This is a genomic window from Sphingobacterium populi (assembly GCF_001586775.1).
GTDB lineage: Bacteria > Bacteroidota > Bacteroidia > Sphingobacteriales > Sphingobacteriaceae > Sphingobacterium > Sphingobacterium populi.
Genome location: NZ_LQXS01000005.1, coordinates 115,343 through 173,013 on the forward strand (window position 1 = coordinate 115,343; position 57,671 = coordinate 173,013).

General features: G+C 42.1%; 46 protein-coding genes, 5 tRNA genes and 1 pseudogene (2 of these 52 running past the window's edge). 29 read left to right on the forward strand and 23 right to left on the reverse strand.

Going from position 1 to position 57,671, the window contains the following annotated elements:
• The 5 genes from A0125_RS12720 to A0125_RS12740 form a co-directional block, all read right to left on the reverse strand.
• Positions 1-61, reverse strand: partial view of a SusC/RagA family TonB-linked outer membrane protein gene (locus A0125_RS12720; protein ID WP_066756833.1) — the beginning only. It extends 3,062 nt beyond the left edge of the window; the window shows 61 of its 3,123 coding nt (coding positions 1-61); its start codon is at positions 59-61; its stop codon lies beyond the left edge, outside the window.
• 202 nt (positions 62-263) lie between these two features.
• A complete protein-coding gene (locus A0125_RS12725; protein ID WP_066756836.1) occupies positions 264-1,979 on the reverse strand; it encodes a GMC oxidoreductase in 1,716 nt (571 codons plus the stop codon).
• Positions 1,980-1,986: 7 nt separating this feature from the next.
• Positions 1,987-2,466, reverse strand: a complete 480-nt coding sequence (locus tag A0125_RS12730) for a gluconate 2-dehydrogenase subunit 3 family protein (RefSeq protein ID WP_066756839.1) — start codon at positions 2,464-2,466, stop codon at positions 1,987-1,989.
• Between the two features lie 177 nt (positions 2,467-2,643).
• Positions 2,644-4,104 (reverse strand): SusD/RagB family nutrient-binding outer membrane lipoprotein, encoded by a 1,461-nt coding sequence (locus A0125_RS12735; RefSeq protein WP_066756842.1) that lies wholly within the window; start codon positions 4,102-4,104, stop codon positions 2,644-2,646.
• 39 nt (positions 4,105-4,143) lie between these two features.
• Positions 4,144-7,296: a SusC/RagA family TonB-linked outer membrane protein gene (locus A0125_RS12740; RefSeq protein ID WP_066756846.1), complete on the reverse strand. Its 3,153-nt coding sequence runs from the start codon at positions 7,294-7,296 to the stop codon at positions 4,144-4,146.
• Positions 7,297-7,578: 282 nt separating this feature from the next.
• Between A0125_RS12740 and A0125_RS12745 the strand changes: the two genes are divergently transcribed.
• The 5 genes from A0125_RS12745 (at position 7,579) to A0125_RS12760 (ending at position 11,921) form a co-directional block, all read left to right on the forward strand.
• Positions 7,579-8,190, forward strand: coding sequence for a fumarylacetoacetate hydrolase family protein (locus A0125_RS12745; protein WP_066756850.1), 612 nt, complete (start codon positions 7,579-7,581; stop codon positions 8,188-8,190).
• Between the two features lie 3 nt (positions 8,191-8,193).
• Positions 8,194-9,204 (forward strand): M23 family metallopeptidase, encoded by a 1,011-nt coding sequence (locus A0125_RS16210; RefSeq protein WP_231863230.1) that lies wholly within the window; start codon positions 8,194-8,196, stop codon positions 9,202-9,204.
• Positions 9,201-9,914 carry a hypothetical protein gene (locus tag A0125_RS16215; protein WP_231863231.1) on the forward strand — a complete coding sequence of 238 codons (714 nt, stop codon included), beginning with the start codon at positions 9,201-9,203 and terminating at the stop codon, positions 9,912-9,914. Before A0125_RS16210 ends, A0125_RS16215 begins: the two co-directional genes overlap by 4 nt.
• A 12-nt stretch (positions 9,915-9,926) precedes the next feature.
• Positions 9,927-10,388, forward strand: a complete 462-nt coding sequence (bcp, locus tag A0125_RS12755) for a thioredoxin-dependent thiol peroxidase (RefSeq protein ID WP_066756853.1) — start codon at positions 9,927-9,929, stop codon at positions 10,386-10,388.
• Between the two features lie 63 nt (positions 10,389-10,451).
• The gene (locus A0125_RS12760; protein WP_066756855.1) at positions 10,452-11,921 is read left to right on the forward strand and encodes a glycine--tRNA ligase; all 1,470 of its coding nucleotides are present in this window, start codon (positions 10,452-10,454) and stop codon (positions 11,919-11,921) included.
• Positions 11,922-12,115: 194 nt separating this feature from the next.
• On the opposite strand, the gene nusG is transcribed toward A0125_RS12760, so the two are convergent.
• From nusG to A0125_RS12800, 8 genes are all read right to left on the reverse strand, one after another.
• A complete protein-coding gene (gene nusG, locus A0125_RS12765) occupies positions 12,116-12,661 on the reverse strand; it encodes a transcription termination/antitermination protein NusG (RefSeq protein WP_066756857.1) in 546 nt (181 codons plus the stop codon).
• A gap of 20 nt (positions 12,662-12,681) precedes the next feature.
• Positions 12,682-12,876, reverse strand: coding sequence for a preprotein translocase subunit SecE (gene secE / locus A0125_RS12770; protein ID WP_066756859.1), 195 nt, complete (start codon positions 12,874-12,876; stop codon positions 12,682-12,684).
• Between the two features lie 32 nt (positions 12,877-12,908).
• Positions 12,909-12,979, reverse strand: a tRNA-Trp gene (locus A0125_RS12775).
• A 208-nt stretch (positions 12,980-13,187) separates the two neighbouring features.
• Positions 13,188-14,375: an elongation factor Tu gene (tuf, locus tag A0125_RS12780; RefSeq protein WP_066756861.1), complete on the reverse strand. Its 1,188-nt coding sequence runs from the start codon at positions 14,373-14,375 to the stop codon at positions 13,188-13,190.
• 75 nt (positions 14,376-14,450) lie between these two features.
• Positions 14,451-14,522 (reverse strand) — tRNA-Thr (locus tag A0125_RS12785).
• A gap of 94 nt (positions 14,523-14,616) precedes the next feature.
• Positions 14,617-14,692, reverse strand: a tRNA-Gly gene (locus A0125_RS12790).
• A 49-nt stretch (positions 14,693-14,741) separates the two neighbouring features.
• Positions 14,742-14,825: transfer RNA gene (locus tag A0125_RS12795), tRNA-Tyr, on the reverse strand.
• A gap of 26 nt (positions 14,826-14,851) precedes the next feature.
• A tRNA-Thr gene (locus A0125_RS12800) sits at positions 14,852-14,924 on the reverse strand.
• Positions 14,925-15,210: 286 nt separating this feature from the next.
• On the opposite strand from A0125_RS12800, the gene A0125_RS12805 reads away from it, so the two are divergent.
• On the forward strand, positions 15,211-16,368 hold the full coding sequence (locus A0125_RS12805; protein ID WP_066756863.1) for a BamA/TamA family outer membrane protein: 1,158 nt from the start codon (positions 15,211-15,213) through the stop codon (positions 16,366-16,368).
• 81 nt (positions 16,369-16,449) lie between these two features.
• Here A0125_RS12805 and A0125_RS12810 read toward each other — a convergent pair whose 3' ends face one another.
• The 4 genes from A0125_RS12810 to A0125_RS12825 form a co-directional block, all read right to left on the reverse strand.
• Positions 16,450-16,929 carry a hypothetical protein gene (locus A0125_RS12810; RefSeq protein WP_066756865.1) on the reverse strand — a complete coding sequence of 160 codons (480 nt, stop codon included), beginning with the start codon at positions 16,927-16,929 and terminating at the stop codon, positions 16,450-16,452.
• A 98-nt stretch (positions 16,930-17,027) separates the two neighbouring features.
• A complete protein-coding gene (locus A0125_RS12815) occupies positions 17,028-18,347 on the reverse strand; it encodes a sensor histidine kinase (protein ID WP_066756868.1) in 1,320 nt (439 codons plus the stop codon).
• A gap of 20 nt (positions 18,348-18,367) precedes the next feature.
• Positions 18,368-19,726: a sigma-54-dependent transcriptional regulator gene (locus A0125_RS12820; protein ID WP_066757269.1), complete on the reverse strand. Its 1,359-nt coding sequence runs from the start codon at positions 19,724-19,726 to the stop codon at positions 18,368-18,370.
• Positions 19,727-19,829: 103 nt separating this feature from the next.
• On the reverse strand, positions 19,830-21,143 hold the full coding sequence (locus A0125_RS12825) for a TolC family protein (protein WP_066756872.1): 1,314 nt from the start codon (positions 21,141-21,143) through the stop codon (positions 19,830-19,832).
• Positions 21,144-21,450: 307 nt separating this feature from the next.
• Here A0125_RS12825 and A0125_RS12830 point away from each other — a divergent pair, with 307 nt between their 5' ends.
• From A0125_RS12830 to A0125_RS12860, 7 genes and pseudogenes are all read left to right on the forward strand, one after another.
• A complete protein-coding gene (locus tag A0125_RS12830) occupies positions 21,451-22,704 on the forward strand; it encodes an efflux RND transporter periplasmic adaptor subunit (RefSeq protein ID WP_066756876.1) in 1,254 nt (417 codons plus the stop codon).
• 19 nt (positions 22,705-22,723) lie between these two features.
• The gene (locus A0125_RS12835) at positions 22,724-25,093 is read left to right on the forward strand and encodes an ABC transporter permease (protein ID WP_066756879.1); all 2,370 of its coding nucleotides are present in this window, start codon (positions 22,724-22,726) and stop codon (positions 25,091-25,093) included.
• 30 nt (positions 25,094-25,123) lie between these two features.
• Positions 25,124-25,802, forward strand: a pseudogene (locus A0125_RS12840) (ABC transporter ATP-binding protein).
• An 87-nt stretch (positions 25,803-25,889) separates the two neighbouring features.
• Complete coding sequence (locus A0125_RS12845) at positions 25,890-28,265, forward strand: ABC transporter permease (protein WP_066756882.1); 2,376 nt, start codon at positions 25,890-25,892, stop codon at positions 28,263-28,265.
• Between the two features lie 33 nt (positions 28,266-28,298).
• Positions 28,299-30,725, forward strand: coding sequence for an ABC transporter permease (locus A0125_RS12850; protein ID WP_066756885.1), 2,427 nt, complete (start codon positions 28,299-28,301; stop codon positions 30,723-30,725).
• A gap of 44 nt (positions 30,726-30,769) precedes the next feature.
• The gene (locus tag A0125_RS12855; RefSeq protein ID WP_066756888.1) at positions 30,770-33,148 is read left to right on the forward strand and encodes an ABC transporter permease; all 2,379 of its coding nucleotides are present in this window, start codon (positions 30,770-30,772) and stop codon (positions 33,146-33,148) included.
• A gap of 23 nt (positions 33,149-33,171) precedes the next feature.
• Positions 33,172-35,574, forward strand: a complete 2,403-nt coding sequence (locus tag A0125_RS12860) for an ABC transporter permease (protein ID WP_066756891.1) — start codon at positions 33,172-33,174, stop codon at positions 35,572-35,574.
• Between the two features lie 73 nt (positions 35,575-35,647).
• On the opposite strand, the gene bamE is transcribed toward A0125_RS12860, so the two are convergent.
• Positions 35,648-36,037 carry an outer membrane protein assembly factor BamE domain-containing protein gene (gene bamE / locus A0125_RS12865; protein WP_066756894.1) on the reverse strand — a complete coding sequence of 130 codons (390 nt, stop codon included), beginning with the start codon at positions 36,035-36,037 and terminating at the stop codon, positions 35,648-35,650.
• 217 nt (positions 36,038-36,254) lie between these two features.
• Between bamE and A0125_RS12870 the strand changes: the two genes are divergently transcribed.
• The 6 genes from A0125_RS12870 (at position 36,255) to A0125_RS12895 (ending at position 40,370) form a co-directional block, all read left to right on the forward strand.
• Positions 36,255-36,602 (forward strand): hypothetical protein, encoded by a 348-nt coding sequence (locus A0125_RS12870; protein WP_066756897.1) that lies wholly within the window; start codon positions 36,255-36,257, stop codon positions 36,600-36,602.
• Between the two features lie 33 nt (positions 36,603-36,635).
• Positions 36,636-37,565 (forward strand): helix-turn-helix domain-containing protein, encoded by a 930-nt coding sequence (locus A0125_RS12875; protein WP_066756900.1) that lies wholly within the window; start codon positions 36,636-36,638, stop codon positions 37,563-37,565.
• Positions 37,566-37,578: 13 nt separating this feature from the next.
• Positions 37,579-38,220, forward strand: a complete 642-nt coding sequence (locus A0125_RS12880) for a DUF2911 domain-containing protein (protein WP_066756902.1) — start codon at positions 37,579-37,581, stop codon at positions 38,218-38,220.
• A 153-nt stretch (positions 38,221-38,373) separates the two neighbouring features.
• The gene (locus A0125_RS12885) at positions 38,374-38,577 is read left to right on the forward strand and encodes a hypothetical protein (protein WP_066756904.1); all 204 of its coding nucleotides are present in this window, start codon (positions 38,374-38,376) and stop codon (positions 38,575-38,577) included.
• A 90-nt stretch (positions 38,578-38,667) separates the two neighbouring features.
• On the forward strand, positions 38,668-39,228 hold the full coding sequence (locus A0125_RS12890) for a type 1 glutamine amidotransferase domain-containing protein (RefSeq protein ID WP_066756906.1): 561 nt from the start codon (positions 38,668-38,670) through the stop codon (positions 39,226-39,228).
• Positions 39,229-39,455: 227 nt separating this feature from the next.
• Complete coding sequence (locus A0125_RS12895) at positions 39,456-40,370, forward strand: NAD(P)/FAD-dependent oxidoreductase (protein ID WP_066756908.1); 915 nt, start codon at positions 39,456-39,458, stop codon at positions 40,368-40,370.
• Positions 40,371-40,388: 18 nt separating this feature from the next.
• Here the strand turns inward: A0125_RS12895 and A0125_RS12900 are convergent, their stop codons facing one another.
• Positions 40,389-40,754: a hypothetical protein gene (locus tag A0125_RS12900; RefSeq protein ID WP_066756910.1), complete on the reverse strand. Its 366-nt coding sequence runs from the start codon at positions 40,752-40,754 to the stop codon at positions 40,389-40,391.
• A gap of 232 nt (positions 40,755-40,986) precedes the next feature.
• Between A0125_RS12900 and A0125_RS12905 the strand changes: the two genes are divergently transcribed.
• The 6 genes from A0125_RS12905 (at position 40,987) to A0125_RS12930 (ending at position 48,877) form a co-directional block, all read left to right on the forward strand.
• Positions 40,987-43,383 carry an ABC transporter permease gene (locus A0125_RS12905; RefSeq protein ID WP_066756912.1) on the forward strand — a complete coding sequence of 799 codons (2,397 nt, stop codon included), beginning with the start codon at positions 40,987-40,989 and terminating at the stop codon, positions 43,381-43,383.
• A 62-nt stretch (positions 43,384-43,445) separates the two neighbouring features.
• Positions 43,446-43,700, forward strand: a complete 255-nt coding sequence (locus A0125_RS15620) for a hypothetical protein (RefSeq protein ID WP_066756914.1) — start codon at positions 43,446-43,448, stop codon at positions 43,698-43,700.
• Positions 43,618-44,415 (forward strand): DUF4097 family beta strand repeat-containing protein, encoded by a 798-nt coding sequence (locus A0125_RS12915; RefSeq protein WP_082785037.1) that lies wholly within the window; start codon positions 43,618-43,620, stop codon positions 44,413-44,415. Before A0125_RS15620 ends, A0125_RS12915 begins: the two co-directional genes overlap by 83 nt.
• 186 nt (positions 44,416-44,601) lie before the next feature.
• Positions 44,602-46,956 (forward strand): ABC transporter permease, encoded by a 2,355-nt coding sequence (locus A0125_RS12920; protein WP_197464878.1) that lies wholly within the window; start codon positions 44,602-44,604, stop codon positions 46,954-46,956.
• A 137-nt stretch (positions 46,957-47,093) separates the two neighbouring features.
• Complete coding sequence (locus tag A0125_RS12925) at positions 47,094-48,053, forward strand: glycoside hydrolase family 43 protein (protein WP_066756923.1); 960 nt, start codon at positions 47,094-47,096, stop codon at positions 48,051-48,053.
• Between the two features lie 158 nt (positions 48,054-48,211).
• A complete protein-coding gene (locus A0125_RS12930) occupies positions 48,212-48,877 on the forward strand; it encodes an ABC transporter ATP-binding protein (protein WP_066756926.1) in 666 nt (221 codons plus the stop codon).
• Between the two features lie 94 nt (positions 48,878-48,971).
• Here the strand turns inward: A0125_RS12930 and A0125_RS12935 are convergent, their stop codons facing one another.
• Genes A0125_RS12935 through A0125_RS12945 form a run of 3 tightly spaced genes read right to left on the reverse strand, consistent with a single transcriptional unit; the run spans position 48,972 to position 54,296 of the window.
• On the reverse strand, positions 48,972-51,311 hold the full coding sequence (locus A0125_RS12935; protein ID WP_066756929.1) for a GH92 family glycosyl hydrolase: 2,340 nt from the start codon (positions 51,309-51,311) through the stop codon (positions 48,972-48,974).
• The gene (locus tag A0125_RS12940) at positions 51,311-53,623 is read right to left on the reverse strand and encodes a GH92 family glycosyl hydrolase (RefSeq protein ID WP_066756932.1); all 2,313 of its coding nucleotides are present in this window, start codon (positions 53,621-53,623) and stop codon (positions 51,311-51,313) included. The genes A0125_RS12935 and A0125_RS12940 overlap by 1 nt, the downstream gene beginning before the upstream one ends.
• 25 nt (positions 53,624-53,648) lie before the next feature.
• A complete protein-coding gene (locus A0125_RS12945) occupies positions 53,649-54,296 on the reverse strand; it encodes a basic secretory protein-like protein (protein WP_197464879.1) in 648 nt (215 codons plus the stop codon).
• 253 nt (positions 54,297-54,549) lie between these two features.
• Here A0125_RS12945 and A0125_RS15625 point away from each other — a divergent pair, with 253 nt between their 5' ends.
• From A0125_RS15625 to A0125_RS12960, 4 genes are read left to right on the forward strand one after another with little or no spacing between them, the layout of a single operon-like run.
• Entirely contained in the window at positions 54,550-54,954 is a 405-nt protein-coding gene (locus A0125_RS15625; RefSeq protein WP_156472544.1) for a hypothetical protein, read from the forward strand.
• Positions 54,882-55,979, forward strand: coding sequence for a sensor histidine kinase (locus A0125_RS12950; protein ID WP_066756935.1), 1,098 nt, complete (start codon positions 54,882-54,884; stop codon positions 55,977-55,979). Before A0125_RS15625 ends, A0125_RS12950 begins: the two co-directional genes overlap by 73 nt.
• A gap of 9 nt (positions 55,980-55,988) precedes the next feature.
• Entirely contained in the window at positions 55,989-56,690 is a 702-nt protein-coding gene (locus A0125_RS12955) for a response regulator transcription factor (protein WP_066756938.1), read from the forward strand.
• An 18-nt stretch (positions 56,691-56,708) separates the two neighbouring features.
• Positions 56,709-57,551, forward strand: coding sequence for a transglutaminase-like domain-containing protein (locus A0125_RS12960; RefSeq protein WP_066756941.1), 843 nt, complete (start codon positions 56,709-56,711; stop codon positions 57,549-57,551).
• Positions 57,552-57,578: 27 nt separating this feature from the next.
• Here the strand turns inward: A0125_RS12960 and A0125_RS12965 are convergent, their stop codons facing one another.
• Positions 57,579-57,671, reverse strand: the final stretch of a protein-coding gene (locus A0125_RS12965; RefSeq protein ID WP_066756945.1) for a hypothetical protein. It continues 1,134 nt past the right edge of the window; the window shows 93 of its 1,227 coding nt (coding positions 1,135-1,227); its start codon lies off the right edge, out of view — the gene reads right to left on this strand; the stop codon is at positions 57,579-57,581.

Genomic DNA, 57,671 nt, shown 5'->3' on the forward strand with positions numbered 1-57,671 from the left:
GTGCAGCAACAGCTAATAGCGCAGTCCACAGACGCCCATCAGGATTGTACATGTTTTTCATAACATCATTAAATTTAAAATTGTGCTAAATCGTTTTATCGAGGGTCGATAAAAAAATGCTTATTAAATGAAGAATAAGCGTTGACCTCCGATGTTTATAATTGTGTGTTCTTCAGCAGCAATTAACAAAACTTTAACGGAATGCGGAAATATTTTTTCCAAATATTTTCCGCATTCCGTGCATGATGTTTAGGATGGATATGCTATAGATTACCTTTTTTCAGTTCATTTACAGCATAATCTACCGATCGAGCCGAAAAAGCCATATAGGTCAAGGAAGGATTTTGTGTGGAGGTTGATGTCATGGCGGCACCGTCTGTAACAAAGACATTCGGTACATCATGCATTTGGTTCCATTTGTTCAAGACAGATGTCTTGGGATCATGTCCCATTCGGGCACCGCCCATCTCATGGATATCCAAACCAGGAGCTTGGGAATTCTCATCGCGGCGGATATTGGTAAAACCGGCTTCAGTAAACATTTCTTCCATGGTATCGAGGTAATCTTTCTTCATCTTGGCGTCGTTATCATCATAATCTACCGAGATATGAAGCAGTGGAATTCCCCAATCATCCTTTTGCGATCCGTCTAGCGCGACATAACTGGCTTCTTTTGGAATAGTTTCTCCCATCATGTGCGAGCCTACACCCCAATTGCCCCATTCGGGATTTAGCAAAGAATTCTTCAAATCGTCGCCCCAACCGCTACGATCCGAATTTTTAGAACGCCAAGCGCCAAATCCAGCCGCATAACCGCGAAGATAATCTGTTTCTTGTTTATGCAAATTCCGGAATCGTGGTATATAGCCGCCGCCAGCAGGATTGCGACCTTCGGTCGTATAATCCAGCAATCCTTCATATTCAGCATAAATTCGCGCACTATAATTATGAAAGGCCACATATTTGCCTAACGTACCACTATCATTTCCTAACCCGTTCGGAAAACGTTCAGATTTAGAGTTCAGCAAAATGAGGTTGGTATTGATCGCGGCAGCATTCACGAAGATCACTTTTGCATAGAAATCGATCTCTTCCTTCGTATTGCGATCGATCACACGTACGCCGATTGCTTTGCCCTTGTCTTGATCGTATAGGATAGAGTGTACGACAGCATCAGGACGCAAGGTCATATTACCAGTTTTTGCTGCCCATGGCAGTGTCGAAGCGTTTGAGCTAAAATAACCGCCGAATGGACAACCGCGCTGACACAATGTTCTATTCTGGCATTGGGTCCGACCTTGTTCGATATGTATAGGTTGAGGTTTGGAAATATGAGCACAACGTGCAGCAATGACTTTTCGCTCTGGATATTTACCTTCCATTTGTTGCTTAAAGTATTTCTCGACCACATTTAGCGGATATGCTGGCAAGAATTCGCCGTCAGGCAATTCTGGTAAGCCATCTTTGTCACCAGAGATTCCGGCGAAACGTTCTACATAATCATACCAAGGTTTTAGATCTTGGTAGCGAATCGGCCAATCGACCGCAAACCCATCGCGCTGCGGACCGTCAAAATCGAAATCGGACCAACGCTGTGTCTGTCTTGCCCATAGTAAAGATTTTCCGCCTACTTGATATCCACGAATCCAGTCAAATGGTTTATCTTGTACGTAAGGATGCTCTTTATCCTTGACGAAGAAATGCGCTGCATCTTCGTGGTATGCATAGCAGCGGCTTACAATGGGGTTTTCTTGCTTATCTGCAAAAGGCATCTCATTACGGTGCTCGAATTCCCACGGGTTCATATTGGTAGTCGGATAGTCTTTGATGTGTTTCACATCGCGACCGCGCTCCAGCACAAGTGTTTTCAATCCCTTTTCGCACAACTCTTTTGCTGACCATCCGCCACTGATTCCCGACCCGATCACTATCGCATCGTAGGTTCTGTCTTTGACCGAGTCAATATTTAAATTTGCCATACTTCTTTTACGCGTTTATCTTTACAGCACCATCATATCTGCCCGGCACCAATTCGTAAATTAGTTTGTTGGTCATCACGTACTCGGAATTGAGGTAACCTTGCAGCGTACGAGCTTTCAGGATTTTTGCAAATTGATCATCTTCCGGCAAATCTTTGAGATAAGACAAGGTCTTGGCATCGTCAGTACCCGTTTCTTTACGGCATTTCTTAAGCCCCACTAAAAAACTGTCTTGCTGCTCTGGCGATGCGCAATCGTCCAGCATTTTCATCACGAATAAATGCAAATTGAGGCTCTTACCACCCGGCGAATCATTCTCTGGAATGATTACGTTCACTAAGCGACCCAGAAGTGCCTCATCTTCGGCTGAAAAATCGATATTTTGAAGGGCGATTGATGCTTTTTTACCACTAAAATCGCAGGAACTAGCAATCAATAAACCACCCGCCATCACAAACATCTGTTTGATGATCTCTCTTCTCTTCATGTTGTGTGTTTGTAGATAATTGATGTGCCAATTTACAAATAAAAATGAAAGTTGGGTGAGGCTGATCTATAATATGACACATCATAGCCTGTACGGCGTCTATACAAAAGCAAAAAAGGATCGCTTAAGCAATCCTTTCTCATTTATACTACACTACTACTACTACTAATAATTACCTTAATCTTCGATGTCCCACCAAATTCGGGTAGTTAGCGCATCCGCTCCTTGGCGTGCAATGGCATCTCGATAATTTTGTGTATTTCGACCTGCTTCTTCCGTTGTATAAGCTTGTCTTCTTGGCAAACTCCCGTTGGTATTTTGCGGTGATGGCCCTGGGTCTAAAGTAGGAAATCCTGTACGTCGCCAATCTGTCCACGATTCGTATCCATTAGCCATATAATTCGCGATCCATTTTTGCTTGATGATTTGCTCCAATCCATTTACAGCATTATATGCAACCAGTGGCTGCGCTACATAGGTGGTAAATGCTTCTTGCAAATCGTACTGAGCTAAAGAAGCACGTATGCCATTTAAATAGTGCGATTGCGCATCAGGAATCCAGCCGAGAAAAGCGGCTTCTGCCAACATAAATTCGACTTGTGCGAAGGTGCTCAGTGCAAGTTCTGCATTTTGCGCTGTGAAACGGTGACCGATCAAAGAAACATTTTCACGATTGTAGGCGCTAGTTTCCTCAGTCGGCAAACCATACGGCATACCGACAAAATCTCCCGTGTTTATCGCGGGCAATGCGTAAATCGGTAGCCTAGGATCCTGATATAATATCAATTGATTAATTAAATATTCACTCACCGCATAATCGACACGATTAGTGGCTACATAGTTTGTAAATAACGGGCTCTGATTATTGGCATCGCTCAGATACCGGAATACCGCATTTTCACTATTGGACGATATCCCGCCCGCTTCGTGCGCAGCGATAAATTCAGCCCGAGCCTTTTCAGGGTTTACATTTCGAATATGCAGTGCAGCAGCCATACGTAGCGTATTAGCCCACTTTGCCCAAAGATTTACATCACCATTAAAAAGAATATCGCCATTGACATTACCACCTTCACGCAATTGCTCTTGCGCTTCACGCAACTCGATGAATAATGCATCGTAAATTTCTTCTTGCGTATCATATTTAGGCGTTACATTAGCCCGACCTTGCAATGCTTCGCTATAAGGAATCATCCCCCAACGATCGGTCAAATGCATAAAATAAAATGCTTTTAGAACGCGCGCTACATTGATTTGACTTTCTCGATCGCCACCATCTGTCACATATATTTGTGAGGCCGTTTCAGGATTGAGATTCAGGTTTATAATCGTTTGCAAGTCTTGCAATGGCACCGAATAGATAGGATAAAAGTCATAAATGATGTTCATAAACCTAGACTCATTGGTATACTGAATTTCAGCCATATATTGCGGATACAAATCCTTTACAAATCCGGCAACTCCTTCCGCCTGACTGCCTAACGAGCGCAACGCACTGGTAAGTAACAATCTTGTATTTGGGTTTTGAGCATCGTTTGGACTTCTATTGATGGATTCAAAATTCTTTGTACAACTACTTATATTTATTAGGCATAGCGTAAGCGCTAATGCAAATCCTATTTTCACGTATTTTTTCATAATTATTAATATTAATAAAATCACCTATACCATAATTATTTATAAACCGACCTTTAAACTAAAACCCCACGAACGCGTACTCGGCAATTGCCCTCCTTCAAACCATGAAGTTTCGAGGATAGTAGGATCTACATTTCGATTTTGCGCGTATATCAACCAAGGGTTAGTGGCGATGAGCGAAAAACTAACTGTTCTAAATGGTGTGTTGTGAAATAATCTACTTGGCAAATCATAACCCAGATTGATCTCACGCATCTTGATAAAACTGCGATCATAAACCCATTCTTCCCACAGTGAAAACATATTTTCTCGATACAATCGTTGCGTATCAACATAAATATCATTGGGGGTACCATCTTGTTTTACACCTGGCAGTAATGTTCCGCCCCCTTGAGAAACTGGATCACGACGAGGTGCACCACGTTCGTTTAATCCGGCAGTTTGTTCCAGCATTCCCGAGTAATGTCCAAACATGGAGGAGATGGACATATATTTGCCTCCTTTTTGGAAGTCAAGAGAAAATCCTGCATGAAAATTTTTATAGGCAAAAGTGGAGGTTAAACCGCCTGTAAAATCTGGAATGATGCTACCCAAATTCATGTTATCTTGCCTTTGATAAAATCCTTCCTCGTTTACCAAACGATTCCCGTTTTGATCTTTCAGAATACCCATTCCTATAAGTTGGCCATAAGCTTGACCCTCATAGGCGTTCAGTGTAATACGTGGCGAACCTGTAAAACCAAAGGAAGATGGTGCACCATCCAATTCAATTTGCAGGTTATTAACCTGATCGTCCAATCGTACAATTTGGTTTCTGTTAATACCCAAATTGGCATTAAGATCCCACTTAAAGTTACTATTACGGATAGGCGTACCTCCTAACGTAAATTCAAAACCATAATTGTCAATTTGCCCAGCATTGATTAAGCTATTAGTAAAACCAGAGGTACTAGATATTGGCAGATTAAGGATTTGATTTCTGGCACTACGCGTATAGTAGTTAAAATCAAACAACAAGCGACTGTTAAAAAATCGTAATTCTGTACCGATCTCGTATGATGTGGATAAAGTAGGTAATAAATTGGGGTTTGGAATCACATCGGGCACTGTCATTTGTGGGTCATTCCCATACGCAGGGCGGAGATTATAGGTCTGATAAATTTCGTAAGGATTCGTATCTGTACCTACTCTCGCAAAGGACGCTCTCACTTTACCGAACGAGAAGAAGTCATTCGGCTCGATGAACTGACTAAAAATAAATGAAGTCGATAAGCCTCCATATAGGAAGGAGTTGTTCTCTACAGGCAATGTGGATGACCAATCATTTCGAATATTACCCTCCAAGTACAAATAATCTCTAAAGCCTACTGCCGCATATCCATATAAGGAATGAACACGTTGATCAAAATATCGAGTATCTACTGTTGGTCTATCCACCGAAGCCTCAAGTGTATAAAGACCAGGAACAGCCAACCCACCAGCTGTGGCAGCATTCGTAAAGCGTGTCTGATTGCGGCGATACTCACCAAAGGCAGCCGCATCTATTTTAAAATCGCCATACTGTTCTTTAAACACTACTGTACCCACGTAATTAACCTCATTTTGGTTATTCATGTTTTGAACATAGCGATCAAGCTGAAGCGTGTTGCTAGCTATTCGCCCTGTTTCTTCGGCATTCCTAAAAGTCCCCCTACCAATTAATGCTGCACTGAAAGCATTGGTAAGCTGATAATTTGCCATTATGTTACCATACACCCTTTGATAAGTATCAAAACTGGTGTTTTCATAAGCTTCTGTAAATGGATTATCCCAATAAAGCGGATTTGGATTTATTGGGCTGATGATATTCCAGCTCCTAAATGTACCATCTGGCCGTCTGTAATCTCGCAAGGTATTCATATCCAATTGGCGTTGGAACCATTGATTAAAAGATCCCGTAGTTTGTGACGCATATCCGTCATTAGGACGATTATTATACACTTCATGCTGAAAATTCATAATCGCCGAGATGGTAAGCCTGTCTGTCAAATTAACAGAAGCGTTGGAAGAGAGCCAATTTCTTCCCAACTTGCTATTTGGAACTATACCGGTACGAGATACATTTGTAAAAGAGAATCGCGTTTGATAATCATCGCCTGCCTTGTCAAATGCCACATTGGTGTTTGCAGTAATTCCTGTATTAAAAAAACTGCGAACATTATCTGGCTGAGGTATCAACGCAGTGAGTTGTCCAAATTGTGGGTGTGAAGGATCCCAACCATAAAATGGCATGTACATCGTGCCGTCCATGCGGGGACCCCAGCTCTCATCAGCGGCATAATTTAAAATTTTCACACCATCAAACTCAGCTAGATAACTCGGTGCCACATTGGGGTTGTATGAAAATGTAGACCATTCTTGTGTGTAGCCGCCAGCATATTCATTTTGGTATCTGGGTAATAAATAAACGCTTTCAAAAGTCGTGGCCTGATTAAACGTCACACCAATGCCATCACGATTACGCCCTACTAATGTTTTTATCACGACAGCTCCTTCCGATCCACGTTGCCCATACAATGCCGTAGCTGCTGGACCTTTTAGTACAGTTAGATCTGCTACATCGTCCATATTCACCGCTACTGGCTCGACAACCACACCATCTACTACATAAATGGGATTACCTCCCGAAAGCGAGTTGATACCGCGAATACGAATGGTCGACGTTCCAAATGCTGCGCCAGACGTAGACTGCACTTGTACACCAGCGATTTTCCCGGCTAATGCGGTGTTCAAATCTGGTTGGCGAACCATCGTTAATTCTTCACCTTTGATTGCTTGAACACTGTAGCCTAGCGAGTTTCTAGTTCGTTGTACGCCGAGTGCTGTAACGACAACATCTCCAACGCTTTGGTCATCGTCTTCCAATTTAATCAGAATGGTATCATCTGCTCCTATCGTAAAAATTTGCTGTCGCAACCCGACATAATCGATGGTCAGTCTGTTAGATGCATCATCTGGCAATTGGAGAACAAAGTTACCTAACGCATCTGTCTGTACGGCCATATCTGTATCGGTTACGCGTACAGTAGCGCCAGCCAATGGTTGCCCTGAGCTAGAAGAAACAATACGTCCGGAAATAGTTCGTGTCTGCGCATGACTTACGCCAAGTGATAGCAGCCAGATGATTAAAATACTGAGTAATGCACTTTTCATGAAGTTAATTTCTATATGGTTAGTATGCAGTTAGCTTTTTAATGTTCTAGAAGGATGGTTTAGAATCATTAAATGCGATATAAAACTACAAAATATTTCTTATTGAATTAAATATTTTCTTTGAAAATAATTTAAAACACTGCTAGGTATTTCTAAGCAATATTTGATCGAGTATTTCATTGCCTTTGCCTAGGCCTGTGATTTGCTTATATTTGTTAAACGTAGATACATACGTGCTTTATAATAGCACAACACAACGCATACTTTTAACTCGCATATTCCATGAAGATCATCGCCATTGGCCGTAATTATATAAACCACGCGAAAGAGCTGAACAATCCTGTGCCCCAAGAGCCAGTCATATTCTTGAAGCCTGATACTGCTTTGTTGAGAGACAATAAGGATTTTTATTATCCCGATTTTTCGAAAGACATCCACTACGAAGTAGAAGTGGTATTGCGCATTAGCAATGAAGCCAAACATGTTGCTGAAAAATATGCTCATAAGTATTATGACGCTATCGGATTAGGAATTGATTTTACAGCGCGAGATATTCAGCAAAAGCATAAGGAGAAAGGATTGCCTTGGGAGTTGGCCAAAGCATTTGATCAGTCCGCTGTTATCAGTCAGCTGATTCCAAAAGAAGAATTAGGCAATTTGGCCGATTTATCCTTTTCGTTGAAAAAAAATGGAGAGACCGTACAATCAGGTAATACGAAAGATGTGATTTTTCCTTTCGATCAATTGATTGCCTACATCTCCCAGCGGATCACGCTTCGCAAAGGCGATCTCATCTACACCGGCACGCCAGAAGGCGTCGGGCCTGTGCAGATTGGCGATAAGTTAGAAGGTTATTTGGGAGATCAAAAAATGTTTTATTGTCTAATTAAGTAAACGATGCGGAAATTACTTTCGGGTTTGCTGGCCTCTTTCTTTGCAGGGTTGATGGTACAGGCTCAGCAAAACAATATTATAACTACGCGCGATTATCCGATCGAATACTTTCGATCACCGCTAAATATCACTCCCGACGCTTCGGGTACATTCGGAGAGTTGCGCTCCACCCATTTCCATGCTGGAGATGATTATCGTACGCAACAGCGGACTGGTCTTCCGGTTTATGCCGTAGCCGAAGGATATGTATCACGCGTTCGTGTGCAGATTGGCGGCGGTGGGAATTCGGTTTATATCGATCATCCAAATGGATACACATCGGTATATCTACATTTGGAGAACTTTAACGATGCGCTCACTAATATTATTCGGGCAGAGCAATACAAGCAAAAGCGCTTTGACGTTGATGTAATGGTCGATAAAGGTACGCTTCATTTTCAAAAAGGCGATGTCATTGCGCGTTCAGGGAATACGGGCGCTTCTGGTGGCCCACATTTGCATTTCGAACTTCGAGATACCAAAAGCCAACATCCGCTAAACACACAACTTTTTGGCTTACAGTTTACCGATCGTTTTGCACCAACGATTCAAGGATTGATGGTGTACGACCTGGGAGAAAATCGCTTTAACGAACATACCCCCCGCCGGCCATTATCTGTACGTGCGGTGAGTGGTACAGATTATAAATTGAGTAATAATGCAGTAATACCAGTAAATGGAAAATTTGGTTTAGGAATCAATGCCATTGATCGGCACCGTGCCGGCGGATTTCAAAACGGAGTATATTCGATCGAGCTATTTATTGATGGCAAGCCCATGTCGACGGTGCTTTTCGAAGAATTGGATTTCAATACCTCGCGCGGCATCCATTCTTACATTGATTATGCACAATGGAAACGTTCGAAAGCAAAGTATCAAAAGAGTTTTAAAGACCCAGGAAATCCGATTGAGATTTTCCATCATCTGCCAAATGATGGAATACTGGAGCTGACCGACAATCAGGTACAGACGTGAAATACGTGGTTAAAGATGTGAAAGGTAATTGCTCGGAACTGAACTTCCAGATTCAAAACTCGGCCAACTATCGGCCGAAGGCTAATAATGCAAAGGGACAATTGATGCCTTACGACCAAGACAATCAATTTACCAACGCCCTGATCGAAATTGACATTCCAAAAGGCGTGTTGTACACCGACTTGGATTTCATCTACAGCAGCAGCGCAAAACCAGCAGGTGGATTTTCTGAGATTCACCATGTACACAATCCGCTGACGCCTTTATTCACCACGTACAAACTGCGTATCAAACCGACAAGCCTGCCAGAAAGATTACGTGATAAAGCCTTGATCGCTTCAACACAATCTGGCTCTGAAGGTGGTAAATATGAAGACGGCTGGGTAGTGGTAAACACACGCAATTTAGGTTCGTTTTACGTAGCAATCGATACCGTAGCTCCGAGCATCACGCCGCGCAATCTGAGCAATGGGAAAAATGTAGCGCAACAATCGAAGATCGACTTTACGATCTCCGATAATTTTTCGGGCATACAATCTTTCGACGGGTACATCGATGGCGAATGGGTATTGATGGAATACGATCCGAAAAACAGACACCTCTGGCACATATTCCAATCTTCCTTAAGCAAAGGAAAACACCAGTTTCGATTGGTGGTCAAAGATTGGAAAGATAATGAACGTATCTATCAAGCAGAATTTACACGATAAACAAGATTTCATATGAGCACATTAGCAATTGGCGATCAAGCTCCAGCTATCACCGCCAAAAATCAAGCAGGAAATACCATTCATCTATCAGATTTCAAGGGCAAACGCGTCATCTTGTACTTTTATCCGAAGGATAATACGCCGGGCTGTACAACCGAAGCATGTAATTTTAGAGATAATTATCAAAGCTTATTGAACGATGGCTTCGAAGTATTAGGTGTGAGTATCGACAGCGAACAATCGCACCAGAAATTCATTGCGAAATATGAGCTTCCTTTTAATTTGCTGGCAGATGAAGATCAGAAGATCGTGAATGACTATGGCGTGTGGGTGGAGAAGAATATGTATGGCAAAAAATACATGGGCACGGCACGCACCACATTTGTGATCGATGAGCAAGGAAAGATCGCACACATCATCAAAAAAGTAGACAACAAAAATGCTTCCGATCAAATCAGAACATTGTATAAATAAACCCGATTAACTAACCAAAATGCGTGCGCTTTTGCATGCCATAAATCAGTATATTTGCCACTTATGAGCAAACAGATAGACGATTTTTTCAAAAATATCATTTCGCATGCCAAGGAGTATGGTTTCGTATTCCCATCAAGCGAAATCTACGATGGCCTAAGCGCTGTCTACGACTATGGCCAACTAGGTTCTGAATTGAAGAACAACCTGAAGACCTACTGGTGGAAATCAATGGTGCAATTGAATGATAACATCGTCGGTATCGACGCGGCGATCTTCATGCACCCTACAACATGGAAAGCTTCTGGCCACGTCGATGGCTTTAGCGATCCAATGATTGACAACAAGGATTCTAAAAAAAGATATAGAGCCGATCAACTGATCGAAGATAAAATCGATCGGTACGAGAAAGACGGCAAAAGTGATAAAGCTGCGGAGTTGCAGACTGCACTAGATGCCGCGTTGAATGCAGATGATCTCGCAAAGCTAAAAGCACTCATCGAAGAGCATAATATCGTTTGCCCAATGTCGGGGACTAAAAACTGGACGGATGTGCGTCAGTTCAACCTGATGTTTGCTACGCAAATGGGCGCTATGGCAGATGGTGCCGAGCAAGTTTACCTACGCCCAGAAACGGCTCAAGGTATTTTTGTGAATTTCTTGAACGTGCAGAAAACTGGACGTATGAAAATTCCTTTCGGTATCGCGCAAATCGGAAAAGCTTTCCGTAATGAAGTCATTGCACGCCAGTTCATTATTCGTATGCGTGAATTTGAACAAATGGAAATGCAATTCTTCGTACGCCCAGGGACCGAAATGGAATGGTATGACAAGTGGAAAGCATTACGTTTAAAATGGCACTTGGCACTAGGACCAGATGCTGCAAAATACCGTTACCACGATCACGCTAAATTGGCTCATTATGCCAATGCCGCAGTAGATATCGAGTACGATTTCCCTTTTGGCTTTAAAGAAGTAGAAGGCATTCACTCGCGTACCGATTTTGACTTGAGTCAGCATCAGAAGTTTTCTGGCAAGAAGATGCAGTACTTCGATCCAGAAGTCAATCAAAATTATGTACCATATGTTATCGAGACATCGATCGGTTTAGATCGTTTGTTCTTGACTGTTTTCGCGAACTCGTTGGTACATGAAGATTTATCGACAGAAGAGAAGCAAGATTCGCGCGTGGTATTGAAGTTCCATCCAGCAATCGCACCAGTAAAAGCTGCCGTTCTTCCATTAACTAAAAAAGACGGATTGCCAGACAGAGCAAAAGAAATACTTGCTGCACTAAAATTGGACTTCAATACGCAGTATGATGAAAAAGATGCTATCGGCAAGCGCTACCGTCGTCAAGATGCGATTGGTACGCCTTACTGTATCACGGTGGATTATCAGACATTGGAAGATAACACGGTTACTATTCGTCATCGTGATAGCATGGAGCAAGAGCGTGTCAGCGTAGATCAACTGCAACAACTTATCCAGGAAAAGGTCAGCTGGACTAACTTGCTAAAGCAATTGATGTAATTCACGGTTGAACTATAATTATAAAACAACAAAGGGAGGTGCGTGCACCTCCCTTTGTTGTTTTACAGATCTACACAGCATAATAATTAGATTTTTCGCGCGGTATAAATCTACATGTAGAATATCGTTATTGATAACAAAAAAGCCCTTCTGCGATTAGCAAAAGGGCTTTTTTATATCTTTTGTGGCTCAAGTTATTCTTTTTCCACTTGCATGTAGTTCAGTTCTAACGGTGTTTTACGACCGAAAACCTTCACCATAACAATAAGCTTCTTCTTATCTTCATGAACTTCTTCGATCTCTCCTGTAAATCCGTTGAAAGGACCGTCATTCACTTTTACTGTTTCACCTACGTAATAAGGTACATTAATGGTTTCACCTTGCTCGGCCATCTCATCAACCTTACCTAAGATACGATTCACTTCTGATGGGCGAAGTGGAATAGCATTACCTGCTTTGTCACCTAGGAAACCAATTACGCTATTTACGTTTTTGATCGCGTGTTCAATCTCACCATCTAAGGCAGCTTCGATCAATACATATCCAGGGTAGTAGTTGCGTTCTTTCGCTACTTTCTTGCCATCACGCATTTGGTAATACTTTTCCATAGGAATAAGTACTTGGGTTACTAAATGCTGAATGCCGAGTCTATTGATCTCCGCCTCTACATATTGTTTCACCTTTTTCTCTTTACCACTTACAGCACGAACTACGTACCACTTCAGACTTTGATCTGCCATACTTTATAATTCCTGTAAAATTAAGAGTTAATTCCGTATAAAAGCTCTAGTACGTTGCTGGATACTTTATCCATGGCGAAAATCACCAAAGCAATAATGATAGAAGCAACAAGCACAATGACCGCATGATTTTGCAATTGTGCCCATGTAGGCCAAGTTACCTTTTCGGTAACTTCGACGTACGAGTCTTTAAAAAAATCAAGTACTTTTGCCATTTGTTAGTTTACTTGTATTAAGAGTTTCTTAGCACGGGCACTAGGATTCGAACCCAGATCAAAGGTTTTGGAGACCTCTATTCTACCATTGAACTATGCCCGTAGAATTTGTTTTTGAATGCTGCAAATATAGGCTTTAACAACCATTACAGCAAATGTTATTTGTTTTTTTTGTCTTCACTATCATAGTGCATGAGATTGTTATCCTATAACAATAAGTAAAGACCTGACTCGTAATAAGCTATTGAAAAAATAAGCTAACCAGCAGAACTGGTTAGCTTATTTAATATACTATACGATAATCGAATAGATTACTTAACGATTTCAGTTACCTGACCAGCACCTACTGTTCTACCACCTTCACGGATAGCGAAACGTAGACCTTTTTCCATCGCGATAGCGTTGATCAATTGTACATTGATTGTTACGTTATCACCAGGCATAACCATTTCAGTTCCTTCTTCTAGAGAGATCTCACCAGTTACGTCTGTTGTACGGAAATAGAATTGAGGACGGTATTTGTTGAAGAAAGGCGTGTGACGGCCACCTTCAGCTTTAGACAATACGTAAACCTCAGCTTTGAAATCTGTGTGAGGAGTTACTGAACCTGGTTTACAGATAACCATACCACGACGGATATCAGTTTTCTCAATACCACGCAACAATAGACCTACGTTATCACCTGCTTCACCGTAATCTAAGATTTTACGGAACATCTCAACACCAGTAACTGTAGATTTCAAGTTCTCAGCACCCATACCTAAGATATCAACTGGATCACCAGAGTTGATTACACCTCTTTCAATACGACCAGTAGCAACAGTACCACGACCAGTGATCGAGAATACGTCTTCAATCGGCATCAAGAAAGGAAGATCTGTCAAACGTGGAGGAATTGGAATGTGGTTATCAACAGCTTCCATCAACTCCATGATTGAGTCAACCCATTTTTCTTCACCGTTCAATGCTCCTAAAGCTGAACCTTTGATTACTGGTAGATCATCTCCAGGGAATTCGTAGAATGATAATAATTCACGAACTTCCATTTCAACTAGATCTAATAACTCAGCATCGTCTACCAAGTCAACTTTATTCAAGAAAACTACTAAAGCAGGAACACCTACCTGACGAGCCAAAAGGATGTGCTCGCGAGTTTGTGGCATAGGACCATCAGTCGCAGCAACTACGATGATCGCTCCGTCCATTTGTGCAGCTCCAGTAACCATGTTTTTCACATAGTCAGCGTGACCTGGACAGTCAACGTGCGCATAGTGACGGTTTTGTGTTTGGTATTCTACGTGTGCTGTATTGATTGTGATACCACGCTCTTTCTCTTCAGGAGCAGAGTCAATTGAATCAAATGAACGAGCTTCCGAAAAACCTTTGTCAGACAATACTTTCGTAATCGCTGCAGTAGTTGTTGTTTTACCGTGGTCAACGTGACCGATTGTACCAATGTTTAAGTGTGGTTTACTCCGGTCAAATTTCTCTTTTGCCATGTTTATGCGAATTAGTAATTATAAATTATTCCTTAATTAAATTGTATTTACAAAAGTAACAAACTTATTTAAATGAGCCAAAGATGGGATTTGAACCCACGACCTCTTCCTTACCAAGGAAGTGCTCTACCCCTGAGCTACTTCGGCTTTCAATCCTAAAAGCTTATTTACAGATATATGCCTCTACCCCTTTTAGATCATTAAACTAAACAAAGACAGAGACATTACATTGTTCTATAAATGGAGCGGAAGACGAGGTTCGAACTCGCGACCTATAGCTTGGAAGGCTATCGCTCTACCAACTGAGCTACTTCCGCTTGAAAGCCTGTATAAGGTAATTTACATCACTCTATACAGACCCAATTATGGTGGAGGGAGAAGGATTCGAACCTTCGAAGCCGAAGCAACGGATTTACAGTCCGTCCCATTTGACCGCTCTGGAACCCCTCCAGACCTGCAACGTATTGTCGCATTTGAGCCTCCTATCGGAATCGAACCAATGACCTACTGATTACAAGTCAGTTGCTCTACCAGCTGAGCTAAGGAGGCTTATTTAGACAACTATCTTTTGGATAGCGTGTGCAAAAATCTTACTTTAAATTGACTTCTGCAAATTTTATTTCACTTTTCTTTTAAAGAACTTTTGAAGTGACACTTACTTGTGTTTTTCAATGGTGCAAAGATAGCGACTCCGTCCATATTTCAAAAAATATTTTATCATTTCTCCCCTACTTATCTGCATTTGCCTGATTCGCAACTATATAATTTTTACCCGAATTTCGGTCCTAAACGAATCACTGAATCTTTCCCTATATTTGGACACATTTAAAGAAGTATGAAATGTAATCTCTGGCAAGCTGTTTTGCTTGTACTATTTTTTGCGTCCCCGTTTTTGAGCATGGCTCAAGTAGAAGATGTTGGCCTTGTAAAGCGTACCTTCAACAAATTCTTCTCCCCACAACTTACCGATACCACCCGCGGTTCGAGCTTTTTTATATTGCCTGCTTTAGGGTATGCGCAGGAAACGGGACTTGAATTTGGAATAGCCAGTTCGTATAACTTTTATATGGATCGGTCAGATCCTAATAGTCGTACCTCGATGATAACTTTAATGGGAACTGCGACGACAGAAAAACAGAAGAATATTAAACTTAATACTGACATCTGGACTCGCGATAATCAATATCATATTTTGTCTGAAGTACGCTACCGCGATTGGCCATTCAATTTCTATGGGATTGGCAACAAGACCCAGCATGCTGATGAAGAATGGATTGGACATCGGCTATTTAGAGCAAGGATAGACGTCGAACGTAAAATTTTTCCAGCACTATACGCAGGATTGAATGCCAATTTTGAAAACTTTCATTTCAGCAGTGATGACCCTAACGGGATCTATCAAGGTGGCGCATTCACTGGGAAATCTGGCGGTAAACATTTGATTTTGGGCACATCAGTACTTTTTGATAATCGGAATTATACTACTTATACGACAAAAGGTTGGTATGGTCGCATCAAATATGGCTATGCACCAAACTTCTTTGGTAATGAAAATTTCAACGGCCATCAGCTAGAAACCGATTTTAGACATTATCGACCAATCAATGACCAACTTGCTATTGCAGCTCAGCTCGATTATCGAGGTACGTACGGGTCGGATCTACCTTTCTATGTATATAATGAACTTGGAGGAGACAATATGATGCGCGGCTATTATTTGGGTAGATATCGCGACAAAAACTTTGTAGGTGCACAGGTAGAAGCACGCTATCGTTTTCATCCGCGGTTGGGTATTACAGCTTTTGCGGGCTCTGGAAGTACGTTTTCCAATCAAAACAGTGTTCGCCTGATACCGAGTTATGGCGCTGGGCTTCGCTATTTTTTCAATCTTGAGCATCGCACCACCATTCGTTTTGATTACGCTATCGGAGAAAAACGCCCTGGTGAACAACGCCAAAAAGGTTTTTATTTGAGCTTGTCAGAGGCTTTTTAGTGACACACTGATCAAATTACAAGTTCAAAATTCTGTAACAGTTTTTTAAACGGTGATGCTGACAAGATGCATAAAGCATAATCACCGAATCCAAAAGGGATAACGCAGCTCAAAATTTTCCTTGACTTGCCCGGTACGCGAAATCAATATCCCGAAATGAAAAAGATCAATACTCACCGTTACTTGGTCTTCTTGCTGTGCGCATTGCCACGCATATCGGGATCGTTTGCTTTTATAAATGCCATCAACGATCAACAAAGCTTGATCACTTAAATGCTGGCATATAATTTTTTTTGAAAGCTCCTCAGCTTTTACTAATAATACATCACCACGCTCTTTTTGCAAATCATATACTTTCTCTTTGTTGCAATAATAAAGCACGCGCAATAATACCTGGCGATAATGTTGTGGTATGGTCTCCAAACCTTTCAACTCGGTCGACATCGATACCGAAGATCGGTAAACGGCTTGATCTGCTAAAGCATAGACGAATGGAGAATGTGTGCCGTGTCGGCTATTGGATCTGATGAAGTGCCTTATGTGCTGCAACAAAGTAAACATGTAACCAAAGATACGAGATAACGATTAATCGCCGATGGAAACACCCCCGAGATTGTAGTAAAATAGCCACGCGAAAAACAACATATAGGCTAGTAAGCTCAAAATTGCAGCGTGAAAACACTACCTTTTTGAGCCTCACTTTGCACGAAAATATTTCCGTTATGCACTAGCATGATTTGCTTGCTAAGCGTCAGACCGATACCGCTACCGGTCTTCTTCGTGGTAAAAAACGGTGTAAATATTTGCTCTTGAATATCCGATTCCATGCCTTCGCCGTTGTCTGATATCTTAAGTAGTACACGACCATTTTCTTCCAATGCCGACATACTGATGTAAGGCTTTTCGACATCTTTTACCGCTTCCATGGCGTTCAGCATCAAGTTGATGATCACTTGTTCGATCAGGTGCAAGTCGGCCTGAATCGTGGTACGCGTATTTTTCAGAATAATATCGACGTCCACGCCTTTTTGGATAAAGGAAGGTTCTAATAAATTGTAGATATTTTCAAATAACTGTACGACGGGTATTTCTGTAAACTGTGGCTTGTCGACTTTATTAATCAGACGATAGCTTTTCGCAAATTTAAGCAGGCCTTCGCTACGTTTTTTGATCGTGTGCACGCCCACTTTTACATCCTCCAATTCATCGCTATATGCCGTTTGTTCTAGGCGTTCGTGCAAAGTTTCGGCAATGGAAGATATTGGCGCTATGGAGTTCATGATTTCATGAGTTAGCACGCGCAGTAGCTTATGCCATGCCCGGTTTTCTGTCTCATCCATCGCATCGTTCACATTTTGGTACATCACGATACGATACGAGCCATTCTCTGTTTCAAATTCCGATACCTGTATGAGTAATTTGATGCGACCTTTGCTCGAGTGAGCCGTCTCGATATGCTGCTGTCCCATCTTGAGCTGCATCGTTTTCTCATATAGTTCTTCGCGGCGCTTTTTCAAACCTTTGATATTGCCTAAGTGCGGTGTTTCGAACATTTCTTTGAATGCATCATTCACCCACTCCACTTTGCCGCTATTCGCATGATAAAAGATGAGCGCAGAATCTAGCATATTAATCACCTTTGTAAGGTATTGATGCTGAATCTCTCGTTTTGCACTTACCTCCTTAAATGCCTCATTGATCCGGTTAAAAGAAGCGTACAATTGATTTTCGATCGTATGCGTTTTCTTGACTGCGTAGCGGCGTGTAAAATCTCTATACTTCACCGCTTCGGAAAATTCATCAATTTGTCGGTGAAGCCAAAGATGCCGGTTGAACCATCGGAAAACCAATATCAAAGCCAAAATTGCAGCTAGGATTGCATAAGCCAAAGCTTGCGCAAAAAAGAGGTAACCGGCTGCAGCACACAATACCATGAGTATCAATGCTCGAAAAAACTCTTTGAGATGCAGATTTCCCATTTTTTACAATGTCTTGAGCGCTAGATACCGTACTTTTCCATTCTGCGATATAACGCAGCGCGCGTTAAACCTAATTCGCGCGCGGCCTTGCTAATGTTGCCGCTGTAGCGATCCATCGCTTGCTGGATGGCTTTGCGTTCTAACTCTTCTAGATTGCGAGGCTGCTCGATGATCTGATTTTCGATGGATGGTGGCGATTCTATAGGTGAAAATAACAGATCTGAAGCGCGCAATCCACTATGCTCCGACATAATCACCGCACGCTCTATGCTGTATTGCAATTCACGCACATTGCCTGGAAAATGATATTGTCGTAATTTTTGGACGGCATCTGGCTCGAATCCTTCGATCGTTTTATGGTATTTGGTGATGTAATGCGCCAGAAAATATTCACCTAGCAAAATCACATCATCGCCCCTTTCGCGCAGCGGAGGTACTTGAATCTCTACCGTGTTAATGCGATAAATTAAATCTTTGCGAAAGCGCGACTCATCCGCTAGCGAGCGAATGGGCACATTCGTAGCAGATAACAATCGGATATCTACAGGCACAGGTTGGGATGAGCCCAAAGGCAAAACTTGTCGATTTTGCAACACACTGAGCAATTTGGCTTGCTGATGCAAACTAATATTGCCAATCTCGTCTAAGAACAGTGTACCACCATTAGCATGCTCAAAACGACCTTTGCGATCTTCACGCGCATCCGTAAATGCTCCTTTTTTGTAGCCGAAAAGTTCACTTTCAAATAAGGTTTCCGTAAGCGAGCCTACATCCACCTTGATATATGGCATCGCCTGTCGCAACGACTGCTTGTGCAACACTTGCGCAATCACGTCTTTTCCTGTACCGTTCTCTCCCATGATCAGGATGTTCGCATCCGTGGGCGCCACTTTACTAATCTTGTATTGCAGATCTTCCATTACAGGCGAATTGCCAATCAATGGGTTATCATCTCTCGATTTCTTATCTATTGACTTGTTGCTGCGCGAAGCCGGCTTTACTTCAGATAGCGCGCTTTCAAGCGTTTCCAACAATTGCTCATTGTGCCACGGTTTTACGATAAAATCCGACGCGCCAAGCTTCAACGCCTTCACAGCAAGATCTACTGCTCCATATGCCGTTATCATCACAACGCGTACTTGAGGGAACTTTTCCTTGATCGCAGAAAGCCAATACAGCCCTTCGTTGCCGGTATGAATAGTGCTTTTAAAATTCATATCCAGCAACACCAAATCCACCTTTTCTTTAGCAAGCACATGCAGCAATTGCTCGGGATTGGGCTCAATAAATACGTGGTGTACTTTGGGGCGTAATAGGATGCGTACTGCTGTCAGCAGATCCTGATCGTCATCCACTACCAGTATCGAAGCCTTTTTCATATTTTTCATTTGGTAGCTCTATACAGATTGTAAAGAGCTATACTGTGTATTTATTGGTAATTAGCGCTGTTGCATTATCATGTGCAACACAGGCTAAAGATAACTATAAATCTAACGAGCCAGAATAGAAATCATTGATATATTTTTGCAAAAGCCATTCGTAGCGCTTAATTACCAATTGATTTTGGGTATTTTCCAACTTATTCTTAGCCGTTAGATAAATGACCGAATTGGTCGCCCCCAAATCGAATTGTAATTGTGCTACTCGAAAAGCTTCGGCATAGCTCTGCTCCTGCTGTTGAAGATTATCTACATTTCTCCGCGCGATTTCTAGATCGAACACCGCTTTTGCTGTATTCTCCCGCAAGGTATTTAAGGCGATCTGCTCCTGCCATCTTACACGTTCCAGATCTACCCTTGCTAACTCCACGCGATTGCGCACCGTAAATTGATTAAATATAGGAATGCTCAATCCGACCGACACAAAACGACCTAGGAAATTTCTAGCCTGTGTAGGATATGAACTAGGATTCAAGCTGGAATAGTTTGTATTAAGACCGGCGTCAAATCGCAGCGAAGGAAAAAAAGCGGATCGCTCGCTTTTGATCATCTGTTCGGCTTCTTTTCTACGCCATTCCCAAGCTTGGAACTGCGGTAAGTTTTGCCGAGCAAGATCGTACAATCGTACATTGTCGCGCACCTGCATTTCGGCAGGAATATCAATTCGCCGCAGCGAACCAATCTGCTCCGCCGGCACACTCAACAATGTTGCTAATTCGGTACGGCTACTATTCAATCCTTGACGATTTTGCTCAATAGTATTGAGATTAGCACTATACTCACCTTTGATGTCATAAAAATCGCCCGGTGCCATTGCGCCTTCGCGATGCATCACTTCCGCATTGCGAAGCCGCTCTTTAGTAACTTCGAATTGCTGGACGGATTGCGTGACCAGATCTTCTACCGTAAGTACCTGAATATATGCGGTAATGACATCAAGCTTCAGCACATTAATCTGACCATCAAACTCTAACTTACCTGCCTCACGCGCCGACGAACGCCGACGAATCTCGTGCAAAATACGAAAGCCATTTTGTAGCGACAGCCCTGAATTTAGATTCATATTTCCCGAATTCACCGTTTCTTCCACAAACTGATTCGTTGTGGGATCTACATTCCGTCCGGTACTAATTCCGTGGCTGATCCCGCCATTCAATGTTGGAATTAGGATTTGTTTTGCCTGTTTGTATTGTATATCATTGGCCCTTAGATCCAATGCAGACTGCCGCAAGGTCGGATTATTCGCCACGGCCAACTCCAAACAATCCGACAAGCTACGAATGCTGTCTACCTGAGCAAAAGCCTGCGTAATGTACGTGATGAGTGCGACGATAAGAAGGATTAGTTTGTACCACATTATTGTATTCGTTTGCTTCGATCAATTCACAGCAAGTGCCAAAGTTGCAAAACACTGATTATCAACAAAAGAACATCGAACAGCGACCGCTTGGTGTTCATTTTCGAACAATCTTTGTTCGCTACTGAACAACAGCCAAATTGTCCATCTTCGCACATTAAGTGTACGATATCGAACATGAACCGCACCACACATCGATATAATACTCATAAAATCAGGTTATTACGTTTTTGGCACATCATTGTATATAGATGGATGGCGAGCAATATGCCAATAGTAAATTAAACATTAAATATCTGCTGTACCGATGGACAGAGCAATTGAGAAAAAAAAGTGGGGAACTAAACGAATATTGACGATTATAGGCGTGTTGGCTTTGGTCGGATTAATCGGCGCGAGCTATTACTATACCAGCGGCAATAGTAGGCTCAATGTAGATAGCGAGCGTATAAGCATTTTCGAAGTCAAAGAAGGAACATTTCAGGAGTTTATCCCAATCAATGGAACCGTGCTACCGATCAGCAGTATTTACCTAGATGCTTCTGTGGGCGGACGCGTGGAGGAAAAATATGTAGAAGATGGCGCACACTTGAAAAAAGGTGATCCTATTATGCGCCTTTCTAACACAGACTTAGAATTAAGCTTGGTCAATCAAGAAACACAGGTACTCAATTTGTTGACTCAGGCACAAATCGCACAGACTAATGCACAACAAGTCACGATATCGAACCGCAATCAAATGGCCGATGTAGAATTGGCCGTTAAAGAAGCGGAACGCCTGTACACGCTCAACAAGAAACTGTACGAAGAAAAGGCTATCGGCTCACAAGAATACCAGAAATCAGTCAATGATTATAACTACCAAAAGCAACGCATTGAGCTGACTAGCCAAATCTTAAAGCAAGATGAGGTGTCGAATAATCAAAAAGCGGGTCAAGATCGTAAAACGTACGAACGTACGCAAAGCGCGCTGGAGCTGATGCGCCAAAAAGTGGGTGACTTGATCGTACGATCACCCGTAGATGGACAATTGACATCCTTTGATGCGGAAATTGGACAAAGCAAAAATGCGGGCGAGCGATTAGGACAATTGGATGTACTTTCGGGCTTTAAAGTACGCGCTGATATTGATGAGCACTATATCAACCGGATCTTTCCGGGTTTAGCAGGCCAATTCACGATCAGCGGCAAACCGTATAAATTGGAAATCAAGAAAGTCTATACGCAAGTAAAAGACGGCCGTTTTCAAGTTGATATGGAATTTGTGGGTGAAGCGCCATCCGGCATTCGCCGTGGCCAAACGCTGCAGACTCGTTTAGCACTAAGCGATGAAACCAAAGGTATTTTATTAGCCAAAGGCGGTTTCTACCAACAAACGGGCGGCAACTGGATCTTCAAACTAGATAAAGACGGGACAACGGCTTATCGCATGGATATCCAATTGGGGCGTCAAAATCCAGAATATTATGAAGTAATTGGGGGGTTGAAGCCGGGCGACAAAGTCGTGGTATCTAGCTACGAAACGTATGATAAAGTGCAGGAACTGAATATCAAGAAATAATCATTAACCGCAACAAACCATGATCAAAATCTTTATCAAATCGGCCTTTCGCAACCTTTGGAAAACCAAAGGATACAGCTTTCTGAATATTTTTGGGCTAGCGGTAGGTATAACCGCAGCAGCACTCATATTCCTATGGGTAGAAGATCACGTGACCAAAAATGATCACTTCCCTAACAAGAAAGACATATACGTAGTAAAATCCACGCAGAAGTACGACGGCACTACCTACGTATTCGAATCCACGCCCGGCCCATTTGCTAAAGCTATTAGCGATGATATTGCCGGCATTAAATATGCAACCAGATTGAACTGGGGAGATAATCTCCTTTTATCCTTAGGAGACAAAGCCATTAACCAGCGTGGTTATTATGCGGATCCAGCTTTCTTGGATATTCTCTCTGTTGAATTTTTACAAGGTGATCGCCGCTCGGCTTTTTCAGAACTGAACAATATCCTGCTGAACGAATCTACCGCAAAACGTCTTTTCGGGAACGAATCGGCTCTAAACAAAATTATTAGGGTGAACAATGATGAAAGCTACACGGTAAGCGGTGTAGTGAAGGAGTTTCCAATCAATAGCAATTTTAAATTTGATTGGATTATTAACTTTAAGAAATACGAGTTAGCTAATCCTTGGCTAGAAAACTGGGATTCTAATGGATTGATTACTGTAGTACAGTTGGATCCATCAGCCAGCTTGTCAGCTGTTAATGCTACTATGTTAGATTTTGCCAAAGCAAAAACGAATGGTGAGGTGACGTTTTATCAAAACTTCCTCTATCCGATGAACCGTTGGACGCTCTACAACTCCTTTGATAACGATGGTGTGGAGCGCGAAGGTGCACTTAAGCATATCCGTTTATTTAGCATTATTGCTTGGGTAGTTCTGTTGATCGCTTGCATCAATTTTATGAACTTGGCTACGGCACGTTCCGAGAAACGCGCCAAAGAGGTTGGAATGCGTAAGGTGGTGGGCGCTAAGCGCTATACGCTGATTTTGCAATTTTTAAGTGAGGCATTAATTAGTGCTGCTTTTGCCGTAATCTTGGCTGTTGGACTTATTCACCTCTCTATCGGTTCTTTCAATAGCTTGCTCAACACGAACTTGACCGTCGATCTACTCGAACCAGCACATCTTTACTTTCTCGGTGGAATTCTATTAACCTGCGGCTTGCTGGCAGGTAGTTATCCCGCTTTTTATCTTTCCTCTTTCAACCCTTTAAAAACTTTAAAAGGCGCCAAACAGAAAGTTGGAACTGCCGGATTCATCCGTCGTGGTTTGGTGGTGTTACAATATACCGCTTCGGTTTTATTAGTAATTTGTACCGTCATCATCTACCAACAAATCCAACACACTAAAAATCGAGATTTAGGCTTTGAACGCAGTCAGGTAATCAACACTTCTCTTCAGGGAAATATGGCCAAACACCTAGACGTCATTAAAGACCATCTCAAGGCAACAGGCCATATCGAAGATGTTGGGGTGAGTGATAATAACATCATGGATATTGGCTCTAACGCCAGTGGATTTGATTGGGAAGGTAAAGATCCGAAAAGTCATATTCTCATTAGTATTTTGAAAGCCGACGATGATTTTATCCCTAGCTTGAGCATGACGTTGCACGATGGCAGAAACTTCAAACCACATTTCACAGGCGATAGCACTTCCGTAATTGTGAATGCAACATTAGCCAAAATGATGCAAGCGGATGGCATGGTGACCGGACAGACTTTGCATTGGAACAATGAATTGCACACAATCATCGGTGTAGTCAATGATTTCATGTTCAACAGCGTTTTTTCGGTCAACCCCGAACCGCTCGTTATTTTTCCGACCAATTATGAATATGGAACGCTCTATATCAAAACGAAGGCAGGAGTAGATTTACCTGAAACGCTATCGCAAATCGAACGCATTATCAAAGCGAATAATCCAGAGTATCCGTTTGAATACCGTTTTCTGGATGAGACCTTCAACAGTAAGTTCACGTCTGTGGTACGCGTACAAAACTTGGCTTCGATATTTGCGGTACTTTCCATTTTCATTTCTTGCTTAGGCTTATTTGGATTGGCATCCTATTCCGCAGAGCAACGCGCCAAGGAAATCAGCATCCGCAAAATATTAGGTGCTTCTATTGGTCGCCTCGTAGGCATGTTAAATAAAGAATTTATCGTGCTGGTCAGTCTTTCTTGCTTGATCGCTTTTCCTCTTGGATGGTGGTTTATGCACGATTGGTTGGGCAGCTATAAATATCGCATCGCCATCAGTTGGACGGTGTTTCTGTTGGCCGCCTGTCTGGCGATTCTGATCGCTGTACTCACGGTGAGTTCGCATGCTTGGCGTGCGGCAACAGCCAATCCAACAAAAACATTAAAAGAACAATAAACAAGACACCCACAATAAAAGAAACAGCATATGATTAAGATAACTAACCTCCAAAAATTTTACCGTACCGAAGAGGTAGAAACGGTAGCCTTGAATGACCTGAATATTCACGTACAAGAGGGCGAATTTGTCGCCGTCATGGGACCTTCAGGTTGTGGAAAATCAACCTTATTGAATATCATCGGACTATTGGATGATTTGGACGAAGGCAGTTATGTATTTAACAATGTGGAGGTAGCCAAATTCAATGAGCGCAAACGCTCGGACTTGCGCAAGCACAATATCGGTTTTGTCTTTCAGAGCTTTAACCTGATTGATGAATTGACGGTTTTTGAAAATGTGGAATTACCCTTGATCTATACCAATGTACCAGCGGCCGAGCGCAAAAAAACGTGTGGAAGAAGTATTGGAAAAAGTGCAAATCATGCACCGCCGCAATCACTTCCCACAGCAACTTTCTGGTGGTCAGCAACAGCGTGTGGCGGTAGCACGTGCCGTAGTCAACAATCCGAAACTGATCTTAGCCGATGAGCCAACAGGTAACTTGGATTCGTCGAATGGTAATGAAGTGATGAACTTATTAACCGAATTGAATGAAGCTGGCACCACGATCGTGATGGTAACGCACAGTGAGCACGATGCGAAATTCTCCGACCGCGTGATCCGCATGCTGGACGGACAAGTCATTATGGAAACCACCACCGTTTAATCTCCTGCAAGCAAGCTAATTGTATTCGTCCAGAATAAAAGCCGAATAACAACATCATTATCAACTACCTAAAACAACTGATTAATTATGAATACGGAAAATATCAAAACTGCTTGGCGTAGACTGAAAAACAACAAGTTTTATACAGTAGTAAATGTGTTGGGACTTGCCGTTAGTTTAGCGACAGCTATCTTGATCATCCTGTGGGTACAAGATGAACGTAGTTTTGATCGATTCCACACCGATTCGGAACGCATCTATAAAGTCAATTCGCATATGCAGTTTGGCGATACGCCCACTGTGTGGGAAGGTGCTCCTGGTCCAGTAACTTTAATCGCTCGAAATATACCTTTCGTGGAAACTGCAACGAGAGTAACACAAAATTCGGGCGGTTTGCTTGAAAACACGCATACCAAAGCAAAATCTTTTGGTGACAAAATTGCCTACGTAGATGAATCTTTCTTTTCCATATTTCATTTTCCACTAAAGCAAGGGCATATAACAACATTCTTTGAAGATCAACGACACATTATACTGACACCAAGAACTGCAATTGAGCTATTCGGCAGTGAAGATGTGGTTGGTAAATCGTTGGAATGGCAAGGTGAGCCAATGACAATCACAGGCATTCTGAAAGAAGTTCCGCAAAACACCAGTCTTACTTTCGACGCTTTGATACCATTGAGTTATTATGCTGCCCAATTCACCAAAAACGGTGGCAACATGAATTGGAAAACAATTGATGAAGATTTGGGTAATTATGCTTTTAGCACCTATATCAAATTACAACCTAACGCAGAAGCAAGCGTTGCTAGCCAAAAAATATCGGAAGAATTCAAAAAATTAAGAAATGGCGAATCATCTAATGTTTTTTCTGTAGACAAACTGGCTGATCTACACCTGATCTCGGCCGACGGTAATAAATCAGCACTGCGTTTGGTACAAGCATTTACCATTATTGTGGTTTTGTTATTGGTTATCGGTGCCATAAACTATGTCAACCTTTCGACCGCACGCTCACTAGAGCGCGCCAAAGATGTGGGCATCCGCAAAGTGATCGGAGCGAGTAGAATGCAACTATTTTCTAGTTTTGCTATCGAAACTGCTCTTATCTTTTCTATCGCACTTCTAATCGCTGTACTCTCCGTCTGGGCGTTGATTCCAGGATACAATAGTATATCTGGTAAATCTTTGGTTTTTTCCCTCAGCAATATCAATGTCTGGATTTATATCGGTATTGCGATCGGAAGCACCTTGCTCTTAGCAAGCATTTATCCTGCACTGCAAATGGCATCTTTTCATACGTTGCCTGCCCTCAAAGGAAAATCTACTAGAAATAGTTCGGCCTCTTTTTTAAGAAAAGGATTAGTCATCTTTCAGTTCAGTATTTCGATCACCCTAATTATCGCCACGCTAATTATCAAAAATCAATTGGATTACATACGAGAGAAGAATTTAGGTTACGACAAAGAGCAGGTTTTTACCGTAAATCTGGACTGGGATGCCGTGCAAGCTTATGATGCGATACGAAACGAACTAGCTTCTTCACCTGCCATTCAAAGCACGGCGCTAACAGGTGTGTACAATTTAGCGGACCACGGCGAAGCCACAGGAGATCTGGAATGGTCGGGCAAGGCACCGGGAGAATCAATTATTGTTACTCAAGCAAGCGTGGATAAAAACTTTCTGCCACTACTCAATTTAGAACTATTAGAAGGGAAAAATTTTACTGGACTGCCTGTTGATTCGTCCTCCTTTATCATCAATGAGGCGCTGGCAAAGCAGATAGGTTTGAAATCGCCCTATGTCGGTCAATCGCTCAAGTTTCACGGAATGGACGGCCAAATTGTTGGCGTGGTTAAGGATTTTCATTACAAATCCTTGAAAGAAAAAATCGGGCCGATGCTAATGTGGACGCATTGGTACCGTAGCTGTTTGTACGTAAAAGCGCAACCCGGTATGGTGCAAGAAGCAATTGCTGCTGTAGAAGCACAGTACCAGCAGTATTCTACGGATTTCCCGTTCAAATACGCATTCTTAGATTCGAAGTTCGAGGAATTGTATAAGTCGGATAACCGCACGGGCCTGCTGTTCAATATTTTTTCGGGTATCGCCATATTTATTTCTGGGCTCGGTCTTCTGGCGCTGACGACGTATGCGGCGCAGATTCGCATCAAAGAAATTGGCATTCGAAAAGTGTTGGGAGCCAGTGTTTTGGGCATTATTCATTTATTGAGCAAAGAATTTATTGTTTTGGTTTGCATATCCATTGTCATAGCAAGTCCAATCGCGTACTACGTGATGGACGAATGGTTAAGCAATTTCTCGTATCGTACTCACGTCGATATTCACGTGTTTTTCGCTGGCGGATTACTCGCTATCGCCGTGGCTTATCTCACCATTGGTTTTCGAGCGATGCAAGCCGCGATCGCTAATCCGATAAAAAGCTTGCGTGATGAGTAAAATCAAACATCTCTATAAAAACAACCATCTATCATGACTAAGAACGACATAAAAACCACCTTTCGATACCTTTGGCGCAATCGCCTATTTACCGCCTTAAACATCGTTGGCCTATCAATCGGTATCAGCGCTTGCTGGCTCGTATTTAGCATGGTGCATTACGAATTTTCATTCGACAAGAAAATTCCGGACCTGGAAAATATCTATCAAATCGTCACAGAAATTCAATATGAAGAGGAGCATCATCATTCTGCCGGTGTAAATCTTGGCCTAGCTCTGCTTATGGAAGAACAAGCGCTAGATGACGCACTAGTGGTACCTGTTTATAAACAATATTTCGAACGGTTTATTGCACCGCAAAAAAAAGAAAGCGAAAAGCAGGTGGTGTTGGAAGACCAAGAAAATGTAATCAGCACACACACAAGTTACTTCGAGCTCTTGCCTTACGAATGGATCGCCGGCAATGCTAAAACAGCCTTTAACCATCCTAAAAACATCGTACTCATCGAAAGCAAGGCCAAAACGCTATTCCCAAAAGATGATATCAGTTCTATTTTAGGCCGTGTAGTACTCGCAGATACAACACAATTTGTCGTGTCGGGCATAGTCAAAGATCTTTCTTTTCCAAGTAGTTTTCAAGCGCAAATCTTTCTACCTGTGCAGGATTCGGAATGGAAGCCCGAATGGAATTCTCGAAATTCCGCACATCTTTTATATGTAAAAACGGCTAATAAAGCTTCCCTTCAACACTTATTGCGTGCAGGACAAAAACGGTATCAAGAAATAGCTGGAGAAGCTAATGCAAAACACGGTTACACTTCCAATTTTGTTTCGATGCCATTAGCAGAGAAGCATTTCAACACGGATTATGACATAGACGGCTTGGTAGCCAACAAAAAAGTAATTTACGGGTTGATTGCCATTGGTGCTTTCTTGCTCATATTGGCTTGCATCAATTATGTAAACTTGAGTACAGCTCAAGTGCCACAGCGCGCAAAAGAAATCGGCATTCGAAAAACCCTGGGTGCCAGACCGCTTTCTTTAACATTTGACTTCTTGTTAGAGACATTTTGTATATGCTTACTTTCTTTGTTGCTATCGTGGCCAATCGTATCACTATTTCGCAATCTGTACCCAGAGTTTTTACCTGCAGGAATGGATTCTTACAGCAACACCTGGATAATCGCTGCTTTTCTACTAGTACTTACGGTTATTATTACCGTACTTGCAGGGTTGTATCCTTCTTACTTAATCAACCAATTGCGTGTAATAGAAACTTTAAAAGGGAAGCTAGAAACGCGCATTCAAGGAACCAAACTCACCTTACGGAAGGGATTAATAGTGTTTCAATTCATAATAGCACAATTCTTCATTGTTGGTGCGCTCATTATGGCTTATCAGCTCAACTTTACATTGACCAAAGATTTGGGTTTTTCGCACGACGCGGTGGTGACCGTACGCATGCCTTTTAAATCTTATCACAATGCCGACGTTGCTCCTGCGCTCTATAAGCAAGCTTTAGAAAAACATCCAGAAATAGCAAAAATCGCCCGAGGGCACGAACCTCAAAATCAAAACCATTGGGGAAATACATACAGTTTTGCAGCAGATACTGGCCGAGTACGATTTAACACTCCGCTAAAGTATATCGACGAAGATTTTATCGATTTATACGAGATAGAGTTGCTTGCTGGTCGCAATCTTAAACAAACCGACACGATATACGATGTACTAATCAATGAATCGGGGTTAAACGCTCTTGGACTGCGCTCTCCTAATGAAGCAATCGGTAAGCAACTACTACAGGGCGAGCACAAAGCTTTACCAATTGTGGGTGTCTTTAAAAATTTTCACCAAAAATCCCTGCGAACACAGATCGAGCCGCTCATATTGGTATCCTCCAACAATTCGAATCAGTTGCAAACGTTTCATATCAAGCTACCAACGGACAGCAAGCTATGGCCAAAAGCATTTGCTATCATGGAACGGGAGTGGAAAGCGTTGTATCCAGACGCTCCCTTCGGATACCAATTTGCTGATGAGAAAATTAAGAATCTGTATGAGAAGGAACACCGCACGGCCAAACTCATCGATCTCGCTACTGCCGTCACGATATTTATCAGTTGCTTAGGTTTGTTTGGCTTAGCTACGCTGACTGCTGTACAGCGTACCAAAGAAATCGGTATTCGTAAAGTGTTGGGCGCTTCTGTCGCTAGTATTTTGGGGTTGTTATCGAAGGATTTTGTCAAAATCATATTGATCGCAATTCTCATTGCTTCACCCGTGGCATGGTGGGCGATGAACAAATGGTTGGAAGATTTTGCGTATCGAATTGAGATCCAATGGTGGATGTTTGCGATTGCGGGCTTAGCCGCCTTGATTATTGCTTTGCTCACTGTGAGTGGGCAGACGCTCAAAGCTGCACTAACTAATCCCGTAAAGAGTTTGCGAGATGAATAAAAATAACGGTGTAACTAACTTTTTCTCACATATTTTAAAGTACTATGATTAAGAATTATTTTAAAATGGCATGGAGGACGTTAAGCAAAAATATGTCCTATTCGGCGATCAATATCGTAGGATTGTCCGTGAGTTTATGCGCTACTATCCTGATTCTGCTATGGGTGTGGGACGAGCTTAGTTTCGACCGTATGCACGACAAAGCAGAACGTATTTTTCAAGTTTCAACTACTTTTGATAGTACTTCGGACAATGCTTGGCCTGTTGGTTCGGCTCCCCTGGCAGAGTTCGGACAAAAGGAGATTCCAGCAATTGAAGCAAGCTGTAGATTTAGCAATAGCGATGCTATTCTAATAAAAGAAAATGATAACCAGCCTTTCGAAGAATCTGGAAAATACATAGACGACTCTTTCTTCCAGCTATTCGATTTTCCGTTGATCGCGGGCGATCGCGCGCATCCGTTCTCTGATAAGCACGCCATTATCTTAACTAAGTCTTTAGCTCAAAAATACTTTGGCAACGACAACGCACTAGGCAAAAGTGTTCTGGTAGATTCCGATCCATCCTCCGGATTGGGCAAGCAACCATTTACCGTAACCGCGATTATCGACGATTTTCCTTTGAACTCGTCGGTCACAGCAGATTTTCTCTTGCCATTTGCGCTTCTTGCCGATACGTGGGAAAATGGAATCAATGACGAATGGGGAAATTTTCGCTTTCCCACATTTTTCTTACTCCGTGATGCAAAAGAAGCGGCTGTAGTAGGAAAGCAACTGGCCGATATGCACCGCAGGCACAATGATGCGGATATTTTTAAAGGCCTAGTGTATTATATGCAACCGTTCACGAGCGTTCATCTTTTCAATGCGAAAGGACAAGAGCGCGGTATGCAGCAGGTCCGAATATTTATTATTGTAGCGATGGTTACGCTACTAATTGCCTGTATAAATTATGTGAATTTGGTCACTGCCCGATCTAGCAGACGCATGAAAGAAATAGGCATGCGCAAAATTTCTGGCGCGACACGGATCCATCTTTTCTGGCAATTTATTACCGAATCCTTTGTCGTAACCCTGATTGCGATCGTTTTAGCATTGGGTTTGGCTTATCTTTTTCTTCCCATTTACAACACGCTCTCTGGCAAGGAAATGATGATCCAATTGAGCGATATAAGACTATGGCTTGTATTTGCTGGCTGCTTGGTGCTTGTTTTGTTGATGGCGGGCGTTTATCCTGCGCTTCTTTTATCCACTTTTAGACCTATTAAAGCACTAAAGGGCTTTATTATAATGAGTGGAAGAAACAATAGTTTTCGTAAAACGCTGGTTGTCGTGCAGTTTGTGTGCTCGGTGGTATTGATTATTTCCACTTTAGTGATTGGCCAGCAATTAGAATTTATACGCCAAAAAGATTTGGGCTATGATAAGGAGAATGTCTTCATTTTTGGACAGCAAAACTTTGCTTCCAAATTCGAGGCGATTAGAACTGAGTTGATGAATAAACCTGGCATAATAGGCATTAGCGCAGCTTCTAGTGATATTTCTAATATCGGTAGTGGCACTGGCGATATAAATTGGGAGGGAAAACCTGCTAGTATGTCCAATTTTATGATCAATAAGATTGCAGTAGATCATGAGTTTGTCGAGGTGATGAATTTGGAAATACTTGCAGGAAAATCATTTACTGGCACACCTGCTGACTCTTCGTATATTTTACTAAACGAAAGTGCCATAAAGGCTATGGGATTAAATGATCCTGTTGGCAAATCTCTTACGTTTATGTACCGGCCGGTCACTATTGCGGGTATTATTAAAGATTTCCACTTTGCAGATCTTAAAAGGGAAATTGAACCTTGCGTATTATATAACATGGGACTACGTGCTCCGCTTGGCGCTATGTATGTGCGCACAGCAAGTGGCCAAGCAGACCATGCGCTTGCGGGCGTTCGTCAAATCTGGTCGCGCTACAACGCTAACTTGAACTTTAACTATAAGTTTTTGGACTCGGCGTTCGACGAACAGTACAAATCAGATATCCGCGCTGGAAAACTATTCAAAATTTTCGCTGGTATTGCCATCCTTGTATCTTGTTTGGGTTTATTCGGTTTGGTCACCTTTACGGTCGAAACCAAAGTAAAAGAAATTGGTATCCGCAAGACATTAGGAGCTTCCATATCTCAAATCATCATCTTCATCTCCAAAGATTTTTTGAAGTTGGTAGGTATCTCCTTCGTTATTGCATTTCCGTTGGGCTGGTGGATGATGAAGCGCTGGCTCGAAGATTATGTTTATCGCACAGATATTGCTTGGTGGGTTTTTGTCTTTGCGGGGATTGGCGCTTTCGGAATCGCAGCCATTACGGTGTGTGGAAAATCGCTTCGAGCGGCTAAATCAAACCCAATTAATAGTTTACGTAATGAATAATAGCACCATAAAAACCTAGAAAAATGACATTCAACTATCTGAAGACTGCTTGGCGAAATTTTAAGAAAAATAGCTTTTTTTCTGGTCTTAACGTATTGGGTTTGGCGATTGGCTTTGCTGGTTTTATCTTATCGTATCAATACATTAACCGAGAAACAAGCTTTGATCAATGGAATCCAAATGTAGACAACATTTATCTGGTAGGTTTGACGTACAATGGCGAATACACGGATCAAACTCCGCCTTCGCTTGCGCCAGCCATTATGAACGAGTTTCCGGAAATTGTACTTGCTGGGCGGGCAATACCTTACATGTATGGCTCCTATCCTATTTTCGGAAAGGAAACAGCTTCCGTTAAAAATGCCTTAATGGTGGATTCGGCAGCAGCTACCATCTTTCAAATGAAAATGAACGATGGCAGATTGTTTACGGAATTGGATAAACTGGAAGGAACCATTGCCAATGAAGCCATTTCGTCGGTGCTATTTTCAAAAGACTCATTGCCTACCGCAGAGGCGCCTTTTGAACTGAAATCACTGTCGCTGTACCAAGACTTTTATGAAACGTTTTATGGTGTACTGGAAGAACGAAAGCCTTCCGTACTGGATTATGATATGTTGCTTGTAAAGCGTGTGTATGATGAGGTAGAATATGAAAATCCCTATACTTTTCAAACTTATATTCTGGTCAAGCCAGAAACGAACATTGCCGCATTAACAGCCAAAATAAGTAGCTACTACGAGCAAAATACCGCGCATCACCATCTGGTGAAATCTTCTGCTTTTGCACAAGGCAAGGTCTATTTAGATCCGCTCAGCAATCTTCATTTGCAACCCAAGCACGGTTCGAATATGCCCTACATCACCATCTGGGTTTTAGGTGGATTATCCGTGATCATTTTAATGCTATCGGCGATTAATTTCACCAATCTGGTGATTGCACAATCCGAAAATCGCGGCAAGGAGATTGGTATTAAAAAACTATTTGGTGTACCAAGAAGCTCGTTAATTGTGCAATTTATGCTAGAGGTATTCATTCAGTGTCTGCTCGCTGCTGGTATCGCTTGGTTTGTATTGATACTTTCGAGCAACGCCTTACAAAAATGGTTTAACGATGATCTGTCAGAATACCTGTACCATAGCAATACCTTACTACAATTATCTATCGCCATTATCGTAACCACAGCAGTAGCGGGCATTTATCCGGCGTTGTTTTTATCCGGTTTTAAGCCCATGGCTATGTTGCGCGGCAATATGCAGACAGCACATACGCGTATCGGTTTTCGCAACGTGCTACTTACTTTCCAATTTATTATCGCCAGTATCTTTATTTCGGGTATTATTATTATCAACAGCCAGCTCGATTATATGCGTTCTGCGGAGCGTGGTTTTGAAACCGAGCAAGTAGTGAGTTTTAAAGGACTAACATTGATGTATGCCGTAGGCAATGATTGGAAAAAAGACTTTCGTAATCGATTGCTAAATAGCGGAAGCATCACACATGTAGCCACCACATCCAATAGCCCGGCCGAAGGCCAGCCTCCAGTTAAAAAACAATTTGTAGGGCCTAAAAAAACGACCGAGGTAGATCTGGTAGGTGTAGATTTAGATTATTTCGACTTGCTTTCTATTCCTGTTGTGGCTGGTAGAGTCGCCTTGAGTGATGCAGAATTTGAGCAAGATACGGTTAATCATTTTGCAGTAATCAACGAAAGTATGGCAAATGCTATGGCAGTTGAAAATCCGCTAGGGCAAAAAATAAGTGGTTGTAATACGGACTTTACTATTATTGGTATCGTAAAAGATTACAAAGCCTACGGTTTTGAGAATAAAGTACCGCCTTCTGTATACAGTTTTAAAGATGAATGTGGCCCTAGCTCATACAAACTAGATCTATTGATTCGTACGGAAAAAGGAAAAACCAAGGAAGCAATTGCAGCGATGGATGCCGAATGGAAACGCAATCCCGGTTCGGAGCGCTTACCGCTCGACTACACCTTTATGGACAGTAACTATGCCCAACTACAGGCAAAAGAAGAGCAGCTAAAAAATGTATCTAGTGCCTTTGCTGCTATTGCTATCGTCATCGCGGTTTTAGGTTTGTTTAATTTGGCGGCGTATCATGTCGCTTCCAAAAAGAAAGAGGTTAGCATCCGAAAAGTACTCGGAGCCAACATCCTACAATTGTTTTTCTTACTCAACAAACCATTTTTAAAGGTTTTTATAATGGCCAATCTCATTGCCGTACCTATCGCGTATTTTCTATTGCAACGCTGGCTAGAAAACTTTGCTTATCAGATCAATTTAAGTCCTTGGCCTTTTGTGATTTCGGCCTTCAGCTTAATAATCATTATGCTCATTACCATTTCTGCGCAGTCTACGCGCGCGGCCATGGCCAATCCGGTAACAAGTTTGCGCGACGAATAATACCACCTACATATCGTTGTTTATTTTGTGAATTGATATGCAATTCACAAAATAAACAACGATTCTATACCATTTATCGACGAGGGCGATTTTGCTGATAATCCTTAGATCGGTTTAATATCGCGCGGCGAAAGGCTGCATCTGTTTCCCAATTTTCTCCTGGCCCCCACTCAAACAATTCATTATTGATGAAGTAGGTCCAAATAGGTCTTGATTCCACTTGATCAGTCAGCGAATTAGATTCATTGCGCACATATTCAAGTACTTCGATCTGATCTCCATTTTCGGTGGTATACGCAGAAACGACCATGCTGGGTCTGCCTAGTACTTCGACCACCTGTTCTCTTGTCATCCCCAAGCGCACATCGAACATCGTCAAAGCCAATTGTCGCTGATACATAGCACAATTGGATAGTAAGAAGATACTTAATAGCAATACAATACTTCGAAATTTATTTTTCATACACTTGTTAGTTAGTTTGTTGTTGGACTGGAAAATATCACGGAGTATTAATCCGAATCTGTCTAAATCCAATCGCAGGCAAAGATAAAAATTTTAACCGCGTTGGGTAATTCGTAATAGATATACATCGGTTCGTACAAAACAAGCTGGCGGCGTATGAGAAATATCGCGCCGAAACAATACCTTTGTATTCGTGAAGCGCTGCATAGTCATTATAATGAGCCTAATACTTTTCGCACAGAGTATTTCTGTGTTGGGAGTGTATGCTAGTTTCTATGCAAATAGAGAGTATATCGCAAAAAATCTGTGTGCTTACCGCAACGTCAAAAATTCGGCATGCGGTGGTGAATGTATTTTGATGAAAAAACTCAAACAAGCTCAGGATCAACAAAATGATGGGCTTGATCGGCTACCACAGGCTTCGGTATACCTTGTACCTTCTTTTGGTTTTACTTTATCCACTCCATATGAGGCCAGCACTTCTTTAAGCAAGATGTTGTGTTGCCGTACTTCCACCTATTCATTCGCTTTTCATAGCAGATTATTGCGCCCACCGTTAGTGTAACCGCACAATTAGATTCTCAAAGTTTACTTTCTTATGGGGATTTCGCGCGTTGTACCTATCGCACGGAAAACCCCAGATTATAACAAATCCAGACGGAGCAAAACGGCTATGGAAACTTCATTACCCATACTAAACATTAACGACATACTGCACGATGCAGATCACTTCTGCTTATTAGATATTGGGGCTGGTGGGCTTGCTTTAATGGAGCAATTACATCGACCTAACTTTTTTTCGATGTTACTCTTATATCACGGTACTGCCAAGCTATATAGCGAAGGTAAACATCTGAATTTGCTACCTTATCAAGTGGTGATGAATCGTCCATTGGTCGTAAATAGCCTGCAAATTGCGTCAGAGAGCAAGGGATATCTGCTATGTTTTACGGAGAGTTTTTTCTCCCTTCGCTACAATAGCAATGTGTTACATCAGTTTTCTTTTTACCAAGCGCAACAAACCGTAACTTTTTTTCAGATTCCAGAACGAGAGCAGTACAAATGGCGCACCTTGCTGACCTTCATGCTACAAGAGCAGATGCCTGCTATACCAAGAAGAAATGCTTTGCGCTCCTACTTAAATATACTTCTGCAAGAAGCAGAAATTTTACAAGGTGGAAATAGAACAAAAACGGATGCACCACCGCACAAAGAGAAAGTGATGCAGTTTATTCAATTGGTTGACCAACATTACATTCGGCATAAGAACCCTTCTTATTATGCCGAGAAACTCCATATTTCACAAAGTTATCTGAATAGACTTTGCAAAGCGCAGCAGGCATTGACTAGTGGGCAGATCATTAAACAGCGCGTTTTGTTAGAAGCCAAAAGATTGCTGTTGCATACACCGCAGTCCATCTCCGAAATTGCCTACACTTTAGGTTTTGAGAGTCCTTCCTATTTTAATACATTTTTTAAAAAAGGTGTTGGTGCAGCACCCGAACGATACCGAAAAAAAGAATCTTAAACTATATTACATTATGTCCTATAACACCACACTCCTCTTCCTAACAGCAGTATTGTTTACTTCTCTATCTATTTCTTGCGGAGATCGTCAGAAAGATAAAACCAATGCAGCAACCGATCCACATGCACATCATCAACAAGCAACGACAGATAGCCAAGGTTATATTGATCGCTTAAATCAAGGATTAATTAAACAAGATACGTTGAAGGGAAGTCCTAAGCGCGTAACTATGGAAAATGTAGGCAACACACACGTTCACCTCACCTATCGTTCGCCCGGTGTGAAGGATAGAATAATTTGGGGCGGATTAGTTCCATATGGTCAAGTGTGGGTAACAGGCGCCCACACCGCCACCAGCATCATGTTCACATCAGACATCACGATTGACGGACAAATTGTGCCGGCTGGTACGTATGCTATTTTTACGATTCCAGAAAGGGAAGATTGGACGTTCATCCTGAACAAGAATTACGAACAACATTTAGCGGATGACTACAAACAGGAAGAAGATGTACTACGTACTACAGTGCGACCGCAAGCGCATTCGGCCACTCCGAGGCTTACATACCAGATAAAGAGTGTGAATGCACAAAGTGGAGTTATTCGCCTTTTATGGGAAAAACTCGAAATCACCGTACCTTTTACCACAAATTAGTAGTTCAAAACTGTATAAAGATCAGCCCAGTAGCTTTCATACGCAAGCTTCATTAAATACGGTAACCATCTGAGTACAAACCCCCAAATTGAACTTTGGGGGTAACATTTCTATCCGGTTTCTGTTGTCCATACAAACAAAGGAAGAAACGTTATGAAAAAATCCTATTTAGTAGCGATAGCAGCATCGGGTATGCTTGGTATCATGTCATGTGCAAATCCAGAAGCACAGCGCGAAGATAATATGCATAATTCTCCAAATGAAGTAAATCCTATGCCAATGACGGATACTACTGCACGCGACACACTTTCAGAGGATTCACTGAATCCGATGTTAGATACACCGACAAACCCTTAACATTTATTAGCTCACGCGCTGCCTATGTAGTTTGCGAACGAATAGTAGCTGATAATAACATATTAAAGTAGCATAAAACATATAAAAATTATGGGAAAATTGACAGAGAAAAAGATAGCAATATTAACGGAAGATGGTTTTGAAGAGATCGAGTTGACGAGCCCAAAAGAAGCTTTAGAAGATGCTGGAGCAACCGTACATATCGTATCACCTAAGAGTGACGTCGTACGTGCCAAATCTGGCGACGACTGGAAAGGAGATTACAAAGTAGATCGACCACTTGATGGCGCTTCGGCCAATGATTATGATGGATTGTTGATCCCAGGTGGCGTCATTAACCCCGACAAATTACGAGTTAATGAGAAAGCTTTGAATTTTGTAAAAGCCTTCTTTGACGCCGGAAAACCTGTATCTGCGATTTGTCATGGCCCACAAGTATTGATTGATGCTGAAGTGGTAGAAGGACGGAAAATGACTTCCGTTGGCGCTATCAAAAAAGATTTGATCAACGCTGGAGCACATTGGGAAGACAGCGAGGTAGTTACCGATCAAGGTTTGGTGACCAGTCGCACGCCCGAAGATCTGCCAGCATTCAATAAGAAAATTGTAGAAGAATACGCCGAAGGCAAACACCAAGGACAGCATGCTTAATAGCAGCTTACTATCATATAATATCTTAAGAGGATGACTTCATGTAAGGTCATCCTCTTTTTTTTTATGTCTACTCCCGTTTGCAAACTAGAGGTATACTAAGAGGCTACTTCGCCGCAACAAATTATGACAATATCTTGTTTATATCAAATGCAATTTTATTGCATTTGAAAACTTTTAAAAATATCTTTATGCGGTAATAGTCACCATCAAAATTTTCAGTTTTTATGCAGAAAAATCAGCTTTTCGACACAATCGTATTAGGCGGTAGCTATGCAGGTTTATCAGCAGCTATGGCATTGGGTCGGTCCATACGATCAGTTTTGATCATCGATAATGGTAAACCGTGTAATCGCCAAACCCCGTATTCTCATAATTTTTTGACGCAAGATGGCAAAACGCCAGCCGAGATTGCGACGGTAGCTAAAAAGCAGGTGGAACAGTACGATACGGTACGGTTTGTAAACGACTCAGTGGCTACGGCATATGCTTCGAATGATCAATTCGTCGTGGAAACCATTTCTAAAAAGCAGTTTAAGGCAAAAAAATTGATCATGGCTACAGGCATCCGCGATATTATGCCCGACATTACTGGTTTCGCAGCCTGCTGGGGAATATCCGTAATCCACTGTCCATACTGTCATGGTTACGAGTTTAGAGATCAACGTACGGGTATTTTAGTTCCAGAAGATCCGAGTGCTGCACTACATTTGTCTGGTTTGGTAAAAAACTTGACCACAGACGTTACTCTTTTCACCAACGGCAGAAGTCCATTTGATGCAGAGCAACTAACCAATTTTAGCGATCGAAATATTCAGGTTAACCGTGACAAAATTTCCGAAATAATCCATCAAGATGGTTATATCAAGCATATCAAATTGGAAAATGATGGATTGATCGCACTGGATGCGCTGTATGCGCGAGTTTCATTCGATCTTCATCACGACATTGCAAAACAGCTTGGTTGTGGTATTACAGAAATGGGCTTGTTACAAATCGATTCCTTTCAGCAAACGACAATTCCCGGCGTATATGCATGTGGCGATATGAGCAATCCGATGCGTTCGGTAGCTAGTGCTGTATATACTGGCAACCTTGCAGGCGCCATGGTAAACATGGCACTCTGCGAAGCTCATCCATAGTTTACGCGCTGCGAAAGGTTACTGCGCAGCGCGCGCTGCCTCCAAAATAGGAATGTTGGCCTCCGTCGGCACGTAGATAATTTGATTTATCTTCCCTGCTTTGAGTGCTTCGCCAAATGCGCCGATAAACTCCTGTTTTCGGTATTCGGGATAGCGTTGTGCTGCCTCGCCCATGATCTTTATCGCTTCGGCTTGTAAAAGAGCCGCATCTTTTTCTGCTCGCGCTTGTTCAATCAAAATTTGACGAGATTGCGTAGCTTCGGCAAGTCGTGCACGGCCCGCCATTTCTTGCTGCCATACGTTATAGCGTGGCAGTCCGAACATTAATCCCAAGATGATTCCAATAGCTACTATTACAATCACCGATAAGCTGATTATTTTCATATATTTTTAGGTATTTACTATAAGATACGCAATTATCAGCAGAGATCATATATCTGTTCGTTTCCGAACGAATAATTGTCCGATATCGAACATGCTGCAAACATCACCAAGAATACAATTCACTAAAATACAATAACTTAACCATTAGGTGTTAAATTTGGTATGCCTTTACAAACAAAACAAAGTACAATAAGTACGCGTACCATTTAAGATAACGTTGGATTCTTTTAGCATGACATCACATATCAAAACAGCCTGGCGCAATATTATCAACAATAAACTGTTCAGCTTATTGAATATTGTAGGCTTAGCCACCTCCTTTGCGGTCACTATACTACTGCTTTCCTTTGTGTGGAAAGAGGCTAGCTTCGATAAGTTTCATAGCAACTTTAACAATATCTATCGCGTAAATACCGAATTCGACGCGGAATATAACAACGTAAAGACACCACAATTACCCAATTCTGTCGCACCAGCGATGATGGCCGAAGTGCCGGGCGTAGAGCAAACAGTACGAATGGTAAAACGCGACTTTGGCACGATAGCTTCGATTCGTGTTGGTGATCAAACTTTCTCCGAGTCGGCACTCTATTTAGCCGATTCCAGCCTCTTCCAGATTTTCGATTTTCAATTTATTGAAGGCAGTGCACAACACGTTTTCAATCATCCGAACGATATCGTGATTTCGGCTTCCACAAGGGATAAACTGTTTGGCAATCGCTTGGTAATGGATGAAATGTTGACTATCAATAACAAAGATACCATGCGCGTAGCTGGAGTTTTTCAAGATTTACCAGAGAACAGCAGCTTGGATTGCAATATGGTCTACAACATCATGGACAGTTGGATGGGAAAAGATGTATACTGGTCCAATGCTAGCTATGACACGTATGCTTTATTAAATCCTGAAGCAGACCCATCGCTGGTAGAAAAACAAACCGATGAGTTACTAGATAAGTATATGGCCGATGATCGCTTTCTGAAGCGGCTTTTTTTACAGCCTCTTGCTGATGTACATTTGTACTCCACGGATTTGCATGACCGAAATGCTACCCGCTCTGGAAATCATGTTACGATAAAACTAGCTATTCTATTGGCCGCCATAACGCTATTTATCGCGTGCATCAATTACATGAACTTGGCTACGGCGCGCTCTTCCAAGAATGCGAAGGATGTAGGAGTTGCAAAAGTATTAGGTGCAACGGGCAAACAGGTCATTTTAAGGTTTTATGCTGAAGCCGCTTTGGTGACTTTACTAGCGATTATTGCAGGTTATGGATTGGCCGTTCTGCTAGCTCCTTTTTTTGAGAAAATAACGCAAACAACATGGAACTATGAGACATTGCTGAACCCGCAGTTGCTCGGCATGACATGCCTACTTTGGGTCGGCGTTACACTATTAGCAGGTAGCTACCCCGCCTATTACATGAACAAGATTAGCCCACTTATCTTGATGAATAAGGGTGCGCTAAAGAATTCATTTGCCAATCGTATGCGCCGTATTTTGGTGGTCTGCCAATTTACAGCCTCTATTATCCTTTTGTCTTCTATTATGATCATCGCGCAGCAAATGCGCTATGTACAGCAAAAAGATTTGGGGTACCAACCTGCTGGCATGGTGGCAATTTCCATTAATACCGTTTCATCTCAATCACAACTTCAAGCCTTGAACGAGGGTTTGCGCAGCCTCGCTCCCACAACAAGTTCGGTCGCGGCACAGAGTATATTGGGGATGCGTGAAAGTGGCAAAACGATATACAAAAGGGATAATCATAAAAATGGTTATTCAGTATTCACCAATAGCGCAAATGGACCAATAGTCGAAACTTTTCAACTTAAACTATTAGCGGGCAATGATTTACCTGAACACTTAGCTCCCACCGACACTACCTGTTACGTGTTAATTAATCAGTCCGTGTTGAAATACTTGGGCTACAATAACCCAGAGGATGCTGTTGGCCAGCCAATCGTCACCGAAATGCTTCCGAATAATTCCATCATTTCTGGCGTGCTGAGCGATTTTCACTATACCTCGCTCAAAGAATCTGTGGGTGGATATCTATATTATCGTACAAACGGCCCTTCAGAATCACAACAGCATTTGTTCGTCCGTTTCCAATCCGCACAAGTGAGTACTTATTTGAGTCAGGTAGCGGAAGTATTCAAGCAACATGTGCCAGACGGCGCTTTCGTATACGAATTTACCGATGAACATGTAGCGCGTATGTACAGAGAAGAAACACGGACAGCAAACATTACCGGTTTATTCTCCGGCTTGGCGATCCTAATTTCTTGCTTGGGCTTGTTTGGACTAGCTAGTTCTATGGCCGAACAGCGTGTCAAAGAAATTGGTATTCGTAAGGTTTTGGGATCCAGTGTGACCAGTGTACTACTCTTACTTTCAAAAGATTTCATTAAATTGGTGTGTTTATCAATTGTCATCGCCACACCAATTGCATGGTGGGCGATGCACAGTTGGTTAGCCGATTTTTCTTATAGGATAGAATTACAATGGTGGGTATTCGGAATCTCCGGCCTCATCGCATTACTAATTGCCCTATTAACCATTAGCGGGCAGGCACTTCGTGCTGCGCTAGCCAACCCAATACAAAGCCTACGCAATGAGTAGGAAAATGCTGTAAATTATTAACAATAATCACACATATTTTATTCACACAAACACCACCAATTATGCGTTACATTATCTTAACCACACTACTATTAACCAGTATTTTTGGCTTACAAGCCCAACAGAAAAAAATCACGTACACCACCAAAAATTTTAAGGCATCTTCTATCAAATCTTTGGATGCCAGTACAAGTGGTGGATCTATTCAAGTAGAGGGCACTAGCGGCGAAGAGCGTGGAGGTTGTTCTATCTCCAAATGGAAAGCTAAAATATTCCCGAATCGAAGAGCTAAAGTCCATTTTCGAGAAAGAATATGACATAGATTTAGGTGTCAAAGGCGGCACGTTGGTCGCGAAAGTAAAGCGCAAATCCGGTTTTAGTGGAAATAATTCACTTTCGGTAGCCTATATTATTCATGTTCCCACAAAAATTTCATCACAAGTAAAAACATCCGGTGGCAGCATTTCCATTAGCAACCTAGCAGGAGATCAGACCTTCACTACATCGGGCGGCAGCTTGACAATTAACAACCTCAATGGTAATATTAATGGTAAAACTTCTGGTGGCAGCATCACGGCAAAATCTTCTAAAGGCACTATAAACATTTCTACTTCTGGCGGGTCGATCACCATGGAACAATTGAACGGCACCATCGTAGCAAAAACTTCAGGTGGATCTATCACTGCGAAACAAGTGGTTGGAAAATTGAATGCTTCAACTTCGGGAGGATCAATCAATCTTGACGGCACACAGGGAGATATCAAAGCAGCAACATCGGGTGGTAGTGTAAATGCAACAATCACGAAAGTAACCAACCCATTAAGCTTAAGCACTAGCGGTGGCAGTATCAACTTGAAAATTCCAAAAGGTGGTTACAACTTGGCTTTAAGCGGAACCAAAGTCAATGTCAGTAATTTGGAAAATTTCTCTGGAAGTAGCAAAAAAGACCGCGTATCTGGTTCTATAAATGGTGGCGGCCATGAGATCACCGCAAAAACTTCTGCCGGAACAGTTAACGTTAACTGGCTGTAAGTACATTACCACGAAATAAGCAATATATAAAAAAAACAGCCATCAGAAACGCTAGATGAAGAGAAAGTATCGTGGCGATCCATTTTTAGGGCATGAGTATCGCCGTTGGAGTGGCATTTCTGCAGGCACCAATAGTTTGTTTAAAGATTAATTCTAGAAGTAATGTTAGAGAATTATCTAAAAATCATGTATCGAAATCTTTGGAGATACAAAGCCTATTCGTTGCTCAACATTCTTGGGCTTTCTATTGGCTTGGCCTCTACTTTTTTGATTTTTTTGTGGGTACAGCACGAACGCAGTTACGATCAGTTTCATGATAAGGCCGCGCAGACTTATCGTTTAACCAGTGGCATATCAAAAGATTTTGTGGCGGCCACCACACCACCGCCCATCGGGCAAGAAATGGCCAGTAAAATCCCGGCAATTAAAGACCATTTGCGTCTAACTCATCGAGTAGATCATCTGTTTGAGCATGACGGAAAAAAATTCGAGGAAAAAGAAGGTTTTTATGCTGATTCGAACTTTTTATCATTTTTCTCCTTTACGGTTTTGAAGGGCGATCCGAGTACTGCATTGCAAAATCCAGATGTCATTTTACTTACAGAAAAGATGGCGAATAAATATTTTGGCAGTACAGATGTTGTCGGTAAAACGTTGATCAGAGACAACAAAAATCCGGTTACGGTGTCTGCGGTTTTGGCCAATATCCCAAGCAATTCACATCTCCAATTCGACTATATTCTGCCGATCTCGGCGATAAAGGACAATGATTGGAAATACCCGAGTCAAGATTGGGGCAACTTTATTTATTACACCTACTTTCAGCTAGACGAGCAACTGACACCTACAGCTGATGCCTTATCCAAGGTGACAGAAGAGATCATGCGTGAATATAAAACGCATACAGATGGCGTAATTGCTAAGACGCAATTCAAGCTGCAACCTCTATCAGACATACACTTACACTCGCAAAACTTTCAGGTTGATGTTGCCGTACATGGACATTATTTGTATGTCAATACATTATCGCTAGTAGGTCTATTTATCCTAATTGTTGCTTGTATCAATTTTATGAATTTATCAACAGCACGATCTGCAAGGCGAGCTCGAGAAGTCGGTCTGCGCAAAGTCGTTGGCGCAGATCGCAAACAGTTGATTACGCAGTTTTTAGGAGAATCATTATTGATAACTTCTCTGTCTGTCATCATTGCACTGGCGATAGCAATATTGGCTTTACCTGCTTTCGGCGGATTGATTGGGAAATCAATAAGCATTTCGCTATTTTCTCCAGAAATGGCCGGCTATTTAGTGACCATAGTGATTTTTACTAGCCTTTTTTCTGGCAGTTACCCCGCCATTTACCTGTCCAGCTTTAAACCACTTTTAGTGTTGAAAGGAATTTTAACATCACAGCGCAGTGGTCACCGTGTGTTTCGCAATGGTTTGGTAGTCGTGCAATTTGTTGTGTCTATCTTTTTGTTGGTGGGTACAATCGTTATTTACAAACAATTGGAATTCATCAAAAATCGAGATAACGGATTCGATCGGTCAAACCTTCTCTATGTGCATATGACGGGAGATATCTGGGGCAAACAACAAACTTGGAAAAATGCACTAGCCGAAAACCAACTCACCAGCAATTTCACTATTACAGACGCTTTGCCATCCAATCTAGGTAGTGGTACGATAGATTACTGGTATGAAGGAAAAGATCCCAGTTCGGAGTTAGTCGTACCCATGATGGATGTTGACGCAGATTTTATCTCCGTTTTTGGTATGGAACTGCTGGCTGGCCGTACTTTCTCTAAGCTTTTCACAGATTCTACCAGCTATATGATCAATGAAAGCATGGCTGCTGTCATGGGACTTTCACCCGAAGAAGCTGTCGGAAAACCTTTTGCTGTTTGGAGTAAAAAAGGAACTATAGTTGGCGTGGTAAAAGACTTCAACTTCAAACCGGTGAGTCAATCTGTCGGCCCACTCATGTTGCAATACAATGAATGGGGTGGCATGGCAGTAATACGTACACAACCAGGGAAATTAGAAGCGACTTTAGCTGCTGTGGAAGCAGTCAATACGAAACTAAATCCAAATTACCCGTTTAATTATGGCTTCTTCGATGAAGAGCTCACAAGATTGTACGAGAGCGAACAACGTTTGAGTAAATTGTTCGCGCTGTTTGCGGGCTTGGGGATTTTTATTTCTTGCCTAGGGCTATATGGGTTATCGGCATTTATGGCGGAGCAACGTTTTAAAGAAATTGGTATTCGCAAAGTGTTGGGATCTTCTACGATCGGCATCGTGACATTGCTGACTAAAAGCTTTATTGGACTTTTGATTGTAGCAATTATCGTGGCTATTCCTATATCGTGGTACGGTGCGGTGCAATGGCTGAATGGTTTTGCATATCGGATTGAGATGGGCATCTGGATTGCAACTTTAGCTTCGGCTATTGCATTGATCATCGCGTTGCTTACCGTCGGATATGAGTCGTTGAAAGCTGCTCTGATGAACCCGACGCGGAGTTTGAGAGACGATTAGCAATTGTTTGCGCAGCACTGTTTCAAGTACATATTGATTTATTGGTGTGTAAGAGATCTGTACGACATTTCAATCAAAAAAAAGCACTATATTAGAGAACAATTACCTATATGATATAAACGCTAAATCGAAAAAGCATGAATAAGTTAATCTCTCTAATTGCAGTTTCTTTGCTAAGTTGCAGTTCACTGGCTATTGCCCAACAAAACCCCGTTTTCCCAGGAAATTATGCCGATCCTGAAGGAATTGTATATAATAATACCTACTGGATTTTTCCGACCTATTCTGCTCCTTATGAAGAGCAAATATTTTTTGATGCTTTCTCCTCCAAAGATTTGGTAAACTGGGAAAAACATGAACGCATTTTAGACAACAACGAAGTGAAATGGGCGAATAAAGCGATGTGGGCACCTGCGGTTCTAGAGAAAGATGGCAAATACTATATATTTTTTGGTGCAAATGATGTACATCCAGGTGAAGTAGGTGGTATTGGTGTCGCAGTCGCTGACAAACCAGAAGGGCCTTACAAAGACTTGATCGGAAAACCATTGATTCAAGAAAATGTGAACGGAGCGCAACCAATTGATCAATTCGTTTTTAAAGATAAAGATGGCACGTATTACATGTATTACGGCGGTTGGAAACATTGTAATATGGTGAAGCTAAAACCGGATTTCACCGGAATACTGCCTTTCGAAGATGGTACTTTTTATAAAGAGGTCACTCCTGAAAATTATGTAGAAGGACCGTTTATGTTTATCAAAGATGGCAAATATTACTTCATGTGGTCCGAAGGTGGTTGGACAGGTCCAGATTACAAAGTAGCCTATGCGATTGCAGATTCGCCATTTGGCCCATTCAAACGTGTAAATACCATTCTAGAACAAGATCCTGAAATTGCGACAGGTGCAGGTCACCATTCCGTAATTAAAGTACCAAACGAAGAGAAATATTTTATAGTATATCACCGTCGTCCGTTAGGAAAAACGAGCGCACACGACCGCGTGACCTGTATCGAAGAATTGCATTTCGACGAGCAAGGCTTGATCAAACCGGTGAAGATGACTTTCGAAGGCGTCAGCCATCCGCTAAAATAATACGCAGCCATTGCTAGTCAAGCTGTTCGGAATTGAACAAAAAAGTGTTCAGTTCCGAACATTGCCAAAACACAACCACATCATACTAGCTGACTAACAATACATTACGACTCTGGCACATCCTTAGACAGAAGATCTATCATAAAGCCATTGCATACATGATCGAACTACAACATATTTTCAAGTGGTACAACGTCGGAGGTACGAAGACATTTGTACTAAAAGACATTAACCTACGTATAGAACAAGGAGAGTTTATCTCCATTATGGGCCCTTCGGGATCGGGAAAATCCACGTTATTGCATATTTTAGGAAATCTGGATACGCCTGACGAGGGATCCTATCTTTTCTTGGAAGAAGATGTATACGCATTGAAAAGCCGCAAGAGAGCAGAACTTTTCCAGTCGCGTGTAGGATTCGTTTTTCAATCTTATCACCTTATAGATGAGCTTACGGTATACGAAAACATCGAAACGCCATTGATCTATAAAAACATTTCTAGTTCGGAGCGAAGAGCCATTGTAGGAGATATGCTGGACCGTTTTGGCATTGTCGGAAAAAAGGATCTTTTTCCAAATCAATTATCGGGCGGACAACAACAAATCGTAGGTATCGCGCGCGCTTTGGCAGGATCTCCGAACCTTATTTTGGCGGATGAACCCACAGGCAACCTCAATTCTCAACAGGGTGAAGATGTGATGAAGTTATTTAAACAGTTGAACGAAGAGGGCGTTACGATCGTGCAGGTGACGCACTCAGAGAAAAACGCAGAATACGGTAACCGCATCATCAACTTATTAGACGGACAGCTTAAGAAAGATTAATATCGCCTAATGTTATCTTAGGTGCACCAATTAAAAAGCGCTATGAAGATTGATCTTCATAGCGCTTTTTTGTGTTTTGCCAGACACTACTTTATTAAGCCTTTTTATTGGGTTTGGCTCCCATCTTGAATTGCAATTTTCCGCCATTCACGATGTCTTCATGCTTTAAGATGTAGCCTTTCAATGGTTTTCCATTCAAACGTACTTCTTGTACATAGACATTTTTTTCACTTTGATTGATGGCTTCCACTTCGAAAGTTTTTCCATTCTCCAATTGGACAGATGCTGATTGCACTAATGGACTACCTAACCAATAATCGGTAGAACCTGGCGCCACCGGATAAAAACCCAAACTTGAGAACAAATACCAAGCACTCATCTGTCCACAGTCATCATTTCCACCTAAGCCATCTGCCCCGTTGTGATACTGATCTTTTAAGATTTTGCGGATCCACTCTTGGGATTTCCATCCTTCGCCAGCCAACTGATACAAGTATACGACGTGATGTGCCGGTTCATTGCCGTGCACATAATTGCCAATAATTCCTTCACGCGTAATATCTTCTGTGTGCTCGAAAAATTTGTCGGGAAGGTGCATCGTGAACAAAGAATCCAGATAGGTTGCCAATTTCTTTTTGCCTCCAATCAATTCCATCAATCCTTCTGGGTTATGTGGCACATACAGGCTATAGTTCCACGTATTGCCTTCAATAAATCCTTGACCGTGTGTTTCTAACACATCGAATTGCTCACGAAACTTTCCTTGCGCATCTTTCGGACGCATAAAGCCGATCGATGGATCAAACATATTGCGCCAGTTTTCAGCTCGTTTGGCAAAAATCTGATAGTCGGCCTCACGATTTAAGTGCTTCGCCAATTGTGCGATGCACCAATCATCGTAAGCATATTCCAAGGTATTGGAAACTGAGGTTCCATTGCTTTCATCAGGAATATAACCCAAATCAATGTAATCTCCAATGCCTTCATACCGACGGTAATTGGCTGTCGCAATACAGGCATCCAATGCTTTGTTGGCATCGCCCTTGTACACGCCTTTCAAAATCGCATCTGCAATAACAGAAACGCTGTGATAGCCACTCATGCACCAATTATCATTACCATAATGCGACCATATTGGCAACATTTTCAGCGTGCTCTGATCATAGTGCGCCATCATCGAAGCCACCATATCCGAGTTTCGCGAAGGATTTATCAAGTTCATATACGGATGAAAAGCGCGAAAAGTATCCCACAAGGAGAATGAAGAATAGTTGACAAAACCATCCGCTTGATGCACCTGATGATCCAAGCCACGGTATTGCCCATTCACGTCCATATACTCGGTTGGCATCAGCGCTGCATGGTACATCGCGGTGTAGAAATTAACATAATCAGCTTCCGTAGGCAACTTCGCTTGAATACGACCTAATTCTTTCTCCCAAAGATCCTGACCTTCGCGTTTGGTACGTTCGAAATCCCAGTGCGGCACTTCTGCTTCCATATTCGCCAGCGCATTGTTCGTACTTACGGGCGATATTGCCAACTTCACTTGAATTTCTTCGTTAGCTGCTACATCAAAGTCGAAGTGCATACGGATTTTCGTGCCAGCGATGTCTGGAAAATTATCCGTCTGATCAAACTTGCGCCAGAAGCCTTTGTATACTTGTTGCTTTTCAAAGTTCTTGGTACCATAATTTTTAAATGGTTTGGAGAATTTCATCGCAAAATGCACGACACGGGTTCTTGCCCATCCGTGCGTTTGGCGATATCCTACAATAGTATGGTCGTCTAGCACACGCGCTACCGTCCACACATTTTTATCATCGTAATTATAGATACCGTGCATCAGGTCGAAAACGATATGACTCTCGCCTGCTTGACTAAAAGTATATTTATGATGACCAACGCGCGCACTTGTCGTAAGCTCGGCGGTGATGTTGTGTGCATCTAATTTTACTTTGTAATAATTTGCTGCAGCTGTTTCATTGTCATGGCTAAATGCCGAACGGTAACCGCTGCCCGGTTTATCTGCTGTACCGGGATTTAGTTTCAATGCACCGCTGGCGGGCATCAACAAGAAATCACCCAAATCCGAATGCCCCGTACCGCTAAAATGCGTATGGCTGAAACCGACAATCGTTGGATCACTGTATTGATAACCCGCGCAGTATTTGTACACATCTCCATTGTACTTTCCGTTTACGGCGTATGGTATCGTATCGGTATCCGGACTTAGCTGCACGGAACCAAACGGTACCGTGGGTCCTGGATAGGTATGTCCCATTTTGGCCGTGCCAATCATCGGATCAACATAATCCACAAGTCTTTTTTCTTGCGCTTGCGAAGCAACAGCCAGATGTAGCAAACTCACTACACCAAAAGTGCGCAGGCATTCCTGCCAGCGCACTTTATTAGCTAAACCTAAGTTTATCATTATTTGTATTTTCCTTCCATTTCTAAACTCAACGAATACGGGAAGTCTTTTGCAGATGTTCCGCGTTGCGTATTAGGCTGCGCTCCCATCGAGAAGTCAATTTTAGCACCTTTTTGCAACTGTTCGTGGGTGATGAAGTTTTTGGCATGCGCTTTACCGTCAACGTTCAGTTGTTGTACATAACGATTGTCTGCAGTATTGTTTGCTGCTTGGATTGATACCGTCTTGCCATTGGCCAATGTGATCTCCGCTTGATCAAATAAAGGCGATCCGAAGATGTACTCATTGGTAGCCGGACATACCGGATAGAATCCTAACGCAGAGAATACATACCAAGCCGAAGTTTGTCCATTATCCTCATCACCACAATATCCATCTGGATGCGGCGTGTACATACGATCCATGGTCTCACGTGCCCAATATTGTGTTTTCCAAGGTTCGCCTGCATAATTATACAAATAGATCATGTGCTGAATCGGCTGATTACCGTGTGCATATTGCCCCATATTCGCTACTTGCATTTCACGAATCTCGTGAATCACGCCGCCATAATAACTTTCGTCATAAATTGGAGGTAAAGAGAACACAGAATCCAATTTGGTGGTGAATGACTTGTGACCGCCCATCAAACGTGCCAAACCTTCCACATCGTGGAATACCGACCACGTGTAATGCCAGCTATTCCCTTCGGTGAATGCATCGCCCCAAGTGAATGGGTTGAATGGCGATTGGAAAGAGCCATCTTTATTCTTACCGCGCATCAATCCAGTTGCTGGATCGAACAAGTGCTTGTAGTTCATGCTACGCGCGCGGTACAATTCGATATCTTTCTTTGGTTTTTTCAATGCCTTTGCCAATTGATAAATGGCAAAATCATCGTACGCGTATTCCAACGTTCTAGCCGCATTTTCGTTGATTCCGACATCGTAAGGCACGTATCCTAGCTCCAAGTAATATGGCGCTCCTGCACGACCAACTGCGGTCATTGGGCCTTCATTGTTTGCACCGTTTAATAATGCTTCGTACAAGGTTTCGATATCATAACCCCGCAATCCTTTGATGTGCGCATCCGACACGACAGAAGCCGAGTTGTTTCCCACCATGATGTTGGCATAACCCGGGCTGCTCCACTCCGGCAACCAACCGCCTTCTTTGTACGCGTTGGCCAATCCTTCTTGCATCTCCACATTGATTTCTGGATAAACCAAATTCAAGAATGGATATAGCGCGCGAAACGTATCCCAAAAACCCGTACCGGCAAACATACGGCCAGGTAAGATCTTGCCATTGTATGGACTCCAGTGCACAGGCTCATTATTCGCATCCAACTCGTACAATTTGTTTGGAAACAATACTGTTCTGTACAAACAAGAGTAGAACGTTTTTAACTGATCGTGCGTACCACCGCCTACTTTTACGCGGCTCAATGTTTGATGCCAAGCTTCTTTTGCTTCGTCATGCACGTTCGCAAACGATTTAGCACCGACTTCGCGAGAAAGATTTAGTTCGGCTTGTTCGTAGCTAATGAATGATGATGCTACGCGCATATTGACTTGTTCGCCACGTTTAGTTTTGAAACCTACAATGGCTCCAGTGTGGTTTCCAGCTGCTGCTTGCTCGTTAGCCGCTTGATATACGCTGTCTTTCCAAATTTTAGTAAACGTGATGTCTTTGTCGAAGTAGATAACAAAGTAGTTTTTGAAGTTCTCATATTTTCCGCGGCTGTAACGGCTCGAGTAACCGACAATTTTATTTTCTTCTGGGATGAATTTCACTTCCGATCCTCTATCGAATGCATCGATAGCCACAAAGGAGCTATCATTTTCAGGAAAAGTGATGCGGAAGACTGCAGCACGCTCAGTTGGTGTGATCTCTGTTGTCACATCAGCATCTGCTAAATACACACTGTAATAGTACGGTTTCGCTGTCTCCGATTTATGTGAAAACCAGCTTGCCCGTTTGTTTTGATCGATCTCAGGCGTACCACTTCCCGGCATGATGGAGAATTGGCCGTAATCATTCATCCAAGGAGAAGGTTGGTGGGTTTGTTTGAATCCGCGAAGCTTATCAGATGCATAAGTATACATCCAGCCGTCGCCCATCTTTCCAGTTTGCGGACTCCAGAAGTTCATTCCCCATGGCACTGCAATGGCGGGATAAGTATTTCCATTAGACATGGATACTTTGGAATCAGTTCCCATAAGGGTGTTTACCCATTCTTCAGGTTTTTCTACCTGAGCGATCTGTTGGGCAGAAAGTGCCCCTATCGAAAACAAAAATGATAGGGAGTAAAATAAATAACGAAGGTTCATAATTCGAATATACTAAAAAAATGTTCTAAGCTTTGTTGGCGGCCACGTAGGCATCCCAAAGCGCATCAAGTTCCATACCGGTAAGATTTGTCCAGATTTCAGGAGTATACGTTTTTTCACGCATTGCGGCATCTAGTTTCTTCACAGTACCTTTTTTCTTATTATTCTCTATCCAATCCAAGAATCGAGCGGATATTCGATAGCTACTTTTATAATGGTGATCATCTTTAAGTGCTGGCAAAGACCAATTGCCCGCTTCGTTGTTTACGCCATATTTGTAGCGAACGTAATCGGCAATACCTTCGACCAGCCATCCTGGTCCACTGCGTGCCGGATAGGCTTGTACGATATGCATCACTTCGTGCGTCACGACGTCGATATCTTCTGGCATTTTTTCCATCCAAGCTTGTGCGATCACAATCTTACCATTGTGTGCGTAAGCCACTCCATCATAGGTAGTGTCGATCGTAATGTATACTTCTTTCAGGGAATTTGGATTGAAATCCTTTACCAACTTAGGATAATTTGTAAAAAAAACGTCTATAAGGCGCTTTTGCTGTGCAGCATCAAAATCGGGATTCTGCGCATGAAAATGCAAGGTATACCCTTTCTTAGTAATTGTTTGTGGCTGTTGTGCATGCAGCGCAACAGGAATAAAAAGCACTAATAGCATACTTAAATTTAGGATGCGTAGCACAGGTTGGTGATTAAAATAATGTAACATGGGTTTAGATGTAGGTGTCTAGTAAGATATCGTCTTCCCGATATCTGAAAATAAAAGTAAACGGATTTACGATATAGGGCTGTTAACAAAACCCCAACAAATTGTTAACAAAAACTAAATTATTAACTACTACATGTAAATTTTGTGTACATTCATTCTGCCAGATAACAATTCTTCCTGCCAAAAATTGCGATACGTTTACATGAAACTCACCTCCATTTCTCTCGTTTATAAAATCACGGCTGTATTCAGTTTTATCACGCTAATCAGTCTACTGGTTTATCTCACGTATAATACCTTCATCCTCAACGACCAGCAGTATCAAAACACCGAAAAACTCTTAATCAAAGAGTTCTACTATAATGCAATTCGAAATGACAAATTGTATCCCGGAGGGCAAGATATTTTTGATGCTAACATCAACCCCAAGCTGGCGCTATTAGATAGCTTAGATAAACACCACAGCAGCGAACTGCGAGATACAATAAGTGCAATTTTGCAAATTTGGACCGGGAGCTTAAGCTCCACAACACCATGGATAGTGTATTTGAGCAGATCAAATCGACTTTTCAATTGGGAGATGAGTGGGAATATGCACTATTGCTGAATCGTGTACGCATTAACCTTACCGATGAACGCAAAGTCGACATTTATAGCCCTGAGTCAATCGCAGCTGGCGACCGGAACACCATTCCGGCGATGAACGGACTACGCATCGGAGGCAAATTAGAAAAACTTAGAAAACAGAACCTAGTATCAGAACTCAATGTAAGCAGTACAGAAAATTTCAGCTATCAAGTCTCATTCGCCATCTTCGCCGATCGAAAAAACAGAACAATTGCCTTGCTGAAACTGATTGCTCCTGTTTTTCTACTTGGGATTTTTGCCATTGTGACCATTATAATCATTTATCTGGCGACCTACAGAAACTGGATCAGACAAAAGCGTTTGGCAGATATGAAGTCGGATTTTGTCAATAGCATTACACATGAATTTAACACCCCGATTGCGACTATTCAAGTAGCCAATAAAACGTTGAAATCACAGCAACTTGTACAAGAAAATAAACCGCTTGAAGCCCTTACCGATGTTATTCAGCGCCAATCCAGCCGCTTGCAACGTTTATTCTCACAGGTGCTCGACATCACCGCAATGAGTGGATACGCACTACAAAAAGAGCCTGAAAACATCACCTGCTTATTACGAGAAATGGCAGACGACTATCGCCTTAAGATGAGCGACAGCCAGACACGAATTGAATTCATTGACTTACCTCAAAAAGATACTATAGTAACGATGAATCCATTCTTCTTTACCACGATGATTTCAAACCTATTAGAAAATGCGGTAAAGCACAATCACAAAACAGAAAAAACTATAAAAATTGAATTAATCGACACCGGTAATAATTGGCGCATACGGCTATCGGACAATGGAAACGGTATCTCTGATAAGGAACTAAAACTTGTGTTTCAAAAATTTTACCGTTCGCAATCTAACACGCAAACCAGTCTTGGATTAGGCTTGTATTATGTTAGACAATGCGTTATAGCACATGGCTGGACTATAGATATTGAAAGCGTGGTCGAAGTCGGGAGCAGCTTTATTATCGATATTCCTAAAAATTCGTAATATAGAGGTATGAAAACACGCATTTTATATGTGGAAGATGAATCGGATCTAGGTAATGTAACTAAGCAATACCTAGAAATGATGGGATTCGAAGTATATTGGGCTTTGGATGGTACTACTGCATTAAAAGCGTATGGTCAAGCGCAGTTCGATATCAGTATTATAGACATACAATTGCCCGATACAGACGGATTTGCCCTAGCCAAACAAATTAGCCTAATTAACGAGCAAGCACATTTTCTGTTTTTGACTGCGCGAAACATGAAGGAAGACAAAATCAAAGGTCTACAATTAGGCGCGTTTGACTACATCACCAAACCATTCGACGTAGACGAATTGGTCTTACGTATTCGCAATTTCGTGAACAGGCAAATGCGCAGCACCCATACGCAAGCCGAAAGCGTCACAAACCAAATAAACATCAACGATGTAAAATTGGACTTAAAATTGCTATCAATATCTGTAGGAGAAAGTTTTACGACTACACTAACACTGCGAGAGCTAGAATTATTTACTTATTTGTACAAGCAGCGCAACCAAATAGTAAAACGAGAGGAGATTCTATTACATATCTGGGGTGACAATGATTATTTTCTAGGTCGAAGCCTCGATGTTTTCATCTCAAGATTGAGAAAAGTGTTGTCTAAATCCAATAGCGTCAGAATTGAGAATGTATACGGTGTAGGATTTAAATTAGTCGCTCCCGGATAATCTATAACAACACGACGTATGACCAACAACGAATTCACCGCATTAGTATCCTTGCTGGACGACCCCGACTACGATATCTTTCAGCAGATCGAGCATAAGCTAGTGACTTTTGGGCCCGACGTTATTCCAATGCTCGAGCAATCATGGGAAGAGTCTTTCGATCCTCTGGCGCAATCGCGCATTGAAAACATCATTCACAAAATCCAATTTGACGAGGTCAAGAATGAATTACAGATTTGGCAGTTAAACAATTCAGACGATTTATTGGATGGGCTCATGATCATCAATCGATATCAATACCCCAACATGAACGAGGATCAAGTATATTATCAACTGGCCGAGCTGCGTAGCGCCGCTTGGACTGGTATGATGTACGATATGAGTCCGGTAGAAAAAGTAAGGTTGCTGAATAACATTATCTTCCGCGAATACGGCCTTTCTGGCAATACAAGCAATTACCACGATCCGCAGAACTCGTTTATCAATCAGGTATTAGAAACGAAGAAAGGTAATCCAATTTCACTTGCATGTGTATATGCGCTGGTCGCACAGAAGTTGGATCTACCAATATATGGCGTCAATCTACCCAAGCACTTTGTGTTAGCTTACATGGACGAAACCAATCCCAATAAGGCTCTATTCTATATTAATGTATTTAACCGAGGTCAAATAATGCAAGATGAGGATATTCATGCTTTTTTGCGACAATTGAACCTGCCAATATCACGCGAATACACACACCCTTGCGACAATATAGCAATTATCAAACGTGTACTGCGCAATCTTATGTCAGCATATGAACATATTGACAATAGCACGAAGCGTCAAGATATTGCCTTACTACTGGATCTGATTCAATAGCATTTTAAACAAATGCTACACCTCCGGTTAGTGTCGTTTTCTAGCAACACTGCTCGAATTTATGGTCGAGTCTGCCGGAATAGTTCCGCGCGCATCGAGCGACACGCCTATTGGTGTGCG

Coding starts and splice junctions, on each gene's coding strand:
- A0125_RS12725 (WP_066756836.1), bottom strand. CDS start 1,979: ATGGCAAATTTAAATATTGACTCGGTCAAAGACAGAACCTACGATGCG.
- A0125_RS12730 (WP_066756839.1), bottom strand. CDS start 2,466: ATGAAGAGAAGAGAGATCATCAAACAGATGTTTGTGATGGCGGGTGGT.
- A0125_RS12735 (WP_066756842.1), bottom strand. CDS start 4,104: ATGAAAAAATACGTGAAAATAGGATTTGCATTAGCGCTTACGCTATGC.
- A0125_RS12740 (WP_066756846.1), bottom strand. CDS start 7,296: ATGAAAAGTGCATTACTCAGTATTTTAATCATCTGGCTGCTATCACTT.
- A0125_RS12745 (WP_066756850.1), top strand. CDS start 7,579: ATGAAGATCATCGCCATTGGCCGTAATTATATAAACCACGCGAAAGAG.
- A0125_RS16210 (WP_231863230.1), top strand. CDS start 8,194: ATGCGGAAATTACTTTCGGGTTTGCTGGCCTCTTTCTTTGCAGGGTTG.
- bcp (WP_066756853.1), top strand. CDS start 9,927: ATGAGCACATTAGCAATTGGCGATCAAGCTCCAGCTATCACCGCCAAA.
- A0125_RS12760 (WP_066756855.1), top strand. CDS start 10,452: ATGAGCAAACAGATAGACGATTTTTTCAAAAATATCATTTCGCATGCC.
- nusG (WP_066756857.1), bottom strand. CDS start 12,661: ATGGCAGATCAAAGTCTGAAGTGGTACGTAGTTCGTGCTGTAAGTGGT.
- secE (WP_066756859.1), bottom strand. CDS start 12,876: ATGGCAAAAGTACTTGATTTTTTTAAAGACTCGTACGTCGAAGTTACC.
- tuf (WP_066756861.1), bottom strand. CDS start 14,375: ATGGCAAAAGAGAAATTTGACCGGAGTAAACCACACTTAAACATTGGT.
- A0125_RS12805 (WP_066756863.1), top strand. CDS start 15,211: ATGAAATGTAATCTCTGGCAAGCTGTTTTGCTTGTACTATTTTTTGCG.
- A0125_RS12810 (WP_066756865.1), bottom strand. CDS start 16,929: ATGTTTACTTTGTTGCAGCACATAAGGCACTTCATCAGATCCAATAGC.
- A0125_RS12815 (WP_066756868.1), bottom strand. CDS start 18,347: ATGGGAAATCTGCATCTCAAAGAGTTTTTTCGAGCATTGATACTCATG.
- A0125_RS12820 (WP_066757269.1), bottom strand. CDS start 19,726: ATGAAAAAGGCTTCGATACTGGTAGTGGATGACGATCAGGATCTGCTG.
- A0125_RS12825 (WP_066756872.1), bottom strand. CDS start 21,143: ATGTGGTACAAACTAATCCTTCTTATCGTCGCACTCATCACGTACATT.
- A0125_RS12830 (WP_066756876.1), top strand. CDS start 21,451: ATGGACAGAGCAATTGAGAAAAAAAAGTGGGGAACTAAACGAATATTG.
- A0125_RS12835 (WP_066756879.1), top strand. CDS start 22,724: ATGATCAAAATCTTTATCAAATCGGCCTTTCGCAACCTTTGGAAAACC.
- A0125_RS12845 (WP_066756882.1), top strand. CDS start 25,890: ATGAATACGGAAAATATCAAAACTGCTTGGCGTAGACTGAAAAACAAC.
- A0125_RS12850 (WP_066756885.1), top strand. CDS start 28,299: ATGACTAAGAACGACATAAAAACCACCTTTCGATACCTTTGGCGCAAT.
- A0125_RS12855 (WP_066756888.1), top strand. CDS start 30,770: ATGATTAAGAATTATTTTAAAATGGCATGGAGGACGTTAAGCAAAAAT.
- A0125_RS12860 (WP_066756891.1), top strand. CDS start 33,172: ATGACATTCAACTATCTGAAGACTGCTTGGCGAAATTTTAAGAAAAAT.
- bamE (WP_066756894.1), bottom strand. CDS start 36,037: ATGAAAAATAAATTTCGAAGTATTGTATTGCTATTAAGTATCTTCTTA.
- A0125_RS12870 (WP_066756897.1), top strand. CDS start 36,255: ATGAGCCTAATACTTTTCGCACAGAGTATTTCTGTGTTGGGAGTGTAT.
- A0125_RS12875 (WP_066756900.1), top strand. CDS start 36,636: ATGGGGATTTCGCGCGTTGTACCTATCGCACGGAAAACCCCAGATTAT.
- A0125_RS12880 (WP_066756902.1), top strand. CDS start 37,579: ATGTCCTATAACACCACACTCCTCTTCCTAACAGCAGTATTGTTTACT.
- A0125_RS12885 (WP_066756904.1), top strand. CDS start 38,374: ATGAAAAAATCCTATTTAGTAGCGATAGCAGCATCGGGTATGCTTGGT.
- A0125_RS12890 (WP_066756906.1), top strand. CDS start 38,668: ATGGGAAAATTGACAGAGAAAAAGATAGCAATATTAACGGAAGATGGT.
- A0125_RS12895 (WP_066756908.1), top strand. CDS start 39,456: ATGCAGAAAAATCAGCTTTTCGACACAATCGTATTAGGCGGTAGCTAT.
- A0125_RS12900 (WP_066756910.1), bottom strand. CDS start 40,754: ATGAAAATAATCAGCTTATCGGTGATTGTAATAGTAGCTATTGGAATC.
- A0125_RS12905 (WP_066756912.1), top strand. CDS start 40,987: ATGACATCACATATCAAAACAGCCTGGCGCAATATTATCAACAATAAA.
- A0125_RS15620 (WP_066756914.1), top strand. CDS start 43,446: ATGCGTTACATTATCTTAACCACACTACTATTAACCAGTATTTTTGGC.
- A0125_RS12920 (WP_197464878.1), top strand. CDS start 44,602: ATGTATCGAAATCTTTGGAGATACAAAGCCTATTCGTTGCTCAACATT.
- A0125_RS12925 (WP_066756923.1), top strand. CDS start 47,094: ATGAATAAGTTAATCTCTCTAATTGCAGTTTCTTTGCTAAGTTGCAGT.
- A0125_RS12930 (WP_066756926.1), top strand. CDS start 48,212: ATGATCGAACTACAACATATTTTCAAGTGGTACAACGTCGGAGGTACG.
- A0125_RS12935 (WP_066756929.1), bottom strand. CDS start 51,311: ATGATAAACTTAGGTTTAGCTAATAAAGTGCGCTGGCAGGAATGCCTG.
- A0125_RS12940 (WP_066756932.1), bottom strand. CDS start 53,623: ATGAACCTTCGTTATTTATTTTACTCCCTATCATTTTTGTTTTCGATA.
- A0125_RS12945 (WP_197464879.1), bottom strand. CDS start 54,296: ATGCTATTAGTGCTTTTTATTCCTGTTGCGCTGCATGCACAACAGCCA.
- A0125_RS15625 (WP_156472544.1), top strand. CDS start 54,550: ATGAAACTCACCTCCATTTCTCTCGTTTATAAAATCACGGCTGTATTC.
- A0125_RS12950 (WP_066756935.1), top strand. CDS start 54,882: ATGGATAGTGTATTTGAGCAGATCAAATCGACTTTTCAATTGGGAGAT.
- A0125_RS12955 (WP_066756938.1), top strand. CDS start 55,989: ATGAAAACACGCATTTTATATGTGGAAGATGAATCGGATCTAGGTAAT.
- A0125_RS12960 (WP_066756941.1), top strand. CDS start 56,709: ATGACCAACAACGAATTCACCGCATTAGTATCCTTGCTGGACGACCCC.